This window comes from Bradyrhizobium sp. USDA 4541, assembly GCF_024171085.1.
Classification (GTDB): Bacteria; Pseudomonadota; Alphaproteobacteria; order Rhizobiales; family Xanthobacteraceae; genus Bradyrhizobium; species Bradyrhizobium australafricanum.
Genome location: NZ_JALJZF010000001.1, coordinates 623,030 through 680,700, shown reverse-complemented (window position 1 = coordinate 680,700; position 57,671 = coordinate 623,030). Strand labels below are relative to the sequence as shown.

Genomic DNA, 57,671 nt, shown 5'->3' with positions numbered 1-57,671 from the left:
AGTGCGCGGGCGTCCGCCAGCGTGGTCGGATCCGGCACCGTCGGCCCGGAGGCGATCGCGGAGGGATCGTCATGCGGCACGTCCGATATCGCCAGCGTGACGATCTCGGCCGCGTGCTGGCCGGCGCGCGCCAGCCGTCCGCCCTTGATGCGCGAGAGATGCTTGCGCACGGTGTTCATCTCGCCGATCGGCGCGCCGGAGCGCAGCAGTGCGCGGTTGACCTGCTGCTTCTGGGTAAAGCTCACGCCGTCGACCGGCGCGATCCAGTTCGCCGAACCGCCGCCGGTCAGCAGCACCAGCAGGAGATCGTCCGGGGTCGCGGTCGCGGCGAGCCGCAGCGTGTCGTCCGCCGCCTTGAGCCCGGCCTCGTCGGGCACCGGGTGGCCGGCCTCGACCACCTTGATGCGGCGGGTCGGCACGCCATGGCCGTGGCGGGTGGTGGCGATGCCGACCAGCCGCGACGGATCGAGCTCGAGCGCGTCGAGATAATGCCGCTCGGCCGCCGCGGCCATCGCCGCGGCGCCCTTGCCTGCGCAGAGACAGATCACCCGTCCCTTCGGCACCGGCCGCAGCCGCGACGCCAGCACGACGTCGGGATGCGCAGCCGCCACAGCGGCATCGAAGATCGAACGCAGGAAAGGACGACGGTCGGTCATGGTTGTGCCTTATGTAACGCGGTCAGTGTCCGCCGACTTCGCCGCTGATGACGTCGCCGAACAATTGCCAGCGCTCGCCCTTGAACTGCATCAGCTGGAGCTGTTCGATCGGCTGGAAGTCGGCAGGCCCGGTCGACAGCGTCACGCCGGGCAGCAGGCCGCCCTGCGCGAATTGCTTCAGGCTCGCCGCCTGCTTCATCACATTGGCGCGGGTGAGGTCGTCACCGCAGCGGCGCAGCACCTCGACCATCGTGGTCGCCATGTTGTAGCCGGTCATCGCCGAGGCATCGACGCGGTTGGTGTCGGGCATGTATTTGGCGAGCAGTTCGTCGAACGCCTTCATGCCGGCGTCGTCCTTCCATTGCGGATCGCTGGCGTCCTTGGCGTAGGCGGCCGAGATCACGCCCTGCGCATTGTCGAGGCCGGCCGGACGCATCACGGTCGCGGTGGAGGCCGAGACGTTGGAGACGATGGTCACCGGCTTCCAGTTCATCTCGCCGAGCTTCTTGATCGCCTGGGCGCCGAATTTCGGCGTGGTGAAGAAGACGATGACGTCGGGATTGGAGGATTTCAGCCGCACCACATGGGAATCGATCGTCGGCTCGGCGACTTCATAGTTCTCCTTGGCGACGACGCGCGCGGGATCGCTGGCGAAGCCGTCTTCCAGGCCCTTGAGGTAGTCCTTGCCCATGTCGTCGTTCTGGTAGAGCACCGCGACCTTGGTGGCGGGCTTTTCCTTGAGCAGATATTTCGCGTAGATCCGCGACTCGCTCTGGTAGCTGGGCAGCCAGCCCATGGTCCAAGGGAAGGCCTTCGGATCGTTCCACTTGGTCGCGCCGGTGGCGACGAACAGCTGCGGTACCTTCTTGGCGTTGAGATATTTCTGGATCGCGGTGTTGGAGGCGGTGCCGAGCGTGCCGAACAGGAACAGCACCTCGTCGCTCTCGACCAGCTTGCGGGCCTGCTCGACGGCCTTCGGCGGCGAGTAGGCGTCGTCATAGGAGACGAAAGTGATCTTGCGCCCGTTGATGCCGCCGTCGTCGTTGACCTTCTTGAACACCGCGGCCATCGCCTTGCCGACCACGCCATAGGCCGACGCCGGGCCGCTATAGGGCACGATGTTGCCGATCTTGATCTCGGTGTCGCTCGCACCGGTGTCGTATTTCTTCTGCGCCCATGCGGCATTGCCGGTCGCGGCGGCGACGGCGAGGCCGAGCAGGGCGGTTGCGACACGGTGTCGGATCGGCATCGGCATTTCCCGAGATCTCCTTGTTGTTGCCGCCGCGCAAGGGCGCCGGTTTCTTGTCGGGGGTCTTGCCGGTTTACCTAGCGTATTGCCGGGTAAAGTGTAAGCAGGCATTGCCCGGGCCGGCCTGCGAGCAGGGCCATGGCCTTAAATTCCGGTTTCCGACGCGTTCTCTTCGCGCGAACCGGTACCCGCTTCGTTCGAAAACGCGCCAACAAAAAGCCCCCTGCGACGGTATCGCAGGGGGCCATTCCCGGTCGGGAGGCGGCGGGAAATCAGCCGCCGACGTCGGCGCTGATGACCTCGCCGAACAGTTCCCATTTCTCGCCCTTGAACTTCATCAGCTGCAGCTGGCTGATCGGCGCGAAATCGTTCGCCGCGGTGTTGATCTTGACGCCAGGCAGCAGCACCTCGGTGCGGAAGTCCTTCAGGCTTGCGGCCTGCTTCATGATGTTCTCGCGGGTGAGGTTGTCGCCGCACTGCTTCAGCACCTGGACCAGCGTCTGCGCCACGCCGAAGCCGACCACGGTGCCGCCGTCGAGCTTGTCGCCTTCGGGGAAGTCCTTGGCCATGAAGGCGTAGAACTCCTTCATGCCCGGGTCATTGTCCCATTGCTTGTCGGAAGCGTCCTTCAGGTAGGCGGCGGAGATGATATCCTGTGCGTTCTCGAAGCCGGCCGGTTTGATCACGCTGCCGACCGATGCCGACACGTTGTTGAGGAAGTGGGTCGGCTTCCAGCCGATCTCGGCGACCTTCTTGATCGCCTGGGCCGCGAATTTCGGCGTCGCGATGTCGATGAAGACGTCGGCGTTGCTCGCCTTCAGCTTGACGATGTTGCTGTCGATGGTCGGCTGGGAGGTCTCGAAGCTTTCTTCCGCGACGATCATGCTGGCGGCCTTCTGGCCGAGCCCGTCCTTCAGGCCCTTCAGATAATCCTTGCCGTAATCGTCATTCTGGTAGAGCACCGCGATCTTGGCGTTCGGCATGTTCTTCAGGATGTATTTTGCGTAGATCTGGGTCTCGCTCTGGTAGTTGGGCTGCCAGCCCATCGTCCAGGGAAAGTCCTTCGGGTCGTTCCACTTGGTGGCGCCGGTGGCGACGAACAGCTGCGGCACCTTCTTGGAGTTCATGTATTTCTGGATCGCCGAGTTCGACGGCGTGCCGAGCGAGTTGAAGATCAGCAGCACCTCGTCGCTCTCGACCAGCTTGCGGGCCTGTTCCACGGCCTTCGGCGGCGAGTAGGCGTCATCGTAGGAGATGAAGTTGATCTTGCGGCCATTGATGCCGCCGGCGTCGTTGACCTTCTTGAAATAGGCGGCCTCGGTGCGGCCGATGACGCCATAGGCGGACGCCGGGCCGCTGTAGGGCATGATGTTGCCGATCTTGATCTCGGTATCGCTGGCGCCGGTGTCGTATTTCTTCTGGGCAAGCGCAGCGCTGCCGGATGTCGCGAGGAGCGCGAGCGCGGCCCCGAGGACCGCAAGTTTTTTGGTAGCGGACATCTATGTCTCTCTCCCTGTTTGTCATGTGTCTCGGCCCTCTTGCTTGGAGAGCTCTTTGTTTGGCTGCAGTGATTATCATTTTAGGCGGTTCGTCTCAATGAGAAGCCCCTGCGGCAAACGCCGCAGGGGCGGTATCTTTGGTCGACCTTCCCGGCCTAACCGCCGACGTCGGCGCTCAAGACTTCGCCAAAGCGCTCCCAGGTCTCGCCCTTGAAGCGGATCAATTGCAGTTGCGAAAGCGGCGCGAAATCGGTCGCCGAGGTGTTGACCTTGACGCCGGGCAGCAGGCCGCCGGGCTCGTAATCGCGAATGCTGGCCGCCTGCTTCATGATGTTCTCGCGGGTCAGATTGTCACCGCAGGCCTTGAGCACGTGGACCAGGCCCTGCGAGACGATATAGGCGTACATCACGGAGGCATCGGCCCGGTTCGCTTCCGGATAGTACTTATCGAGGAATTCGTTCCAGGCAATCATCGCCTTGTCGGTCTTCCACTGCGCGTCGGTCGGATCCTTGAAATATTGCGACGAGACGATGTCCTGGGCGTTCTCGAAGCCCGCGGGCTTGATCACGCTGCCGATCGATCCGGAGACGTTGTTGAGGAAGTGCAGCGGCTTCCAGCCGAGCTCGGCATTCTTCTTGATCGCCTGCGCGGCGAACTTCGGCGTCGTGATGTTGAAGAATACGTCGGCGCCGGAGGCCTTGAGCCTGACGATGTGGGAGTCGATGGTCGGCTCCGTCACCTCATAGCTGTCCTCGGCGACGATCATCGACGCGGCCTTGGCGCCGAGCCCGTCCTTGAATCCCTTCAGATAGTCCTTGCCGTAGTCGTCGTTCTGGTAGAGCACCGCGATTTTGGCGTCCGGCTTGTTCTTCAGGATGTACTTCGCATAGATGATGGACTCGCTCTGGTAGTTGGGCTGCCAGCCCATCGTCCAGGGGAAATTCTGCGGGTCGTTCCACTTGGTGGCGCCGGTGGCGACGAACAGTTGCGGCACCTTCTTCTGGTTCATGTATTTTTGGATCGCCGAGTTCGGTGGCGTGCCGAGCGAATTGAAGATCAGCAGTACCTCGTCGCTCTCGACCAGCTTGCGCGCCTGCTCGACCGTCTTCGGCGGAGTGTAAGCGTCGTCGTAGCTGATGAAGGTGATCTTGCGGCCGTTGATGCCGCCCTCGGCGTTGATCTTGCGGAAATAGGCCTCCTCGGTCTTGCCGATCACGCCATAGGCTGAGGCCGCTCCGCTATAGGGCATGATGTTGCCGATCTTGATCTCGGTGTCGGAGGCGCCGGTGTCGTATTTCTTCTGGGCAAGCGCAGCGCTGCCGGATGCGGCGACGAGCGCAAGCGCAGCAGCAAATGCCGTCAATTGTCGTATTGCAGACATGCCGTTTCTCTCCCTGATTGCCGATGATGTGCCGCGGCCCCCTGTTTCGAGGGCTCATTATTGGTCGTAAAAACCTATCATCTTACCTGGGGTGTCTCAATGAAAAGCCCCTGCGGCGTTGCCGCAGGGGCTGCGTCTTTGGTCGACCACCCTCAAGGCGGGCCGCTGCTCAAAAATCCGCCAACGCGTTCGCGTGTGCGTGGAGTCAACCGCAGAGATTGCGGACGAGTAAAGCGACGCCGTTGAGTTGAGCGAGCGGATCGAACAGACCGACGTGACGATCAGTTGCTCAGATTGCTCGAAATGATGTCCCCGAACAGCTCCCACCTTTCGCCCTTGAACCGCATCAAGCGCAGTTGCTTGATCGGTGCGAAATCGGTGGCCGAGGTGTTGATGCTGATGCCCGGCAGCAGCGTGCCGGGGACGAAATCCTTCAGGCTTGCGGCCTGCTTCATGACATTGGCGCGGGTGAGGTCGTCACCGCACATCTCCAGCACCTTCACCATGGTCTGTGCGGCGGCGTAGCCGAACGAGGTGGCGCCGTCGAGCTTGTTGGCGTCGGGATAATTCTTCTTGAGGAAGGCGAGGAATTTCTCCATGCCGGGATCCTTGTCCCACTGCGGATCGGCGCCGTCCTTGAGATAGGATGCCGATAGGATACCCTGCGAATTCTCGAAGCCCGCCGGCTGCATCACGCCGCCGACCGACGCCGAGACATTGGCGACGATCTGCAACGGCGTCCACGCGATCTCGGCAGCCTTCTTGATCGCCTGTGCCGCGAATTTCGGCGTCGTGATGCTGACGAAGGTGTAGGCACCGGTGGCCTTCAGCTTGACGATGTGGCTGTCGATCGTGGGCTCGGATGTCTCGTAGGCCTCCTCGGCGACGATCATCGATGCCTTGTCGCCGAAGGCGTCCTTCAAGCCCTTGAGGTAGTCCTTGCCGAAATCGTCGTTCTGGTAGAGCACGGCGACCTTGGCGTCGGGCTTGTGCTTCATGATGTATTTTGCGTAGACCCGCGCCTCGTCCTGGTAGGACGGCTGCCAGCCCATGGTCCACGGATAATCTTTCGGGTCGTTCCACTTCGAGGCGCCGGAGGCGATGAACAGCTGCGGCACCTGCTTCTCGTTCATGTATTTCCGGATCGCCGCATTGGTCGCGGTCCCGACCGAGCCGAACAGCAGCAGCACTTCGTCGTTCTCGACCAGCTTGCGCGCCTGCTCCACCGTCTTGGGCGGCGAGTAGCCGTCATCGTAGGAGATGAACTTGATCTTGCGGCCGTGGATGCCGCCGGCATCGTTGATCATCCTGAAGTAGGCGGCCTCGGTCTTGCCGATCGTGCCATAGGCCGAGGCGGGGCCGCTGTAGGGCATGGTGTTGCCGATCTTGATCTCGGTGTCGCTGGCCCCGGTGTCGTATTTCTTCTGCGCCAGCGCGACATTGCAGCTCGTCAGGATCAGAGCGAATGCGGACAACAGCGCCGTCAGGGACGGACGTGCGGCAGTCATGGTTTCCCCACCTCGGGTTCTTTGTTTGGAGTATTCAATACCATCGGCGCGGGGCGTCAACAAAAAGCCCCCGCGACGGATATCGCGGAGGCTGTTGTTTTATTCCCGCAGTGCAACGTCACTCGGAGGGGACGTCGCCGGAAATGATGTCACCGAACAGCTCCCACTTCTGCCCCTTGAAACGCTGCATCTGCAGCTGGGCGATCGGGGCGAAGTCGGTGGCCGAGGTGTTGATCTTGACGCCGGGCAGCAGGGTGTCGGGCGTAAAGTCCTTCAGGCTCGCCGCCTGCTTCATGACGTTGGCGCGGGTGAGATCGTCGCCGCACATTTCGAGCACCTTGGCGAGCGTCTGTGCGGCGCCATAGCCGTACACATAGCCGCCGTCGGTCTTGTCGGCGCCCGGCATGTACTTGTCGAGAAACTCGGCCCACTTCTTCATGCCGGGGTCGTTGTTCCACTGTGTGTCGGCGCCGTCCTTGGCGTAGGCCGCCGACAGCACGCCCTGCGCGTTGTCGAAGCCCGCCGGCTGCATCACGCTGCCGACCGAGGCCGACACGTTGGTGATGATCTGCAGCGGCTTCCAGCCGAGCTCGGCGGTCTTCTTGATGGTCTGCGCGCCGAACTTCGGCGTGGTGTAGATCAGCAGCACGTCGGGATTGGCGGCCTTGATCTTGACGATGTGGCCGTCGATCGACGGCTCCGAAATCTCATAGCTCTCCTCCATGATGATGCTGGAGGCCGCCTTGGCGCCAAAGCCGTCCTTGGTGCCCTTGAGGTAGTCTTTGCCGAAATCGTCGTTCTGATAGAGGATCGCGATCTTGGCGTCGGGCTTCTCCTTCATCAGCCACTTGGCGTAGATCTGCGCTTCGCTCTGGTAGCTCGGCTGCCAGCCCATGGTCCACGGGAAGTTCTTCGGGTCGTTCCACTTGGTGGCGCCTGTCGCGACGAACAGCTGCGGGATCTTCTTGGAATTCAGGTATTTCTGGATCGCGGTGTTGGACGGGGTGCCGAGCGGGTTGAAGACGAGCAATACCTCGTCGCTCTCGACCAGCTTGCGCACCTGCTCGACCGCCTTCGGCGGCGAGTAGGCGTCGTCATAGCTGACGAAATTGACCTTGCGGCCGTTGATGCCGCCGCGATCGTTGATCATCTTGAAGTAGGCTTCTTCGGTCTTGCCGATCACGCCGTAGGCGGAGGCTGGTCCCGAATAGGGGATGATGTTGCCGACCTTGATCTCGGTATCGCTTGCGCCGGTGTCGTATTTCTTTTGGGCGAATGCGGCAGTGGACGTCGCGGCAACAGCGACGATCGCCGCGGAAATCGCGGCGATCCGAACGGTAGAAAGCATAATATCTCCTGGTTTGCTTCTATAGGCTGTCAGTTTTTCTTGAACTTTGCGGCCAGTTGCTGGGCAACGATCGCAACCTGCCTGGCGCCGTGCGGCACGAGGAAGATGACGAGGAACAGCAGCACGCCGAACACCGCGCCCGAAAGGCCCTTCGAAATACCTTCGGCGATGTTGGGCACGAAGATGATGAAGGCGGAGCCGACGATCGAGCCGGGCAACCAGCCGACGCCGCCGACCACCATGCCGAGGAACAGCGAGATCGCGAGCTGGATGGTGTAGCCGTCGGGCGCCACGAACTGCACCGCGATGGCGCCGAGACCGCCGGCAACGCCGGTGATGCCGGCCGAGACGCCGAACGCCAGCGTCTTGTACAGCGCGACGTCGACGCCCATCGCGGAAGCCGCGATCTCGTTGTCGCGGATCGCCATGAAGGCGCGGCCGGAGCGCGAGCGCAGCAGGTTCACCGAAGCGATATAGATCGCGATCGTGACCACCAGCGTGAAGTAATACAGCCACATGTCCTGCCCCATCGGCAGGCCGAACGGCGCATCCGGCTTGGTGACCACGAGACCCTGCACGCCGCCGGTCCAGTGCTCGAAATAGCCCAGCTTCAGAAGCTGAGGCATCGCGGTGGCTAGCGCAAAGGTCGCGAGCGCCAGATAGACGCCGGATAGCCGCAGCGCCGGCTGGCCGAACAGGAAGCCGAAGGCGAAGCAGACGATGCCGGCGATCGGCAGCGTGAGGGCATAGTTCATGCCCACATGCTCCATCAGGATCGCCGAGGTATAGGCGCCGACGGCATAGAACGCGCTCTGGCCGAGCGAGAACTGGCCGCTTCCGCCGGTCAGGATGTTGAGCGCCAGCACCGCGAGGCCGTAGATCAGAAGCATCGTCATCTGGAAGATGATGAAGTTCTTGACGAACAGCGGGATCAGGATCAGCGCGGCGAGCACGACGAGCGAGGTGCCGTAGCCCAGCGTCATGGCGCGCTTGGGAACGGCCTCGACGGCCTGGCCTTCGGTGACGACTTCGACTTCTTCAGCGGCGCTCATGATCAAACTCGCTTCACGATGGCGCGGCCGAACAGGCCTGCCGGTTTCACGACCAGGACGACGATGATCAGCGCAAGCGCGATCGGAAGTTTCAGTTCATTGCCGACGCCGGGGATGTAGGTGCCGACGAGGTTCTCGAAGACGCCGACCAGGAAGCCGCCCATGACGGCGCCGAACGGGCTCGACAGGCCGCCGAGCACGGCTGCGGCAAATCCATAGATCAGCACGCCGAGCATCATGTTCGGCTCGAGGAACACCACAGGTGCGATCATCATGCCGGCGATCGAGCCGATCGAGGCGGCCATGCCCCAGCCCAGCGCGATCATCCACGAGGTGTTGATGCCGACCAGCCGGGCCGATTCTGGCAGCGATGCGGCGGCGCGCATCGCAAGACCGACCCGGGTGAAGCGGAAGAAGAAGAACAGCAGGAGCAGCATCAACAGCGTGATGCCGATCATGCCGGCCTGGTGGGTCGAGATCAGCTGGCTGCCGAGGAACGGTGAGGAACCGAACGGCGTCGGATACTGCTTGATGGTGAAGTCCCAGATCAGGCCGGCGACCGAGTTGATGATCGCGTAGAGCGCGATGAAGCCGGCGACGTTGGTCAGGATCGGCGCCTTCGCCAGCGGCTTGAACAGCAACCGCTCGATGACGATGCCGGCGGCGAACGAAAAGGCGACGGTGAGCACGAAGGCGCCCCAATATGGCACGCCCCATTGCATCAGCTGCCAGGACACGAAGGTCGAGAACATCGCCATTTCGCCCTGGGCGAAATTCAGATGGTCGATGGCCTGGTAGATCATGACCACCGCGAGCGCCATGCAGGCATAGATCGCGCCGGTGGCGATGCCGGCCAGGACCTGGTTGGCAAAAAGCTCCATTGTGCCAGCTCCCTCAGTAGCCGAGATAGGATTTGCGGACGTCTTCGTTGTTCGCGATGTCCTTGGCATTGCCCGACATCACGATCCGTCCGGTTTCGATCACGTAGGCCTGGTCGGCGAGCTCGAGCGCGAGCTGCGCATTCTGCTCGACCACCAGGATGGTCACCTTTTCCTCGCGATTGATCTTTCCGAGGATGCGGAACAGGTCGCGCACGATCAGCGGCGCGAGGCCGAACGACGGCTCGTCGAGCAGCATCAGGCGCGGCCGCAGCATCAGCGCGCGCGCCACCGCGAGCATCTGCTGCTCGCCGCCGGACAGCGTGCCGGCCTGCTGGGTGTAGCGCTGCTTCAGCACCGGGAAATGCTCGTACATCCGTTCGATGTCGGCGCCGATCGCCTTCTTGTCCGGGCGGCTGATGGCGCCGAGCTGCAGGTTTTCCTCCACCGTCATGTTGGTGAAGGTGCCGCGGCCCTGCGGCACGTGGGCGATGCCGAGGCGGACCACGTTTTCGGTCGAGCGCGTGCCGATCGGCTTGCCCTCGAACTCGATCGCGCCGGTGGAGCGCACCATGTTGCAGATCGCCCGCAGTGTGGTGGTCTTGCCGGCGCCGTTGGCGCCGAGCAGCGTGGTCAGCGAACCCTCGTTGAGCGAAAAGGAGAGGCCGTGCAGGGCCTGGACCTGGCCGTAATAGGCGCGCAGGTCCTTGACGTTGAGCATCGTGGTCATTGGTCCTTGCTCCCCAGATAGGCCTTGATGACATCAGGGTCGGCCTGGACCTGGGCCGGCGTGCCTTCGGCAAGCTTGCGGCCGAAATTGAGCGCGACGACGTGGTCGGCGATCGACATCACGAGACCCATGTGATGCTCGACCAGCAGCACGGTGATCTTGCGGTCGTCGCGGATTTTGCGGATCAGGTCGCCGAGCACATAGACTTCTTCGTGATTGAGGCCGCCGGCCGGCTCGTCGAGCAGCAGGATCTTCGGATCCGCGGCCAGGGCGCGCGCCAGTTCGACGCGCTTCTGGGTGCCGAACGGAAGTCCCGAGACCACGGTGTGGGCGACGTCCTCGAGATCGAGATAGCCTAGGATGTCGTGCACCTTCTTGTTCATGTCGGTCTCGCCGCGGCGGACCCAGGCGAGGCGCAGCGAGTCGCTGACGATGTCGCTCGAGGTGCGCGCATGCGCGCCGACGCGCACATTGTCGATCACGGACAGGTTGGGGAACAGCGCGACGTTCTGGAAGGTGCGGCCGATGCCGATCTCGGCGATCCGGTGCGGCGGGCGCGACAGGATGCTCTTGCCTTCCATCAGGATGTCGCCCGACGACGGCTGATAGAGCCGCGACAGGCAATTGAACAGCGTCGTCTTGCCGGCGCCGTTCGGCCCGATCAGCCCGAGGATCTGTCCATGGCGCATGTCGAACGACACGCCGTTCAGTGCGATGATGCCGCCGAACACGACGCTGACGTCGCGAACCGCGAGCAGGGGATCATTCCCCTGCGCGAGCTGTGCCTGCGTCATCTCGTCTCGCCCGCCGTCTTCGAGCGGTGCGAGCGGCCCTGCGATGCGTTTCGCTGGACGTGATGGAGGCTATCTGATCCCCTCGGCCAAACGTGCAACTTTCCCTCCTACTCTGGTCTTTTTGCGTTCTTCTTTTTTGGATTGCGGCGCCATTCCACCGAGCGCCTGCTCGATGTTCCTTACCATCGCGACAAGACGAGGTCCAATGTCGTTGAGCAATCTGTCTTCCGTGAAGCGGAATGCCGGCGCGCCGCAATTGAAGGCGTAAGGACCGGTTCCGTCGTTCAATCTCAATGCAACGCCGACTGCGGCGACGTCGTTCTGCCAGTCGCCTGCGGACATCGTGAAGCCGTGCTTCGCGACCGTCTCGCCGGAGCGCTCGATGCCGTCGCGCATCTTGGCCCAGCGGCTGCCGTAGTGATCCCGCAGCTCACGCAGTAAAGCCGCGCGCTCGTCGGGCGGCAATGCCCAAATATAAGCACGCCCCATCGCGGTGGTTGCGATCGGCACCCGCGAGCCGACGTCGAGTTGTACGCCGAGCGCCAGGCCGTTCCGGCTCTGGCCGAAATAAATCATGCTGTGGCGGTCGCGGCCGCCGACGGCGACCGCTCCGCCGGTCGCGCGCATCACTTCTTCTCGATAGGGCTCGGACAAATGCCGAACGCCGAGATTGGCGAGCGCGGCGTAGCCGAGTGCCATCGCCGACGGCGCGAGTTGGTACTTCTCGAACTTCGGTACAGGTGTAAGGTATCCCAGCTTAGTCAGCGTGTAGGTCAGCCGGGAAATGGTTGGCTTCGGTAACTTGGTGCGGGCCGCAATCTCCTGATTGCCGAGCAGCCCGTCATTGGGTTGGAATGCGCGCAGGACGTCCAGTCCGCGGGAAAGGGCGACGACGAAATTGCGATCGGTCGCGGCTTTCTTGCTAGCGCGCTTCATCCCTATCCTTGCCCTGCCCTTGTCATGCTCGTTGACAAGGCACGTGCTTCAAAATAACCCTCCATGTCAAGATGTGGAATTAAATTTCGCAGTGCGAAATTGGTCTAATCGTAGCGGCTCAACGCAAGTCGTGCAGCTACTCAACACAAGTCCAAGAACAAGCATCCAGGGAGAGTCCCGGTGAGTGAAGTCGTCAAGCTCGAACGTCATGACAATATTGCCGTCGTCACGGTTAACAGTCCGCCTGTGAATGCGCTGAGCGCCGCGGTGCGCGGCGGCATCTTCGAGTGCATCAAGAGCGCGATCGATGATGCGCAGGTCCAGGGCATCGTGCTGACCTGCGCCGGCCGCACCTTCATCGCCGGCGCCGACATCACCGAATTCGGCAAGCCGCCGAAGCCGCCCGGGCTCGCCGAAGTGCTGAGCCTGATGGAGAGTTCGCCGAAGCCGATCGTTGCCGCCATCCACGGCACCGCGCTCGGCGGCGGCCTCGAGGTCGCGCTGGCCTGCCACTACCGTGTCGCCACCAAGGACGCCAAGCTCGGTCTGCCCGAGGTGAAGCTCGGCCTGCTGCCCGGCGCCGGCGGCACCCAGCGCCTGCCGCGCGCGGTCGGTCCCGAGCTCGCGGTCAAGATGATCGTCGGCGGCGATCCGATCGGCGCGGACGCGGCGCTGAAGGCCGGCCTGATCGAGGAGATCGTCGAGGGACCGGCTTCGGGCGGTGAGGCATTTGCGCGCAAGGTGGTCGCCGAGAAGCGTCCGCTGCGCAAGCTGCGCGACGACGACAGCAAGCTCGCCGCGGCCAAGGCCGATCGTTCGATCTTCACCAATGCGGTCGCTGCGCTGACCAAGAAGTCGCGCGGCCTCGAGGCGCCGTTCGCCGCTGCCGACGCCGTCGGCGCCGCGATCGACCTGCCGTTCGACGAGGGCCTGAAGAAGGAGCGCGAGGGCTTCCTCAAGCTGATGAACGGCGACCAGTCCAAGGCACAGCGCTACGCCTTCTTCGCCGAGCGCGAGGCCGCCAAGATCTCCGGTGTCCCCGACGGCACCAAGGGCCGCAACGTGGCGCGCGTCGCCATCCTCGGCGCCGGCACCATGGGCGGCGGCATCGCGATGTCGTTCGCCAATGCCGGCATCCCGGTCACCCTGATCGAGACCGGCGAGGAGCAGCTCAAGCGCGGCATGGGCATCATGCAGAAGAACTACGAGGCAACCGCCGCCCGCGGCGGCATCCCGGCGGACGCGCCCGCCAAGCGGATGGCGCTGATCAACGGCGTCGTCGGCATCGAGAACGTCGGCGACGCCGATCTCGTGATCGAGGCGGTGTTCGAGACCATGGCGGTCAAGAAGGAAGTGTTCGGCAAGCTCGACCAGTACGCCAAGCCGGGCGCGGTGCTGGCCTCCAACACCTCCTATCTCAACATCGACGAGATCGCGAAGTCGACCAAGCGTCCGCAGGACGTGCTCGGCATGCACTTCTTCTCGCCGGCCAACGTCATGAAGCTGTGCGAGATCGTGCGCGCCGACAAGACCGCGCCGGACGCGCTGGTCACGGCCGTCTCGATCGCCCGCAAGATCGCCAAGGTGCCGGCAGTGGTCGGCGTCTGCGACGGCTTCGTCGGCAACCGCATGCTGGCGCAGCGCGGCAAGCAGTCCGAGAAGCTGTTGTTCGAAGGCGCCCTGCCGCAGCAGGTCGACGCCGTGGTGACCAAGTTCGGCATGCCGATGGGCCCGTTCGCGATGGGCGATCTCGCCGGTCTCGATATCGGCTGGCGCTCGCGCAAGGACCGCGGCATCAAGTCGGAGATCGCCGACGCGCTGTGCGAAGCCGGCCGCTTCGGCCAGAAGACCGGCAAGGGCTACTACAAGTACGAGCAGGGCTCGCGCGCGGCGCTGCCCGATCCGGAGGTCGAGAAGCTGATCGACGAGACGCTGGCGCGCCTCGGCCGCAAGAAGCGCGTCGTCAGTGACGACGAGATCCTCGAGCGCATGATGTACCCGATGATCAACGAAGGCGCGAAGATCCTCGCCGAGGGCATCGCGGCGCGTCCGTCGGATATCGACGTGGTCTGGCTCTATGGCTATGGCTGGCCGATCTATCGCGGCGGTCCGATGTTCTGGGCCGACACCGTCGGCCTCAAGCACATCGCCGATCGCCTGGCCTTCTACGCCAAGGAGACCAACGATCCCTCGCTCGAGCCGGCGCCGCTGCTCAAGAAGCTCGCCGACGAGGGCAAGACCTTCGCCTCGCTCGCCGCGCCGTCGAAGGCGGCGTGATTGGCCGACTGTAACCACGTGTCATTCCGGGATGCGCCGTAAGGCGCAGACCCGGAATCTCGAGATTCCCCGATGCGCAAATTGCGCATCTTAGGTTCACGCTGCGCGTGCCACGGAATGACAGTTTCCAGAGTCTGGTTTTCATGACCTATCCCGGCGAACAATATTATCCCAAGGGCGTGCAGTGGAGCGACGAGATCACGCGCGGCACGCTGCCGGACCTGCTGTCGAGCGCCGCCGCCGAGTTCGGCGCGCGCCCGGTGCTCGAATTCCGCGACCGGCCGATCAGCTACGCCGAGCTGGAGGCCCTGGTCGAGACCGCCGCCGCTTCCTTCATGCGGGCCGGCTACGGCAAGGGAACGTCGGTCGCGCTGTTCCTCGGCAATTCGCCTGACCATCCGATCAATTTCTTCGGTGCGCTGAAGGCCGGCGCCCGCGTCGTGCATCTGTCGCCGCTCGACGGCGAGATCGCGCTGTCGCACAAGCTGTCCGATTCAGGCGCGCGGGTGCTGGTCACCAGCAATTTGTCGGCGCTGTTACCGACCGCGCTGAAATTCCTCGCCAAGGGTCTGCTCGACCGTCTGATCGTCTGCGAGGACGACAATTGGGGCAAGGTCGGCACGCCGCAAACCGCGCTGCCCGACAATCCCGCGATCATCACCCACCGCGAGTTCATCGACGGCGCGACCAGGCCGTCGCAATGGCCGGCGGTCGACGTCGAGGACGTCGCGCTGCTGCAATACACCGGCGGCACCACGGGCCTGCCCAAGGGCGCAATGCTCAGCCACGGCAATCTCACCGCGGCGGTGTCGATCTACGACGTCTGGGGCAAGCCCGGGCGGCTCGAACGCAATGCGATCGAGCGCGTGATCTGCGTGCTGCCGCTGTTTCACATCTACGCACTGACCGTCGTGCTGCTGTCGGCGATCCGGCGCGGCCATTTGATCTCGCTGCACCAGCGCTTCGACGTCGAGGCCGTGATGCGCGACATCGAGGTCAAGCGCGCAACGGTGTTTCCCGGCGTGCCGACGATGTGGATCGCGATCGCCTCGCTGCCCGATCTCGACAAGCGCGATCTCTCTTCGCTGGTGGTCGCCGGCTCCGGCGGCGCGCCGCTGCCGGTGGAGGTCGCCAAGATCTTCGAGCGCCGCGTCGGCATGAAGCTGAAGAGCGGCTGGGGCATGACCGAGACCTGCTCGCCCGGCACCGGCCATCCCAAGGAGGGACCGGAGAAACCAGGCTCGATCGGGCTGATGCTGCCCGGCATCGAGATGGACGTCGTGTCGCTGGAGGATTCCACCAGGGTGATGCCGGTCGGCGAGGTCGGCGAGATCCGCATCCGCGGCCCGAACGTCACCAAGGGCTACTGGAACAGGCCGGCGGAGACCGCGGAGGCTTTCGTCGGCGACCGCTTCCTCACCGGCGACATCGGCTACATGGACGCCGACGGCTATTTCTATCTGGTCGACCGCAAGAAGGACATGATCATCTCCGGCGGCTTCAACGTCTATCCGCAGATGATCGAGCAGGCGATCTACACCCATCCTGCCGTGCAGGAGGTGATCGTGATCGGCATTCCCGACGATTACCGCGGTGAGGCGGCAAAGGCCTTCATCAAGCTGCGCGACGGCGAGAAGACCTTCTCGATCGACGAGCTGCGTGCATTCCTCACCGGCAAGGTCGGTAAGCACGAACTGCCGGCGGCCGTCGAGTTCGTCGACGAATTGCCGCGCACCCCGGTCGGCAAGCTGTCGCGTCACGAATTGCGCCAGCAGCAGCCCAAGACTGCTCAAACCGAGACATCTCAATCCACGCAACAACAGACTGCATCAGGATCTCGCTCATGACCGACGCCGTTATCGTCTCCACCGCCCGCACGCCGATCGGCAAGGCCTATCGCGGCGCGCTCAACGTCACCGAGGGCGCGACCTTGCTCGGGCACGCGATCGGCGAAGCGGTGGCGCGCGCCAAGGTCGATCCGAAGGAGATCGAGGACGTGGTGATGGGCGCGGCGATGCAGCAGGGCGCGACCGGCGGCAACATCGCGCGCAAGGCACTGCTCCGCGCCGGGTTGCCGGTGACCGTTGCCGGCACCACGATCGACCGCCAATGCGCCTCCGGCCTGCAGGCGATTGCGCTCGCCGCACGCTCGGTGATCTTCGACGGCGTCGAGATCGCGGTCGGCGGCGGCGGCGAGTCGATCTCGCTGGTGCAGAACGACAAGATGAATTCCTTCCATGCCCAGGATCCGGCGCTGCTCAAGATCAAGGGCGAGGTCTACATGCCCATGATCGACACCGCCGAGATCGTCGCCAAGCGCTACAACATCTCGCGCGAGAAGCAGGACGAGTATGGGCTCGAAAGCCAGCGCCGCACCGCGGCCGCGCAGCAGGGCGGCAAGTTCAAGGAAGAGCTCGCGCCGATCACCACCATGATGGCGGTCACCGACAAGGCGACCGGTGCCGTCACGATGAAAGAGGTGACGCTGTCGCAGGACGAAGGTCCGCGGCCGGAGACCACGGCCGAAGGGCTTGCCAGCCTCAAGCCGGTGCGCGGCGACGGTTTCACCATCACCGCCGGCAATGCCAGCCAGCTCTCGGACGGCGCCAGCGCCTCCGTGATCATGAGCGACAAGGAAGCCGCCAAGCGCGGGCTGAAGCCGCTCGGGATCTTCCGCGGCTTCGTCTCCGCCGGCTGCGAGCCGGACGAGATGGGCATCGGCCCGGTGTTCGCGGTGCCGCGGCTGCTGAAGCGCCACGGCCTCAAGGTCGACGACATCGATCTCTGGGAGCTCAACGAGGCCTTCGCGGTGCAGGTGCTCTATTGCCGCGACAAGCTCGGCATCGATCCGGAGAAGATCAACGTCAATGGCGGCGCGATTTCGGTCGGCCATCCCTACGGCATGTCGGGTGCGCGGCTCACCGGCCACGCGCTGATCGAGGGCCGCCGCCGCAAGGCCAAGTACGCCGTCGTCACCATGTGCGTCGGTGGCGGCATGGGCGCGGCCGGCCTGTTCGAGGTGCTGCAGTAGGATTGTCGTCCCGGCGAAGGCCGGGACCCATACGCCGCGGCTTCTCTTTGGGCACATGCGGCAGCCGGCGTTGTCAAACACGAAAGCCGGTGGTTATGGGTCCCGGCCTTCGCCGGGACGACCAGGAAAGAAGCAGTTGAATTTCAAAAGGAGGATCTGATGGATCTCGCTTTCACCAAGGAAGAGATAGCGTTTCGCGAGGAGGTGCGGGAGTTCTTCAAGAACAACGTGCCGCCGGAGACCCGGCGCAAGCTGCAGGAAGGCCGCCATCTGTCGAAGGACGAGATGGTCACCTGGTGGCGCATCCTCAACAAGAAGGGCTGGGGCGTCACCCACTGGCCGAAGGAATATGGCGGCACCGGCTGGAGCACCGTGCAGCACTACATCTTCAACGAGGAGCTGCAGTCCTATCCGGCGCCGCAGCCGCTCGCCTTCGGCGTCAGCATGGTCGGCCCGGTGATCTACACCTTCGGCAACGAGAAGCAGAAGAAGGAATATCTGCCGCGCATCGCCAATGTCGACGACTGGTGGTGCCAGGGCTTCTCGGAGCCGGGCTCGGGTTCGGACCTCGCGTCGCTGAAGACCAAGGCCGAGCGCCGTGGCGACAAGTGGATCATCAACGGCCAGAAGACCTGGACCACGCTCGCCCAGCACGCCGACATGATCTTCTGCCTCTGCCGCACCGATCCGGCCGCGAAGAAGCAGATGGGCATCTCCTTCATCGTGTTCAGCATGAAGTCGAAGGGCGTCACCGTGCGTCCGATCCAGACCATCGACGGCGGACACGAGGTCAACGAGGTGTTCTTCGACGACGTCGAGGTGCCCTACGAGAACCTGATCGGCGAGGAGAACAAGGGCTGGGATTACGCAAAATTCCTGCTCGGCAATGAGCGCACCGGCATCGCCCGGGTCGGCGTGTCGAAGGAGCGGCTGCGCCGCATCCGCGCGCTGGCCTCCAAGGTCGAGTCCGGCGGCCGTCCGGTGATCGAGGATCCGGCGTTCCGCGAGAAGCTCACGGCCTGCGAGATCGAGCTGAAGGCGCTCGAACTCACCCAGCTCCGCGTCGTCGCCGACGAGGGCAAGCACGGCAAGGGCAAACCCAATCCGGCCTCCTCGGTGCTCAAGATCAAGGGCTCGGAGATCCAGCAGACCACCACCGAGCTGCTGATGGAGATCATCGGTCCGTTCGCCGCGCCCTATGACGAGCACGGCGATGCCGGCTCGAACGAGAGCATGGATTGGACCGCGCAGATCGCGCCGAGCTACTTCAACAACCGCAAGGTTTCGATCTACGGCGGCTCCAACGAGATCCAGCGCAACATCATCAGCAAGGCGGTGCTGGGGCTTTGATCCTCTCCCTCTCCCCGCTCTTCGCGGGGAGAGGGTTGGGGTGAGGGGCATCTCTCCGAGCAACGACTGCCGAGAGACCTGTACCCCCTCACCCGGATCGCTTCGCGATCCGACCTCTCCCCGCAAGCGGGGCGAGGTGAAGAGGCCCCGGCTTGAACAACGATCAGTTAGTTAAGGGAACGAACATGGATTTTGATCTGTCCGAGGAGCAGCGGCTTCTCAAGGAAAGCGTCGACGGGTTGCTGGCGGATGCCTACGACTTCGATGCGCGCAAGAAGTACATGAAGGAGAAGGGCGGCTGGAGCAAAGCGCTCTGGGGCAAGCTCGCCGAGCAGGGCCTGCTCGGTCTGCCCTTTGCGGAGACCGATGGCGGCTTCGGCGCCGGCGCGGTCGAGACCATGATCGTGATGGAAGCGCTCGGCAAGGCGCTGGTGGTCGAGCCTTATCTCGCCACCGTCGTGGTCGCCGGCGGCTTCCTGCGCCATGGCGGCTCGGCCGAGCAGAAGGCCAAGCACATTCCCGGCATCATCGACGGCAGCAAGACCTTCGGCTTTGCCCAGCTCGAGAAGAACTCGCGCTACGACCTGTTTGATGTCGTGACCACGGCGAAGAAGAAAGGCGACGGCTGGGTGATCGACGGCGAGAAGTTCGTCGTGCTCAACGGCGAGAACGCCCAGACCTTGATCGTGACCGCGCGCACCAAGGGCGGCCAGCGCGACAAGACCGGCATCGGCGTGTTCCTGGTTCCGGCGGATGCCAAGGGCGTCACCAGGAAGGGCTATCCGACCCAGGACGGCCTGCACGCCGCCGACATCACCTTCACCAATGTCGAGGTCGGTGCTGACGCTGCGATCGGCGATCCCGAGAACGGCCTGCCCCTGATCGAGCGCGTCGCCGACGAAGCCCGCATTGCGCTGTGCGCGGAAGCGGTCGGCGCGATGGACGAGTCGCTGAAGGAGACGGTCGAGTACATCAAGACCCGCAAGCAGTTCGGCGTTGCGATCGGCTCGTTCCAGAGCCTGCAGCACCGTGCCGCCGATATGTTCGTGGCGCTGGAGCAGGCCCGCAGCATGTCGATGTTCGCCACCATGGCGTCGGACTTCGACGATGCCAAGGAGCGTGCGTCGGCGGTTGCCGCCGCCAAGGTGCAGGTCGGCAAGTCCCTGAAGTTCGTCGGCCAGCAGTCGATCCAGCTTCACGGCGGCATCGGCATGACCATGGAAGCCAAGATCGGTCACTACTTCAAGCGGCTGACCATGATCGAAAACACGCTCGGCGACACCGACTATCACCTCCGTCGCGTCAGCGAGGGCGGCGGGCTGCTGGCGTAACCACACAGGCGTCATTCCGGGGCTCGCGAAGCGAGAACCCGGAATCTCGCGCCGTAACCTCTGGATTCCGGGTTCGCGACTGCGTCGCGCCCCGGAATGACGTGCAACTAACAGGGAAACAACAACAATGAAAAACACCCCGTTCGATCTCACCGGCCAGGTCGCGGTCATCACCGGCTCGAGCCGCGGCATCGGCCGCGCATCGGCGGAGCTTTTGGCAAAACTCGGCGCCAAGGTCGTGATCTCCTCGCGCAAGGCGGATGCTTGCCAGGAAGTCGCCGACGGCATCAAGAAGGCGGGCGGCGATGCGCTCGTCATCCCCTGCAACATCGCGCGCCGCAGCGAGGTCGAGGCGCTGGTCTCGGGGACGATCAAGCATTACGGCAAGATCGACATCCTGGTCTGCAACGCCGCGGTCAATCCCTATTACGGCCCGCTGCTCGACATCACCGACGAGGCCTTCGACAAGATCATGGGCTCCAACGTCAAGAGCAACATCTGGCTGTCCGCGCTGGCGATCCCGCAGATGGCCGAACGCGGCAAGGGTTCGGTCGTGATCATCTCCTCGATCGGCGGACTTCGGGGTTCTACGGTGATCGGCGCCTACGGCATCTCCAAGGCCGCCGACTTCGCGCTGTGCCGCAGCCTTGCCGGCGAGTGGGGCCCGAAGGGCGTGCGCGTCAATTGCGTGGCGCCGGGCCTGGTGAAGACCGATTTCGCCCGCGCGCTATGGGAGGACCCGGACAATCTGAAGCGCCGCACCGCATCGACGCCGCTCCGCCGCATCGGCGAGCCCGACGAGATCGCCGGCGCCGTGGCCTATCTCGCCTCCGATGCCTCGACGTTCATGACCGGCCAGACCATCGTGGTCGACGGCGGCGTCACGACGGCTGCGACTTAATCTTCAAGAGAAGCCGTCATGGCCGGGCAAGCCCGGCCATGACGCGTTGCTTCAAACCTGCTCCAGCGCGCGCTCAAAATCCTCGATCAGGTCGTCGGGATGCTCGAGCCCGGCCGAGAAGCGAATGAAACCTTCGCTGATACCAAGTTCGGCGCGGGCCTCCGGCGCCAGGCGCTGATGCGTCGTGGTCGCGGGATGCGTGACGAGGCTCTTGGCGTCGCCGAGATTGTTGGAGATGCGCGAGATCTTCAGCGCGTTGAGGCAGCGGAAGGCGCCAGCCTTGCCGTCCTTCACCTCGAAGCCGACCAGTGTCGAGCCGGCGCCCATCTGCTTCTTCACCGTCTCGGCCTGCGGATGGTCGGGGCGGCCCGGATAGACCAGCCGCGTGATCTTCGGATGCTTGGCCAGCGCCTCGGCGATCTTCGCCGCGTTCTCGGTCTGGGCGCGGACGCGCACGCCGAGCGTCTCCAGCCCCTTCAGCAGCACCCAGGCGTTGAACGGCGACAGCGACGGCCCGGTCTGGCGCATGAAATTGTGGATGTGCTCGGCGATGAAGGCCTCCGACGACAGGATGACGCCGCCGAGGCAGCGGCCCTGGCCGTCGATATGCTTGGTTGCGGAATAGACCACGACGTCGGCGCCGAGCGACAGCGGGCTCTGCCAGATCGGCGTCGCAAACACGTTGTCGACGATCAGCCGGGCGCCGCCGCTATGCGCGATCTCTGCGATCGCGCCGATGTCGAGCACGTCGAGCGTCGGATTGGTCGGGCTCTCCAGGAAGAAGGTCTTGGTGTGCGGCCGCAACGCGCGCTGCCACTGGTCGAGGTCGAGGCCGTCGACCAGCGTCGTCTCGATGCCGTAGCGCGGCAACAGGTCCTGCACCACGTAGAGGCAGGAGCCGAACAGGGCCTTCGAGGCCACCACATGATCGCCGGCCTTCAGCGGGGCGAGGATCGCGGTGGTCACCGCGGCCATGCCGGTCGCGGTCGAGCGCGCGGCTTCCGCGCCCTCGAGCTCGATCATGCGGCGCTCGAACATCGCAATGGTCGGGTTGGAATAGCGCGAATAGATGAAGCCGGGGTCCTGGCCCTTGAAGCGCGCCTCGCATTGCTCGGCGGTGTCGTAGACGTAGCCCTGGGTGAGAAACAGCCCTTCCGACGTCTCCCCGAATTGCGAGCGCAGCGTACCGCCATGGACGAGACGGGTTTCGGGACGAAAGCGGGCCGTGGTTTCAGATTCAGACATGTGACCTCCGAGGTGGCCATTTCCCCTGGAGAATGGCCACAAAAAAACCGGCCTGGAGCAACCTCCACAAGCCGGGATCACACTGTCCCCGGCCTGTTTAGCGACTTATTTAACGTGGCTGCAAGCCGGCCGGCTCAAATCACCACGGGATAAGTGCAGCTGATATTCCCTCGCGCCCTTTCCGTCAAGACGGTCATCGGATAACCCGTAAAAGCCCATATTTTGGGGCTTGATGGCCGCCTGGAGTATGATTTTTGGGCCATCTCGAGGGATCGCCGAGGGACCGCATCGTGTCGTTCACGCTGGAAGATGAATCCAACGGAATCCTGCCCGACCGCATGATCGCGGAGATGGCGGAGGCCGGCCTCATTCTGCCCGCCTATGACTTCGTCGAGAGCCAGATCCAGCCGGCCAGCCTCGATCTCCGCCTCGGCGACATCGCCTACCGCGTCCGCGCCAGCTTCCTGCCGGGGCCCGATGCCACCGTCGCCGAGCGGATCGACGAGCTGAAGCTGCACGAGATCGATCTGTCCGACGGCGCGGTGCTGGAGACCAACTGCGTCTACATCGTGCCGCTGTTGGAGAGCCTGGCGCTGCCGCCGGAGATCGTGGCCGCGGCCAACCCGAAGAGCTCGACCGGACGGCTCGACGTCTTCACCCGCGTGATCGCCGACGGCACCCGCCGCTTCGACATGATCGGCGCCGGCTATCACGGCCCGCTCTATGCCGAGATCAGCCCGAAGACGTTTCCCGTGCTGCTGCGCGAGGGTTCGCGGCTCAGCCAGGTCCGCTTCCGGATCGGCGAGGCGACGCTGACCGCCGACGAGCTCGATGCGCTGCATGCCGCCGAGCGGCTGGTCGACGCCGCCAATGCCGATCTCACCCATGGCGTCGCGCTCTCGGTCGATCTCTCCGGCGAGAGCTCGGGCGGCTTCGTCGGCTATCGCGCCAAGCGCCATACCGGCGTGGTCGATGTCGATCGCCGCGGCGGCTATGCTGTCGACGACTTCTGGGAGCCGATCAAGGCCCGGCCCGACGGCAGTCTCATCCTCGATCCCGGCGAGTTCTACATCCTGGCGTCGAAAGAGGCGGTGCAGGTGCCGCCGGACTACGCCGCGGAGATGGTGCCGTTCGATCCGCTGGTCGGCGAATTCCGCGTCCATTATGCCGGCTTCTTCGATCCCGGCTTCGGCTATGCCGGCGCCGGCGGAAAGGGGGCGCGCGCCGTGCTGGAGGTGCGCTCGCGCGAGGTGCCGTTCATCCTCGAGCATGGCCAGATCGTCGGCCGCCTCGTCTATGAGCGGATGCTCGAGCGCCCCGACGCGCTGTACGGCCAGCGCATCGGCTCGAACTATCAGGCGCAGGGCCTGAAGCTCTCCAAGCATTTTCGCGTGTAATTCCGTTTCGCGCGCGTGTAATTCCGTAGCCCGGATGAAGCGCTAGCGAAATCCGGGGCGCTGCATACGCGCATTGAGCCGCCCCGGATTGCGCTTCGCTGCATCCGGGCTACGATTGCGCGCGCGAGGCTTTATCTCGCCAACAAGAACAGCGGGAGCAGACATGACCGGAGAGCAGGACGCGCGCGAAACGCAATGGCGGAAGTGGCGCAGCGTCGCCGATCTCTATCACGCCTTCTTCACCGGGCTGATCCTCACCGTCGTCACGCGGCGCGGCACGGCTGATGCCGCCGAGTTCGTCTTCCGCGTGTTTCGTCGCCAGCAGCAGGAGCGCTTCCTGCCCGGCTTGAAGAAGCTCGGCCTCGACAGCCTGCCGCCGGCGGTCGCGGCCGCGCAGTATCATTATCTTTCCAACTGGATCGGCGGCGTGCATGTCGAATACATGTACGAGACCGACCGCAAGGCCTGGATCCGCTATCCGCCGCCGCGCTGGATCTGGAAGGGCACGGCGATCTGCGGCGTGCCCGGTGAGGTCTCGCGCGCGATGCTGCGCGGCTGGCACGCCAACAACGGTGTCGCGCTCGGGGACTTGCGGCTCGGCTTCGTCTGCACCAAGCAGAGTGTCGACGGCCAGGACGGCCTCGAAGGCTATTACTGCGAGTACGATCATCCGCTCGAGCTCGACCAGCGCCTGGTGTTCGCGCGCCATATCGAGGCGCCGCTGTTCGATCCGAACTCCGCGCCGGCGCTGCCGGTCGACAGCTGGCCGAAGCTGCGGCTGGAAAAGGCCTATCGCAACTACGCGATGGAATATGTGAAGACGGCCGCGCCGGTCATCGTGCAGGTGTTCGGCCCGGAGGATGCGAGCTATCTGCTGCATCTCACCGGCAGACTGATCGGCATGCAGTATTACGACGAGGTCGCGCAGGCGCTCGGCGGCCGCCGTGGCCGTGCCACGGAATTTGCCGCATTCCTGCGCACTCTCTTCGAGTCGCAGGACGATATTGCTGACATCACCGAATCCGAGGGCCAGTTCGAAATCCGCCAGCAGGGCTGGAAGCTGATGGCCGACGTGGCCGACTATCATCCGGCCTGCGCCAGCGTATTGACCGGCCTGTTCGAAGGGCTGGCCGCCGGCTGCGGGCGGCATATTCCGGTGCATCTGAAGCCGAACAGCGCCGCCGGCGCGCCGTTCGTCTGGTCGATCGGCTAGCCCCAAGGTTCATCCGGGTTCACCTGCAATCGCGCAGGCCCCCCTTGCGCCCCGCGCACGTGGATTCCGCCGCCGCCATGGTAGGGAAACACCATGGCGCGGCTCCCCAGATCGCGCGTGGGAGTAGAAATGTCCGATCTCGGCCTCGCCGAAATTCCTGTCGACGAACAAGAGCGGCCGCTGCCGCCGCCGGTGACCAAGCCGGCGCGCAATGCGCTGCTCGACGGGCCGATCCTGCGCACGCTGCTATGGCTGGCGTGGCCGAACGTGATCGCGCTCTCCGCCGGCACCTGCGTCGTGATCGCGGAGACTTCGTATATCGGCCGGCTCGGCGTCGAGTCGCTCGCGGCGATGGCGCTGGTGTTTCCCTGCGTGATCCTGACCATGACGATGTCCGGCGGCGCGATGGGCGGCGGCGTCGCATCCGCGATCGCGCGTGCGCTCGGTGCCGGCGAGATCGAGCGCGCCTCGACGCTGGCGATGCATGCGCTGCTGATCGGCCTGACCTTTGGTTTGACGTTCATGCTGGGCATGCTGATCTTCGGCCCGCGCCTGCTCGAACTGCTCGGCGGCCGGGGCAATGTGCTGGCGCAGGCGATCGCCTATTCGCAGGTGTTCTTCGGCGGCGCGATCCTGCCCTGGCTGATGAACACCATGGCCGGCATCCTGCGCGGCACCGGCAACATGAAGCTGCCGTCGACCATGATCCTGTCCTCGGCGGTGTGGCAGATCATTCTCGGCGGCACGCTCGGGCTCGGTCTCGGTCCGGTGCCGCAATTCGGCATGCGCGGCGTCGCCGCGGGGTCGCTGATCGCCTATTCGATCAGCATCAGCGTGATGGGCTGGTATCTGTTCTCGGGCCGTGCCCGCGTGAAGCCGAAACTCAAGGGGCTGCGCGTGCAATGGGCGATGTTCATCGACATCCTCAAGGTCGGCGCGGTGTCCTGCTTCTCGCCGTTGCAGTCGGTTCTGACGATCTCGATCTTCACCCACATGCTGGCGCAGTTCGGCACCGCGGTGCTCGCCGGCTACGGCATCGGCGCGCGGCTCGAATTCATGCTGACCTCCGTCGCCTTCGCGGTCGGCATCGCCTCGGTGCCGATGATCGGCATGGCGGTCGGCGCCGAGCGCGTCGCGCGCGCCCGGCGCATCGCCTGGACCGCGGGCACGGTGTCGTTCCTTGCGGTCGGCGTGGTCGGCAGCTTCATCGCCGTCTTCCCCGACCTCTGGGTCAATCTGTTCACCAATGATCCGCACGTGCGGGCGACCAGCCATCAATATCTCTCGACCGCCGCGCCGATGTACGCGTTCATCGGCCTTGCGATGTCGATGTATTTCTCCTCGCAGGGTGCCGCGAAGGTGCTGGGTCCGGTGCTGGCGCAGACAGCGCGGCTGATCTTCATCGGCACCGGCGGCTGGTGGCTGTCGACGCATGAGGCGAGCGCGCAGAACTTCTTCGCACTCGCCGCCGCCTCGATGGGCGTGCTCGGCGTGCTGTCCTGCCTCAGCGTGATCCTGACGCGCTGGGGCAAGTCGGCACCGGTCGCAGAAGTGCAGCCGGCGCTGTCGTAGATATTAAATCCGTCATCCTGAGGAGCCGCGAAGCGGCGTCTCGAAGGATCGACGGCCCAGGTGTTTCGGCGTGCGCTCGTAGAAACAGCGGGACTGTCGCCCTTCGAGACGGTCGCTTCGCGACCTCCTCAGGGTGACGGTCATAGTTCGAAATGCGCGGCCAGTCGCATGACCTAGCGGATCACGCCGCGCTCTTCTCCCTGGCCGATTTGGCCATCGCGGCTTGCATCGCCGCCGCGCCGAGATCCATCTGCGCGTCCATGTATGGCGCGACCTCGTGCGGCAGCACGTCGGCGATCCACACCACGCGGCAGCGCGTGTCGCCCTCGGCGAACACCTGCACCGAGGCGGAATGCTGCTTCAACCGCTCGCTGCTGATCGCATAGACCAGCCGCTTTCGCTGGTCGTCGCAATCGACCAGCGTCTCGCGCGCCACGGTGCCGTTGGAGAAGCTGACGGTGCGGACGTCGCCGTCCAGTTGCGTGTCAGTCACGAAGCCCGGCACTAGCCGCGTATGCAGTGCGCCGAAATCGCGCAACGCGTCCCAGACATGATCTGCCGGCGCGTCGATCGGGATATCCTTGTGAATGGAAGCCATTGTTCAATCCTCGTTGGTTTCAGATGTGTCGTCATTGCGAGGAGCGAAGCGACGAAGCAATCCACACCGCAGCAGGCGGAAAGATGGATTGCTTCGCTCCGCTCGCAATGACGGCGGAGCTGTGGTGTGCTAGGTCGACACCGCCTCGACATTGTTGCCGTCGGGGTCGAGCAGGAACGCCGCGTAATAGGTCGGGCTGTAATCCTTGCGATGGCCCGCCGCGCCGTTGTCCTTGCCGCCGGCCTTCAGGCCTTCGGTATGGAATGTCTTGATCGCGTCATGGCTCGGGGCACGGAACGCAACGTGCGCGCCGCCTTGGGCCTTGCCCTTGTGCAAATGCAGCCAGAGCGCGGGCTCGCCCTTCGGGCCGAAACCGGCGCCGCTGTCGTCGCGCGAGCAGAGCACGAAGCCGAGTGGCGCCAGCACTGCGGTGTAGAAGCGCACGCTGGCGTCGAGGTCGGCAACGCGCAATCCGATATGGTCGTACATGAGGAATCTCCAGTCGCTAAGCGCATCGAAAGACGCGCGGACGGGAGCAGCCTAGCTATTGCAGCGCGAGACGTTCTTGGAAAATCTTGCGGTCGCCGCGCGAGGCCTGGCGGAACTTGAGCGGCGAGGCACCGGCGGCGCGGTGGAAGCTGCGCACGAAATTGGACAGATCGCCGAAACCGACGTCATAGGCGATGTCGGTGACCGGGCTGTCGTCATCCGCGAGCCGCCGCGCCGCATGGCGCAGCCGCGAGCGCACGAGATATTGATGCGGGGTGACGCCGAGCACGGCGGAAAACAGCCGCAGGAAATGGAAGGTGCTCAAGCCGGCCTGTTCGGCGGCCTCGTCGAGGTCGATCTGATGGTGTGAATTGGCGTCGATCCACAGCGCGGCCTCGACGGCGCGGCGGCGATCGCGCAAGCCTGCGGTGAGCGGCTTTGTCTTGCGGTCGGACACCAGCTCGACAAGGCGGCTGGTGAGGAGGTGGCCGATCTCGTCGAGACCGACGTCGCTGTTGCCAGCTGCCGCCGTTTGCGCGAGCTCGCCGATCACCATCAGTTCCGGCAGCGGCGGCACCGACCCGACCTGCCAGACCGCCGCGCGGTCGCCGATGGTCTCGACCAGCACCGGGTCGAGGAAGAACGACAGGCATTCGTCGCCGACCACGTGGTCGTGCGTGCAGGTGTATTCGTCGCCGGGATGGCCGACCAGGATCGAGCCTGCCACCAGCTCATGGAAACGGCCGCGGCAATGGCAGCCGAAGCTGCCGCTGCGCACATAGGACACCGAGTGGGAGGCGAACTGCTCGGCGAACGGCTTGTCGCCGGGTTCCGCCGTGCAGCGGAACTCGTTCACCGTGATGCGATCGCGCTGCAGGAGCGTGGTTCGGACCATACCCCGGATTTAAGCTTGCGGCCGGAGTCGTGCAACGGGCAGCAGCACATCAAAAAGGGTCTTGCTGGTGGTCGGCTGGGCGCCCTCGATCGAGAGCAGCCGCCGTTTCGAGATGCTGCCGCCGTTCGGCGAGATCCGGTCGGCATAATTGCCCGCCTCGAGCACGCGGTGGCAGGGCACCATGACCATGAAGGGATTGCGGCCGAGCGCCTGTGCCACCGAATAGACCGCGCCGGACGCGCGCAAGGCGCTCGCAGCGCGCGATCCTAACATTGTCGCCGGCGCGCGCATCCGGAATCTTGACGTTTAGCTAACCATGTCGCGGCCCCTTCTGTGTGACCCCGCCAATTTATCAGTCACGCATCTTAAAGGCTTTGCCCGCTATCTGGTCGTCAGCATGCTGCTCCACGGTACGATCGGCGGAACGATGACCAGCACCGGCGCGGATGGGGCGCGCGGCAGCACAGCCGTGGCCGGGACATCGACCGGGCGTCTTCATCCGCTGTTCGCATTGCTGTTGCTGGCATTGGTCCTGCGCCTTGCGGCCGCGCTCTGGCCCAACGTGATGTATCCGGACGAGATCTTTCAGTATCTCGAGCCGGCGTGGCGGATGCTCGGCCATGACGGCATTTTGACGTGGGAGTGGCGCGAACGCATTCGCGGCTGGTTCCTGCCGACATTGCTGGCCGGGCCGGTCGCGGTGGGCGGCTTGATTGCGCCGGGGGGCGAGGGCGCTTTCCTGGTGCCGCGCCTGGTCGCCGCATCTGCGTCACTGTCGATCGTGGTCAGCGCCTGGTTCTTTGGTGCACGGATTTCGCGAACCCATGCCATCGTCGCGGCGTTCGCGGCGGCAGTCTGGTTCGAGTTGATCCTGCTCTCGCCGCACACATTGGGCGAGCCGTTGGCGACGGCGCTGGTCGTGCCGGCGGCGCTGCTGGTGACCGGCCGTCCGTCGCAGCGGCATCTGGCGATCGGCGGCGCGTTGCTCGCTTTTGCCTTTGTCTGCCGCTTTCAGTACGCGCCGGCCATCGCCGTGCTTGCGCTCGGCGCCTGCTGGATGCGTTGGCGAAACCTGATTCCCCTGATCGCGGGCGGTCTCGCCGCGCTGGTGCTCACCGCCGCGATCGACCTTGCGCATGGCGCCGTGCCGTTCGCCTGGCTGATCGGCAACATCAAGGAAAACCTGCTGCACGATCGCGCGACCGAGTTCGGCGTGACGCCCCCTTCGGCCTATCTCGCCAACTTCCTGATCGTGTGGTCGGCGGCGATCGTGTTGCCGCTCGCCGCGATCTGGCGCGGCGCGCGGCATGCGCCGCTGTTGCTGGCCGTGGCGCTGGTCAACCTCGTCTTCCACAGCCTGATCGCGCACAAGGAATACCGCTTCGTCTTCCTGTCGGTGGCGCTGTTCATCATCGTCGCGGCGCTCGGATCGGCCGATTGGGTGCAATGGCTGCGCGCAAAACCCGGGTGGCGCCGCTGGGCATTGCCGATCGTCACCGGCGGCTGGGCCTTGCTCTCGGTGACGCTCGCCGGCGCCAGCGAAGGGATGCGCGACTACTGGACGCGCGGTGTCGGCGCAGCGCGGCTCGCCGCCGAACTGCGCAGCGATCCGCAGCTGTGCGGCCTCGCACTTTACAATGTCCGTTTCCAGCTGTTGCCGGGGCGGGAACGATTGGTCGGCCCAGTACCGCTCTATGCGCTGGAGCCCGCCGATCCGCTCGCCGAGCTGATCCTGCCGCCGCTGTTGCAGGCGACCAAGCCGGCCTTCAATCGCATCCTCGCGCGGCCCGCGGCCGCCGGTGATCTGCCGGCGGATTATTCAAGGCAAAGCTGTGCCCGCGTCGGCATCGCCGATGCCTGCATCTATGCACGAAGCGGCACCTGCGACGCATCCGCCGCCGCGGCTTTTGTCATCAATGACGTGCTCGTGAGGATGGGCCACTAGCGGGGGCGGTGCGGCGATCGGCTCCAATGCGCGCTTGATCCGCTGCCTCCGCCCGGGCTATGGTCCGGCCGGGTCGCACCCGTGAGGTGCGACCTCAAGCATTGAGATCGCGGGCGTAGTTCAATGGTAGAACGGCAGCTTCCCAATCTTTTGTGAAGCCTCTCCACCGTTCCACATACTGTCCGGAAACCCCTTGTTTTATAGTGGTTTCTGCGACTCGCTCACCATATACTTCGGCATGGTTATCCGCCTCAATCCACGAGAAAGGCGTGCCAAATCGTGCCAATTCTTGGACTCACAGATCTCTCCGTTCAGTCACTCAAGCCCGGTCTGTACATGGACCGGAAGACGCCGGCTTTCGGCTTGCGCGTAGGCAAGCGTCGAAAGACCTGGATCGTCCTCAAAGAACCCAATCGGACCAAAATCCGGCTGGGCCATTATCCCGATCTGAAGCTTGCAGAAGCGCGTCGCCGCGCCTTTGTCGCTCTCGGCACCCCGGTCGGGCAGAAGGAAATCAGCATTCAGTTCGAGCAAGCGAAGCTCGTCTTCATTGAGGAGAACTACAAAGGCAAAGGCGAGCGCACCAAATCCGAGACGCTTCGCCTCCTCAACCGCTTAGACTTCCGATGTACGCTCGCTGACCTTGACGATGCGACGATTGAGCGTGAACTCGGGAAGCTCGCCGACGTACCAAGCGAGCAGCTTCATGCATTCCGCGCGCTCCGGACGATGCTCCGGTGGTGCACGAAACCTCCGCACCGCTACATCAAGCGCAGTCCGCTCGAAGGTTATCCAGCTCCCGGCAGAGACAAGAAGCGTAGTCGAATTCTATGCGATGCCGAGCTGAAGAAAATCTGGCACGCGGGCGAGGGCTTCTTCGGCGACATGATCCGCCTCATTATCCTGTGGGGCTGCCGTAACGGCGAGATCGGCAGATTGCAGCGCGCATGGAAAGAAAAGAGTGTGCTCACCATCCCGGGTGAGTTCACGAAGAATGGGCGCGCCCACGCAATTCCGATCCTTCCAATGGCGCGTGCTATCCTCGATCGGCAGGAAAAGATGGGTGACAACTGGCGAGACAAAAATACGAACTACTACTTCCCAGGTCACATCAAGGGTACGCACTTCAACGATGGCTCGTGGGGGAAGCTGAAAAAGGAGCTCGATAAGCAATCAGGCGTGACTGGATGGCAAGTACGAGATTTGCGCCGCACGTTCCGCTCTACCCTTGCTCGGATTGGGATCTCCCGTGAAATCGCCGAGATCATGCTCAATCACGTGACCGGTGGGGGTAAAACCGATCTCGATGAGATATACGACAGGTATGACTATCTACCGGAGAAGCGAGCTGCGCTGCAGAAACTCGAAGCTCAACTAAAAAAGCTGGTAGCTAGGTAGGCAGTCGCCTTTCGTCATGTGACGACTACTTCTTCAGGATTATCCTGATCGCGCATGCCATCCAACCGTCATTGGATTCAGAAGCGAATGCGGCTGGTTGCGCTCAGCCTACAGCCATAGGAAGTGGGCGACGCACGACCAAGAAACGACCGACTTGACTGACCGAACACAGCCAACATCGTCGCCCGATATTGCCGGCCAGGGTGAACTTCTCGCGAGAGATGATCGAACTCAGGCGACGACGTTCAACGCCAAAATTGCGATGACCGCGGTAACGACCGCGACTGTCATGGTAACTGTTTCGAAGCCGATCCCCCAGTTTTTGCCTTCACTGAAGGCCCACCACAAAAGAATCGATCCAAAAAGGATACAGGCACCGCCGTTAACGAAAGCGCGATGAGCCCGGATATCGACAATGTAAGAAGTAAGAATGGCTATTCCCAGGATCAGAAGCGCTGATCCCGTTATCACCGTCAAAGCAAATGAGCCATCTTTTCTGAGGTCGGGCATCACTGCTACTCCCATGATTGATCAGATCGGCGACGCGTCCTGATACAACTTTGGGGGTATCTCCACTACGCCGAATGTAGAGAGCTTGACAGTCCAAAGCGTACGGTAGAAGCCGCCAATTATCTGGGTAATACCATCTAGCGAAGCGCCGCACCGAAAAACTGCTCGCCGAACTATGTCTATATGGCCTGCGGGAGGCAAACGCCGTCGCGTGCGGACGTTTCGTCGAATGAGTGTGTTTCCGACGATCCCTACGCGTAAACCTCGTCGCGTGCAAGGCGTCGTACTCGTCTGCCAGCCTGCACTTCGATGGTCAGCGCGACCGCTGCGATCAGCATGGGTCATCTTTGTCTTCGCCAATGGGTCAGATAGGCGTACCCGCCGTGCGCAATCTCTATTCGATAGCCATAAACCAAGCCGCGATCGCCTCCTATTCGGAGTCGTCTACGGGTTTGGTTGCATGCGAATTGCGATAATTGGAAAAAGCATGATCTGAACGAGGAGGAGATTTTTATGCAAAAGTATTTTAGTCAGCACTTTCAGAGCTTGGTCCGAAGGTGTAGCCGGAGCAGGTGGCGCTAGAATAATCTGCGCATCGCTATGGTGTTCTTGTTCCCGTCTACACCAACTGCGGCGGCCTTACGGCGCGACGTGAAGCATTATTATCCCGACCAGCAGAGCAGCACCTAAGACCGCAATGCCAATACAGATGCGAGCCGCAGTTGAGTAAGAATGGAAGTGTGGTTGTTCGACCATGCCGCGCTCCTCTTCAAGCATCTTTGCCGACTTCTTTAGCTCGGCCGCCCGAGGATGAATAGAGGATGAGTGGCCAGGGAGCGACGGCCCCCCCCAGAGTAGGTAGGAGCCCGATCCAATGTTGATGCGGTACCTTCAAACGTCGTTAGCTTTCGGGCTGGTCTCCGTGAACATCAGGATCTGACGATGTCTAAAAAGACGGCTAGCTTGCGCCCCGAAGTTAAGAAGCGCATCGCCAAGATCGAAAGTATGACACTGGTCCAGATTCAACGGGTCATGATGGATTGTGTGTCCGAGCGGTCTGCAGGCAGGATGACGACATGTGAGGGCAATGCGCTACGCCGAGCACTGAACAAACGGGTTAGCATCCTCAGACGAGATTTTGTCACGTAAGAGTCGCGAGCTGGTCAGGCAAGGCGCTGACGTCGCACAGCCGTAGGACACGAATTTAGCTGGGGGAGCCTAGATAAATGAACTCTTCTAGGTCGGAGTTGCCAGGCAAGCGATTTACCCGATGGTCTAAGCTGGACGACCAGCGGGTAATCGAACTGTGGGAAGCCGGGCGAGCTGCGAAAGAGATCGCCAGTGAGCTAAAGCGCAGTGAGTCGGCGATCAGAACCCGGCTCGCCACCCTCGCACGCCTAAAGAAAGAACCCACGGTGGTGAGTTAGGATGAAGAGGAGCGACGCTTTTTATTTGGACTCCCCTTACCCTCGGCGATCGTTGCCGGCTAGTGACGACATGGTGGGCGAACTCGGCGCGTCCCGCCCTTCGTCCGTCCCGCATTAGGTAGGCGACATGGAACAGCATGTCCGAGCGGCGTCAGCTGCGGTCGCGTTCGCTTACCATCGCCGCTGCGATGTCATCGGCGTGCACGAACTCGAAAACAAAACGTGCAACGAGATTAGCGTTGCCGTATGCGGAAAACAAGTGGACGGATACGACCACGACAGTGAATGCCAGGTCAGCGGTTTGTTACCGTACTTATATCACCACGGCGCGAAATCGCCTTGGATATTGCCCCCCGGGACGTCGGAGATATGGATCGGCTATGAGGAACGACACATCGTCCTTCTTCTCGGTGAAAATCATCAGCGGTCACGTTCAGGTATTTGATTGCTGTCTAGTCCTGGCCTTTCACATACACAATATGGTGGAGAAGCGCGCAATCCGATAGCTGTCGATACACCTTGGTTTGCTAGCCGGGTGATTTCTACGGCGGAGTTAGGCCGGCACGACGTCGAACTGGAGAGCTGCGAGGCGGCCGGCGACGCTGAAGCTGGCGTCCGCGTCTCTCGTTTCCGGCACTCCAATAGCTTTGACGGCAGAAGCGCTTCTGGCCCAGATCACCGTCGCCAAATATACACAATGGCGAGCCGCCTTACCGCCAGAAGTCGGCGAACCACATTCACGCTGTACCTCCTACAGAAGCGAGTTCACTTCCGTTCCGGCCCAATGCGCCGAACCGCACCAAGTTGCCGATCAACTGTTGTGAACCCTTGGCATTCGCGGCGGAGGCGAATGAACGCCTCCCGGTTTTGGTAGTAGTCCAAATGAGTGCCGGCAGCTAGCGTCTCAACGATCCGTAGAACACCACGGACCCTCGAGTTGCCGCGATACGCCAAAACGTATTTCCGAATCGAAGGACCCTAGAGTCCAGTGCTGCCGGAGCCCGTCTAAGTCAGGCCCGCGAACGACAGAAGGCAGAGAGGTTCGTCATCGACACCCGGTTTAGAAAGCTGGGGCATATTCAGTGTCCGGAGCCACGATACAAAACACCTGCGGACGAGCGACGCAAAACGCGACAAGCACAATCACCTGCGAATTGCGATACAAACCGCGGCGACCCGCGGAGGAGATCAGGTTATGGAGATCACCAATTTCGGACTCCCTGCCTTCATCGAGGACTTTCCGCCGAATAGTCCCGAATATGCCGACCTGAGCCATCGTTGGACCATCAACGTCAACGGCTGGATCCAGCAGGCGGCTCCTGACCCAGCCTACTACTTCTACAATCCACTCTACACTGATATCCCTTTGGGCACGGAGGCAGTGTTGGTCGAATGAGTGGCGTTTCCGGGTCGACTTGACCAGTACTATTCCAACACGCCGCCAGTCAGTCCACCGAACCCATACAATCTCCTCCAGACCCAGGTTTATGAACTGGCCGACACCGGCTATTACGATGCCGGTCGGAAAACGTTCGAGAACATTCCGGCGACAGTTCGGATCGTGGCGCGCGCTATCCTCGATCGGCAAGAAAAGGCGGGTGATAACTGGCGAGACAAGAACACTGACTACTACTTCCCCGGTCACATCAAGGGTACGCATTTCAACGATGGCTCGTGGGGGAAGTTGAAAAAGGAGCTCGATAAGCAATCAGGCGTGACCGGATGGCAAGTACGAGATTTGCGCCGCACGTTCCGCTCGAGTCTCGCGCGCCTAGGGGTCGCGCGTGAGATCGCCGAGATCATGCTCAACCATGTGACCGGCGGCGGCAAAACCGATCTCGATGAAATATACGACAGGTATGACTATCTACAAGAGAAGCGGGCTGCGCTCCAAAAACTCGAGGCTCACCTCAAAAAACTAGTCAAGTAGTCGCCAGTTTGCAGTTGATCCAGGTAGTTGGTGACCCCAACAAGGCTTGAGCCCTATTGCCGATATCGCTTCAAGCTAGTTATTCGGCCGCCGACTTTATCGGGAGCCTAGTCAAGCGAGGCACAAAAGAGAAAGGAGCGTCCATGCATAAGCTAGTCCAGGCAAGCGCTTCCACTCTCGAGACATGCTCCCCGATGAGTTGGGCCAGTTCCCCACTGTGGGCGTTTGTCAGAAGATGACCTCCCGCAGAAATGGAGCGTAGTGAAGCGTTTGCCATCGCCTTACTCAATATCTCGGAGCTTCTTTGTAGCGATGGAACTGTACGCCAGCTATTGATAATGAGTGATGGAAGCAAGATGTTCGCGAAAGTCGATAGGGGCGGATCGAAATCACAGTGGATATCCAAGATATGGGTCGGCGTGGCTTCAACAATATACTCCCGCATCCGAGAGTGAAGAGCGTCAAACTGTCCGTGGCCAGCGAGATAGTCGACCACGTGTCGTGCCGCCTCTTTGTCGCCGTTCTCGAACGACCTGACATAATGCTCGCGCATTGCTGTGAACTGCTCGTAGAGCGCGAGCTCACCAGCTTGGCGCAAGGCGTTGAACGCGACGGGCTCGATCAAAGTGAGGCTCATGAGCGGGGCAAGCCCGCACAGCGCCACATCTAGGCAGGCCAGAGCTCCAAGGGAATGTCCTACGAGATGGACGGGGCTGCCGGCGCGACGAATCACGGCTTCGACAACTTCGGCCTGCCGGTTTATCGATGTGTCCCCCAACGTGCGGGATTCGCGCGTGCCGCCATAGCCAGGAAGGCTCGTCGTCACGGTCCGAAAGCGACCGCCCAGCGCCGCCACGACACCGCGCCAAGCCGCCACGCTGGCCCATGAGCCGGGCACCAAGACGATTGTCGGGCCCGTACCTTCTTCGCAGTAGTCTATCCTACCGTGCTTGTCTTCGAGCATCTGCTTCTCCCAGCTATCTTTGAGAAATGTCCGTGCTGACGCCCCTAAGCTCGACCGCGCACAAAACCTTCGGGCTTTCCGCAGGGCGCCGCTCCGGCGATGTGCTCTTACCGGCAAAACTGGCGCGGCTTTCCAGAGAGCCTTGAGATACCGTTCGTAGTCACTGCGACGAGGGTTCGATCTGTTTCGGGCAAAGGTCGCGTCAGTCGCTACGAGCTACTGGACGCGGGTCTTCACGGGTGTGAGCTTGCCCGAAGCGCGCCTACACTGCTTTACAGAGCGCCTACATTTTCCCTACTGACGTATAACTTTGCGCCTTCAGCGTGTGCTAGGCTGATCTCTCCGGGCCAACCCGCGGAAAGGACTGCTAGGTTGCGCTATCTATTCGAGGACTATTCGCTCGACACCGACAAGCGGGAGCTACACCGGGGCGCCGATGCCGTTTCCGTGACACCGCAGGCATTTGATCTGCTTGTTCACCTAATTGCCAACCGGGATCGTGTGGTCAGCAAAGACGACCTAATTTCTGCCATATGGAGCGGCCGCATCATCACGGATGCCGCACTGGCCACCCGGATCAACTCAGCGCGCGTGGCGATCGGAGATACGGGCGAGGAGCAGCGCCTGATCAGAACGCTGTCGAGAAAGGGCTTCCGTTTTGTCGCTTCGGTACGGGAAATCAGTAAGCCTGATGGTGCTTCAACCGCAAGCAGCGCGCCTTCGGTGCCCGCTGCTGAAGTATCCGACAGGCCCTCGATCGTTGTGCTGCCGTTTCGAAATATGTCGCAAGATCCAGCGCAAGAGTACTTCGCCGACGGCTTAGTTGACGACATCATCACCGCGCTGTCGCGGTTCAAGGCGTTCTCTGTCATCGCCCGCTGCTCCTCGTTCACCTACAAGGAAAAGTCAGTCGATATCAAGCGCATCGGAGCGGAGCTTGGAGTTCGCTACGTGCTGGAAGGCAGCGTCCGAAAGTCAGGCAAGCAGGTAAGGATGAACGCCCAACTGGTTGATGTCGCGACCGGGGTACACCTTTGGGCTGATCGATTTGACGGCGATCTCGGGGACATTTTCGATCTGCAGGATAAGATCACGCAGGAGGTGGTGGGAGCCATCGCGCCAGAAGTTGAGCGTGCCGAAATTAAGCGAGCGACCCGAACGCGGTTCGGAAAGATAGATGCCGTAATAGCATATTATCGTGGCGCGCAGCATATTCATTTCCCTACCACACCAGCAAGTAATGACGCCGCTGCGAAATGTTTTGAGCAGGCGATTGCGCTTGATCCGGGCTTTGCACCAGCGTACGGCGGCGTTGCAACCTGCATCGCATGGCGACGCGCAAACAAGTGGCCAGGGGACATCGCTGAAGAGAATGACCTGGTGCTACAGCTTGCAGACCGTCTAAAGGAACTCGGAACCGACGATGCCCTCGCACTAAGCGTGGTCGGCTTTCTCCTGTTCTGGTTCGCGCTCGATTTCGACGCAGGCATCGAACTGATAGAACGTGCCATCCGATCAAACCCCAACTACGCACGAGCGCTTCACGCTCGAGGTCTTATTCGAAGCTGGCAGGGCGAATCTGGTTCGGCCATCGCTCAACTTGAACAAGCGCTGCGCCTTAGTCCGTACGATCCCTTCAAATATAATGCTCTGCTCGGGCTTGCTTTAGCGCACCATAATGCCGGCAGGCATCGGGAAGCGGGCGAGTGGGTAGATAAGGCTGTCCGAGCGCTCCCTCCAGCGCATTTTGTGGGAAGGGCTCAAGCCGTCCTATGCTACGTGGGCGCGGGACAATTGGAAGCCGCCCGCAAGCTAATGGCGCAAGTCCTCCATCAAGTTCCCGAATTGCGGCGGTCAACCGTCGTCGCTCCGCATTTTTCGCCGAAACTTAGAGCCGAACTATTGGAGGCGATGATCAAGGCGGGCCTGCCTGAATAGAATCGGCTGAATTGAGGTGTGAGCCAGTGGCATATCTCGCCGAACTCCTGGGGATTCTGCGCGCTGAACTCGCTCTCGGGCCTCTTAGCATTCGCGTCGGCGAGCGACCCTCTGGCTGGTCGATGCTTTACGCTGAAGTATCTGAAACCAAAAATGCGGGGAGTAGCTAAATTGGGGCAGCGGCGCTAACCGCTGTCAAAGCGATGTGTTTCGACATCTTTTTCATATATGTCTCCTGCAATAAACGGCTGGACCAAAAACGCGAAGGAATGGTCGTCGCCACTTAAAGATGGCACGGCTCAGCGTTCTGCCGGAATGACAACATAAGGTAGATGTCACGTTATTCTTCTACGGAAAGCGCCACTCGATACCGTGACAACGGACACAGATCGCTCGGATTAGAAGTCTCAGCGGATGTTGATGGCATGAAGCCATTAGTGCTTCGTCGAGATAGAATTGCTGGCTCCAGCTTCGGAAATCGCGCCCGCAGCGTCTGCCATGCCGAATGGCGTGGGCGTTGGTCGTGATTGGATATATGACAGGTATAGTTACCTACCCGAGAAGCACATGCTCCAAAAACCTCAAGGCGTACCCCAAAAGGTCGGTGAAATAATCATCAATTTAAGGTAGCATCAACTCGTCGGCTGACTAACCAGCCGTCGCGACGGCTCCAATCCTAACGGAGTCTAGCGATGCCTGAGAAATCAGTGGTCACATTCAAGCGTCTGCGTTCAGATTTTGGAATTCCTTACAGTCGTACTCACCTTGATCGCTTGGAGAAGGCGAAAAGATTTCCGCAGAGCTTTAAGCTCTCGAACTATCGCGGTTCGCCACGTGTCTGGTGGTCGCATGAGGTTTCTGAATATCTGGAGAGATGCGCGAAGGCCATATCCGACGCTCCGAAGTAAGGAGCGGGGACGGCGCGTAGTGACGCCTCCAAAACGTCATCAACGGCCGTCCCTCACCGGGGTGTGTCCATGAAATTCAATCCCGATCAGTGCCTCCACTGCCAGAACCCCGACAAACCTGAAAAACCATGGGCCATACACGACTTTTGGTTTTGTAACGTTGACTGCCTTTTCGAGGAAGTCGCCAAGTTTCTTCCGCGCGAGTATGGGTTGGACAAGAATCCGTGGGACGGACAAGAAATGAAAGACTTCGGCGAAGAGCCTGACGACGGTAATGAAGAGTATACAAAGCGCCGCATTAAAGAAATTTCACAACGATGGCATGAAAAGCGCAATGCACTCTGTGATGAAGCAATCGCAAAAATAGAAAAGCAAATCGAGATTCAGTCCCGCATCTTGAGGCGTGATCGCGGAGAAAAGGAGCGTGGGGCCCGCGAAAAAGAAGAGGAAAGGGAACGTATCGCACGGGAGAAGGAGGAGGTTCGCTTAGAGGAGGAGCGATTGGCCCAGGAAGAAGAGGAGCGACGACTTGAACGGCGTGAGATCCCAAAACACGTACGCCTAGAACACACACACATCTTAGCGCCGTCCGGAAGTGGCAAAACTCAATTCATAATCAACACCATACTTACCGACCACGATACCGATCAAAATCCTCCCACCATCATATTTATCGACCCCAAAGGCATCGCGGTAGATACCCTAAGTTTCATTCGACGACTTAAGGATCGCCTCGTCATTGTCGATCCATTACAAAAACCCGCCCTCAGTCTCTTCGCGACGCAGGGCCGCACGCCCACGCAACTCATCTCAGATTTCGCGTATATCTTCTCAACAACCAATCAAGATCTCACGGGCAAGCAGGCGCCATGCTTCTCATTTTGTGCCAGGCTCCTTTTCACATTGCCAAATGCCGATCTATTCACATTCTTGGATCTGCTCGAAGACAGGGCAGACAAGAAGAAACCGCCTAACCCTATTTTCTTGGAGGCTATCCCAAAACTGCCCCCTGTTGCGCGTCGCTTTTTTGAGACTGATTATTACTCCGCGAACTACGCTGCAACGAGGGAGCAGATCAAATCCAGAATCTGGGGCGTGCTAGAAAATGATACGCTCGCTGCGATCCTGAATGCAAAGCGGAATAAACTCGACCTCGCTGAATGTATCCGAGCAAGAAAAACTGTGCTCATTCATACGCGGATGACGGAGCTCAAAGAGGCGCACCAAACATTCGGACGCTACATAATCTCGCTCGTCCAGGATGCGATCCAAAATCGGAAAGAGCGCCACCCCGTCTACCTCATCATCGACGAATTCCAGGAATTCGCCGATGAGAACAAAACACCGCAGATGTTGCGTTTCATTCGCGAGTACGGTGGCGGCGTTACTATTGCCCATCAAAATATGTTCTGTCGCGAAATCAATGACGCGATACGCAGCGCGATATCCACGAACACAAGTATAAAGTATGCAGCGAGCCCCGAGGGTTCTGATCTCGGTTACATGGCGAAAGATTTGCGTTGCGCGCCTGAATTCTTGAAGGGCATCCATAAGAGCGAAGAGGGCTATCGCTTTGCGTGTTTTGTGCGTGGTCTCGTTCCACCACTTCAGCATCCATTCGTCATTTACGAAAAATTTGGCTGGTCTAACGAATGGCCAAGAACGCCAAATGCCGACTATGGAATGATGAAATCCATCAATGACCACAATCTGCAAGACTGGCCAGAGACCCACGAACAGAGAAAAGCAAGAAGCGAAAGTGAGACGAAGACATCCAATCAAGAATATAAGAGCCTAAGCACCGATACCCAAAAGAAAAACAAACAACCAAAATTCAGAAAGCTCCTATTGATGAACTGCGAAGAACTGGAAAGGAACAAAGCAGAGCAGTCTTCCTCCACCGAGAATGATAACAAGCCGTCTCCCTGGGGAGAATGATTGCGTAAATTTGATCAATAGCCGAGCCAACAACATACCACTTCGCGAAGTGCCATAGTCCTTCTAGGGGCTTCATAGCTGCCGATTACAAGCCGCCAGTCGCCGATCTATCTTCGGCGCCATGAAAGCTATCAAGCCAGACGTACACGGCGATCTCGAAATCTTAAAAGCCATCGGGCGGCACAGTTTGCTGCTGCCGGATGATCTTTGCGCGATCACACAGCGCTCGTACTCTTCGATCATCTTCCGCACCAAGAAGCTCAAGGACCACGGCTTCATCCGGTGGAGCGAGACGCAAGATAAGAACCGCGCAGCCTGGCTCAGTTATCCAAAGGCTTTCCAGCTCACCAACAAGGGCGTTGGAAAGCTCATGGAGAAGGGCGGCGAGCATCGGGTTCCGGAATCTTCCAAGCAGTTCCTCCATCAAGTGACTGAAGCGCACGTTGCTGCCTCTTTTGAGATTGGAGCGCGCGAACGTCTCATTAGCCGCTCGCAGATCCTCGCCAACCCGAAGACGCCCGAAACAGCCAGCGACTTCTTCCCCGTCGTGTTTCAATTCAAGGGCAAGGACTATAACTACAAACTCACACCGGACATCGGCCCGGCTGCGATCAAGTATCCCAACGGCACATACCGCTTTTTTGTCGTCGAAGTCGACCTCGCATCCGAGCCGCTCATCACGGCGAACCGCGACCGGCAAGCGATCGAAACCAAAATAGCTGCGTACACGGCCATCCTCGAACAGCGCATCTTTGAGACGCAGTTCGGTCTGCCGAATCTTACAATCCTCTTCACCTCAACAACGCAAACCCGCGTCGACAACATCATGGGTCTCTGCGGTCAGATGACGGGCAAGTTTGCAAACCGATTTGGCGCACAAGTGGTGCCCACCATCACCTCGGGCGTGAAACCTCCCAAGCCAGGATACGCCGTCCTCCTGCCTTGGCTCCAACCAGGCGGCAAAGCCCTCAACATAGGAGAAGCGTAGTGGACAGACTGAAACGAATTACAGAGTTGGTCGAGCAGAAAGCAGCGATAGACGCTGAGCTAAATAGCCTCAGAGACCAAGTCGCGCAAGAACGCGCGGCTCTCAACAAGCCAAGAAAGCCCCGTAGAAGGAAGGAGTCCGCGAATGTCTGATTTTCTTTGGTGCTCCGAGTGTCGACAATCATTCCTCGATGAAGAGCGAATCTTCTTCGCTCAGCGGTGTACGGACTGCGGCGGCCTGCTAGAAAGAGATGAACCCGGCCGATGCGAAATCGACTACAAAGAGATCGATATCGGCTATCGGGAGGAGGAAGGCGACGAAGAAGAGCAGCTTGGAGCCGAGGAACACGAGGAGGAGTCGGAAGACCAAGAAGACTCGGACGACACAGAAACTGATGGCGAGCAGGATTGAGTGAAGGCCCCGGAAACAACCGGGGCCCTTCTCCTTCGAATGTATTGGAGCGTGAAGCATCGAGTTGCGAACGTCGGATCACTCGAATTCATTTGCTAGTTTCTCTTGGAGATCGGGGAATGCTGCGTCGAAAATGCAGATGACCCAAAGACCAAAAAAGCCCCGACGTTGCTTCGGCAACTGCCCCTCTTCTTGCAACACCGTGTACGAAATAGCCTCGCGCTCCTCCGGACTCATGCTCTCCCACGACTTTCCGAAGCGAAGCCCTACGGTTCTCCTAAATTCAGAATCACGAATGCGGCGACGCAAATCGTCCGTAACGAGAAAGTGACCGCCTAGTCCATTGATGCATTCCAATTGCGCTTCGTGAAGCTCAAGGATGCCCTCACCGATTTGCCGTACGCGCTTGCCGGTGATCGCTTCTGAAACAACCTCTCGCTTCAATTCCAGATCATTAGAGATCGTTGCTGCGAGAACCTTCATGATCTGCTGCCTATTGGAATCGATAGTGGCCAGAACATCAGTCGATAGCTGACCGGAGAGGCTGTTCTTGGATTTCAGTCGCTCGAAGAATCCTGGAGTGAGGTATTCGAACATCCGTTTCCTCTCCTCATCGGACTTGTCGCGGATAGAAGGAACGTCTTCAATCTGACTTCCGAGCTTTGCCCGCACCGACTCCAACAGTTCTCGGTAGTAATCACTGCGGCGAATGTCGTGATTTGCTCTCGTTGCTTCGATCACCCTCGTGAGCTGCGGACCGCTCATACGCATAAAGGCGGTGCTCATGTGATGCTTGATGAGTTCGATCGCGCGATCTACCGGCGCGTTATTGTCCAAGAAACCAAATGCGGGCTCATTTTTGAGCATAAACTCAAAATCGCAACGCTTCGTGTCCGTGCACATCTCTTTGAGAAGGAGCGAGCGTTTATGGAATTCGGTCAGACAGTGCTGGAACCATTCCTCGTCGAGGTGCGTCATTGTCGCTGGATTCGAGTCCGAATCCATGAACTTTTCTACAATTGTTCTACCCTGTTGGCCTCCGAATGATTCGATAAAAAGTCCGAAGAGCTCTTGCTGCTTTGTGTCCTTCAGGATCTCCTGGAGCGTTAGCTTCGGCTCGAAAAGATCGGGGCGCGCTTCCGGCCGCAACGTACTCTGGATGAATTGCAGCATGTAGGCGTCCGGCCCGGGTATGACCGGCTGGGGCGCCATCTGCCGAATAGAAAAAGGGCTTCTCACATTGGATCGACGAGACGATTGCGCCCACTGCACAGGAGGCGGTAACGAGGGTTCAGGCGAGGAGTGTTTGGTCGATGCCGAAGTAGTGCGGCTCCGCGGTTCGAACAGAACCTTTGAAGGGACCCTGTCGGTATCACCTGGAATTTCACATCTGACGCTGCGGTTACCTGTTTGCCAAGGAGTAATCAGTTCGGGCGGCGGATCCTTTTGTGTTATCAGCTTAAAGATGCGCTCGGGAACTCCACCGTTTAATTCCCTTCTAAAACGGGCTTGTACTAGGCCGGGGGTGTCTCGCAGATATCCCACTCGTCCGGCTATTCTCTCGTCAACTGTTAGCCGACACTCTGGATGCGTCATTACGACAATGCTGTCGATGTAGACCTTTCCGTTTAGGGCGGGATCACGATTGGTGAGCCAGCCCTTCAGTTTCTGTGCGCAATCCTCAGCTTGGTCTAGCGGGTTCTCTTTACGTTTGATGCCCTCCCAAGAGCCGATCGCATGACAACTGACCGCTCCCTCATAGTTCTTCAGCTCGAGGACGAACATTCCTTTCGGTCCGAGCAAACACGCGTCAATTTCCCTGGGAACAACAAATCGGGGAATGCTGGTCAAGAGTGCCCAGTCGTCTTCGAACAACTGTTCGCTCAGCGCTCCAATTGCATCAACTTCGTTGGGCTCGGGTGCCCCACAAGGAATATGAACAGCCACGACGTTTCCTCCCTGAGCGGGCAGTTCTATCGAGAAGTTCGTCTGCGGGTTTCGAAGAATAACTAACCTTTATGGATGGGTCCAGACGGTGTGTTTGTCTATGAAAAAAGACCCTCGACGTTCATCGAGGGTCATCAAATGCTATTCAAACCATCCGTCAAAGTTAGCCTCAGCCAACGTAAAGAGTTTCTTGCCCACCGCCTTCAATGCTGATTTGTGAAATGTGCCCACCTCAAACGTTCCGATGCCGTGGGCACGGAAGATCTGGAGAACGGCCCAAGATACCTCCAGAGAGATGTCAACGGCAATCTCTTTGAGGTTGGCATCTGAAAAGGCTGGATCGGAAGACAACATTCAAACCTCCCGCTCGATAACAGCCTCCGAGAATCGGAAGCTGTTTCTCGCGCGCGAGTTTGTTGCTGCAGACTACTGTACCACACATGAGTGTTCTGTCGAATTCAGGCGAAGCGAGCTGCAAAAGGCAAGGTCCGCACATCTTGCACAACCTCGAGGTCCTTTGGCTGCGCCTCTAGCGGAGTTGAAGGTCTCGTGCTCCCCTGCTTAAGGACAGAACTGGTCGTGGCAATACGTGTTTTTCGCCAGGGCCACTCGTTGAGGGGAGAGGTTCGGTCGTAATCTGCTCTTTCCAATCCGTTGCTAAGCTCCGCGGAATGATTGTGAGTAGGCCGGCTACATCAGCGCATGCATAGTTGCCCTGCACAAGATCGCGCGCAGGTCGAGAATGGACCCGACGTCCCCGCGGGTACGCTTTGGTGTTACGAATTAATGTGGCTGACCGCAAAACTGTTTGAAGGTTAAAGGACTACGGTAGCTTCGTGAGGTCAAATTTCAATGAAAAGCCTTGGAAGTGCCGTGCCATTGGCGGGGTTCACATGCACTCGGCCCGCGCCTGGCACTTCGCGGCCCTGAGGTCGTCCGTCATGCCATCCACCAGCAAGGTTGCGCTTTTCATCGATGGAGCCAATCTCTATGCCACAGCTTAAGACACTCAACTTCGACATCGATTACAAGCGCCTACTCAGTGAATTTCAAAGTCGCGGGACGCTGCTGCGGGCATTCTACTGCACCGCCATCATCGAGGATCAGGAATACTCCTCGATCCGCCCGCTGATCGACTGGCTGGACTACAACGGCTACACCGTCGTCACCAAGGCGACCAAGGAGTTCATCGACGCCTCCGGCCGCCGCAAGGTCAAGGGCAATAATGCCGGCACAATTATCTCTTTTCGAGTCGGTTCGGAGGACGCAACATACCTCGCGCGAGAGTGTCAGGAAAGATTTGACGAGATCGATCTTTTGCAGCTCCCGAACTATCGCATTTACTTGAAGCTCATGATTGATGGAACGCCATCACTTCCATTCAGCGTCACTACATTGAGCCCGGGTTGAGTCCGATCAATCGGCCCACGTGCTGAAAGGCGATAGAGCACGCGAGGTTTTGCTCTCGCTAGGACAGCGCATCTGTCTATTCTGAGAGGAGGATGTGGCATAGAGTATCCATTGATTGTATTTAAAATGGAGGCTGTCATGCTAAAAGCTGTTGCGACCTTGACCGTATTATCCGTTCTCGTACCTGGCTCCAGCCTCGCGCAAACTGCACCAGATGCGCCGCAGTACCAGCCAGGCACCACGAATATGCCGAACACAAATCTGTTGCCTCAAGGCTCCACAACGGGCACCGCTCTCAATGGCAACACACAACTCTCTGTGCCGCTTGGGGGGAATACTTATGGATTTGGACAGAATGCTTCGACGCCCCCGTCTCCAGGGCAACCAGCAGGTGTTGGGGGCGTAGTCGGGGTGGGTACAACATTCAAATAAGCAACTGAGTCGTCCTTCGTACGGGCGATAGCAGAACCAGGCCTCAGCAAGCGGAGGCTTGGCCCGAGATCGGCTGCGCTCGAGCGTCACTAGGCTACGATGAGGTGTACATGCCTTCTGCTGCTCTGCTTCAGCCTCCGAACTGCGTTGGGTTGACGAGTCACGTGTCCTCGGTCGGACAAGGCGCGCCGGCAAACCGCGTCATGCTGTTGTGGCGTGAACTGTTAAGGTGATTTGCTTGAACGAATGCGTAGACGCATTCAGCGCGTAAGCGATAAGGGCGAAGCTTCGGTTCATGCTGCCTCCTCACGGAAAGCAACTTGTGCTCTTGCTTCGCAGAATTGATTGATTTTCATGCTTCTAGCAAGGTGCAGGCGGCTCTGCGACCGCCAACCTCGATAGAAAGATAGTGGTACCCCCTATTTTTTGGGCACCCGCAGCGCATCAACGTGCCGACAAGAGTTCAAGATCTGCCGGCGCACGATGGTCGCAGGTTGATCGTCCCGTATTCACACCAAGCTACACGGCCTCGCTGTCGCTCGCCTGAAAAAACACGAGCGCCATCGCCGCGGCGTCAAATAGACCGATCCGACGGTCCTCGCTCATCCAAGCCTTTCGCGGCGGAGGGACGTATCGCTCGAAAGCAGGAATGTGCTTCGCGATCAGCTCAGCCAAGCTTTGCTTGTTCGGGCATCCGTAGCGTGCGAATGCGTCACGGACCTGATCGCGCGAATATGCAAAGATAGGAATGTCGCGATCTTTCGCGAGTGCGGCTATCGAGCCGTTGAGCTTGCGGATCCATCGCGCCCGTCGCGTGCCCTGCTTGGAGGTATCTTGGATGACGAGCACATCGGGAGCGTATCGATCGATGATTTGCGAGATACGCAGAAGGCATCCGTTGCTCTTTCGAGGTCCACGCATCTCGCGTACTCCCCAGTCGTACGGGGATAAGTGGCCTTCGAACACGACGAACGCAAAACCGCGCGTGTTCAGATAGATGGAGAGGACGAGTGCGGACCGACTGTTGTTCGTCATATGGTTGCATCAATGCGCTTGGCTTCTACTCGCTCCAGCAGCCGTTCGAGGAAATCAAGCTTCAGGCGCGTTGCCTTGGACGGGTCGCCCTGAAGCACTTCATAGAGTTCGCTGGCACGCCGAAGGATGGCCTCCTGTAGCTCTGACATGAGGCCAGGAAACAGCTCCAATGGGGGCGTATTGAAGATCATCACGCAAATGAACACCGCATCAAGGCCTGGTCTCCGCTTCGAGCCTTCAATTCGTGAGACAGCGGTTCTGCTCTTTGCGCCGATTAAGAATGCCAGCTCCTGCTGGGTAAGCCCCCAGCGTCGCCGATGCGGACGAAGGTATGATTGGTGACGGTGACGCATAGGTCGTGCAGCCGGCCAGCAAGATGACAGGCACGCACGCTATGGTCGCCCGGACCACAGTTTCGTTCGAGACGTGAAAAGGTGCCCACGTGGCACTCAAATGAAACAAACTGCGGCCCTCCATTATATCTATCGTGCCGTCGGATGATGCCTGGCCCCAGATGAAAATCTTGTGGAGATGGGGACTTGGGGATGTCGAAGAACGACACGGCGCGCCGGATGTTGGTTTTCGCTCGCTTATACGTTGAGCTTTGAGGTGCCTCTAGAATTTCTCGGAAGTCCCCACATCCCCTTTACGTTCGGTCGGTGGCGCATCGGTGACAACATTCACTCCATATCTCCGGCACAACATCTCCACTTTTCCCCTCTCGGTCATAGGAACGACGTACACTCCGTGGGACTTGTAGGTCACGAGGTTCAGCTTGGTACGCAGGACGCTTCCGATCCACCGGTTGCTGATAGGTCGGTCATACTCGGGCCCGTAGCGATCGATGATACCCATTGTAATGTCAGCGACGGGAATGACCTGCCTAGTGGTGGACAACATCAGGTCAACAAGGATTTCCAAGATCTGGGCCTCCATCAGAAGGCCGCGCTCGGCGATGATCGAGTTCTGGGCATGCTCTGCGGCATTCCTGAGTTCGCTCCGCAGTCGTGGATCACTGACGACGCTCAGCAGCGGCAGCATGATTTGATTGAGACGCGGCTCCAATTTGGGATCGGCGAGAGCCGGGTTGAGCTTAATCTCGTGTCGTCTGCGAAAGCGATACAGTAACAACTTGTTGCGCAACTCACGCGCCTCGTCTTTGAAGGTCGGCGGGAGGTTGATGGGAATGTCGTTGCGTAGCGGCCGCGCGCCGGTCTCCTCCGTGATGAACCGACTCTCCAGTGCTCGGTCCTCATAGCGTCCCCTCGTTGCAACGATTTTCGGTCCAAAGACATGGAAAGCTTGCGGGTTGAACTCACGCTGGCGGTTCATGACGGTGCGCAGGACCGGCATGCCGCGCATATTGCCGTTGTTGAGGATTTTGACGATCTCCGAGCGCTCGTCGCTGAAGCGAAAGTCGGCCTCGTCGAAGATGAGTGTTCCCCGAAACGCGTTCAGCGTGTGGAAAATCGGCGAGACCGTCGAGGCGCCGCTTGCGAAGAAAGGCTTATAGCAGAGCGAACCGATCGTGAGGAGCGACCGCGTCTTCCCCGTGCCGAAATCGCCGCGAAGACGTAGGTACGGAAGATCATTGAATGCATCGTACACCCAGCTCAGCAAGACATAGTAACTGGCGACCTGCTCAAACGTCGGGCTAAGGTCGGCGTAGCGGTGGATGAAATCCATGACCTCTGAGAGAAGCTGTTGCTCGGTTCCGTAGATGCGCGGCTCGGCGGGCAGCAGAACAACTTCGTTCTTGATCAGATTGTTGTTGGGCGAAAACGGGACCAGCTGGTGCCCACCAGGCACGTCCACGTGCGTGGCCAAGGTCCAGCGTCCCGCAACTGACGTCGCGAGCAGTGTGGCGCGATGCTCTGGCCTATAGACCAGTTCAACGATAGTGCCATCTTCAAGCACGTCGGAGACCGTCGGACTGACGTGTCTATGCTCAGTTATGCCTTTGCGGCTGCCGCCAGCATCGTTCATGTCGCTAACGATCGCCGACCAGGTCCAGCTCGGCGAGGCCCGGAGCTGTGCCTCGTCGGCACATTCACCAGTCTTTAGTGGATCGGTTTTCGGACTTACCCTACGGGCGTATATGGATGGAATAACATTTCATATTGGGTGGGAGTACGTCCTCGGCATCCTTTGCGCGCTAATAGCTGGGGCGTGGTACGCAAACCGCAGATTTACTGCGCTCGAAAGGTCCATGGACTGCATTAAAAATATACTGCTTGAGCTGAAGAAAGCGATCGATAACGCAAGCGCCAAAGCGAGTGGCGAGGCGGCAAGAGATGAGGCCGAAGCCAGCAAGCCGCTCAAGCAACAAACACTGTGGTAAGGGCGAACCAACCGGCCCTGCAGCATCCAATGGCGAGCGCCATGGGTCGGGAAGACCGTTCGTCCCGCCTTTAGCGGAAGCCGTGACCTCGACTGCGACCGGTGGCGGGGTTATAGCGGTTGTTGCCTAAGCGAATGGCGGTTCAGCATGGTCGCAGGTTTAGTCGCGCGCTTCTGCTTCACGAAAGGAGATTGCCGCGCCTGACCTCCAAGGGGAAGCACATCGCGCATAGCGAACAGCGGAGCCACCGGGGTCGCGGTGCACGAGGTTAGTGTTGTACGAATGCTGACGCTGAGACCCTCAAGGGCCTTAGCAATCTCGGTCGCCTGCACGCGCAGACGACCGAGTTCATGCGCTGCGAGTACAAATCGGTTTATATCCTCCTTGGCCTTGATCGAGCCAGGTCTCTCGGCTTCTACTAGCTGCCGTGTCGCGGCCAACGCCTTTGTGAGTTCGCCATCGACTCGAGCAAGAATGGCTGAGAAGGCACGAGCCTTGAGCGCGATAACTTCAATTTTCGGCGAATCTGAGCCGTCGCACGATTTCAGGATGCTGTCGTGCAAACGCGCAACGTCGGCGGCAACAGACTGCGCCTTGTTGACCTGTGCCTTGACGTGGTCGTTTACTGCTTCCACATCTCCGATGTTGCGGACCAATTGATAGAGTTCGATCACGAGACTGCCGTCAGGTGTCTGATCAATTAATTCATCCGGCGGTACGATTGGACGAGTGATCACGGTTTCGGTCTGGGCCTTCTGGTCGCGCGTCCGTGGGGGTATCCCTTCGTCGGCGAGCTTTGGGACCGCGCCGACTGCTGTAACACAAACGATCACCACTATCAGGCATATGAGTCCTACGCGCATAGTAACCTCCCTACCAGTGGTGACCTTCGTCCGCTCGCCAAGCGACGGAGAAAGTTCTCGCCATCACTCACGCGCCGGCATTGCCGAGCTTTCGCAGATTGCTGCGAATGTCCTCGATCGTCTGACCGACGCTGTCCAACACTCCGAGAAGCTCTTTGACCGCCGCAGCGGCATCTTCAGCCATCAACATTTCCGCTGCGCGCAGCTCCGCTGTTGTGAGTTCCTTCAGTGCGTGATCAATCGCATTCGAGTGGCTGCTAACCGACTCGCGCGCACGCGTAACCTCCTGTTGATATTGCTGGTACCGGCGCATAAGCTCTTGTACGAATTCCGGTCCAAGCGTGGAACGCTGATTGTTAACACGTCCCATCTGGGCCGAAATCCAGCTCTGATATTGGTCGATGCTTTGGGATAGCGGCGCGTCTGGCTGTAATTGGACGCCCAATTGAACCAGGGCATCCCTCAAACTGCGGACCTCAGAAATTCGGCTTTCTACAGTTGTGCCGGACGCTGCTTTAAGACGATCGACCAACCCGGATATCGTTGCCCCATATGATTCGAGCGTCTTTTGCTGGTCCTGGAGGCGTGAACGGAAACTTTCAACTTTCGCTCCATTAGGAACGGCTGGACTAGAGACAATGGGAGCACCACGTACTGTCGGTGTTTGACCAGATGCAGCAAACGGAAACGATCCCGCGAGGGCCACTGCTATAGCGACGACTATGTTCAATGATCTAAGCATTGCTACCACTCCCGCGTTAGGCGCTATTGGAGATAGTAGTGGCGAGCAGCGCCGAATTCCTTCGCGACACTACCCCCTATCCGCACCGGCGTGATAGCAGCAAGCAGTGCGTATATGGATGATCGCATTGAACCACGGCCAGCGCCCCCTGAGAATCGCACAAGACCGCGGCATTCTGACTCAGGTAAGCAGACCTTCCCCTGCTTTAGGAGCGACTCCCATCGGGGTGGCCCCATCCCGTTTGTCGGCCGATCGAAAGAGCAGCCGCTGCCGTTGCAGCGGCATCAAAACTTCTCGTAAGCGCATGCTTGCTATCCAGGGCTTCAGTGCGGGCAGCGGGTAAAGACTGACGGCTGGAATGTACTTTGGCGATGATCCCGATGATGTCGTACTTGTCACGATGCCGGCGACTCAGGATGCCGCGCTCACTCGCGAGTGTAGGCGCTCCAACGAGCCGCGATCAGACCACGAATGCGAGAGCTCGCGATTGGACATGGCAGAACACTGAACCGCCCCGGGTTTGCCGGAGGCTCCAACGCCTGAGAGGCCGCGAAAGCGTGTCGAACGCGATCCGCCGCACCTTCAGTTCGGCCGCTGCGATCCAGCGCTGCCAGACCGACAAGGCGCGCAACATCATGGAACGCCTGCCGAAAGAGCATCATGCGGCCACCCGTCGGGTGTTGCGCCAGGCCTGGGAGCTCGATGACGCCAACAAGGCTGAAAAATTGATCCGCAATCTCGCGCGTCGACTTGACCAGCAATGGACCCGCGTACCGGCCAGCATCCTCGAAGGTCTCGACGAAATTTTGACTGTCGTCCGGTTGCGGCTGCCAAAGGAGCTTCGTCGATAGCTCGCCTGTACCAACATCGCCGAGAACATGATGGGCACCATTCGCCGCGTCACGCGCAACGTAAAGCGTTGGCGGGATGCCGGTACGGCTTTGCGATGGGTACGCGGCCGGCATGATCGAGGCCAACAAGGGCTGCCGGCGATCGAAGCCGCATAAGCAATTGTCGGTTCTGCGTGCGGCCCTTCAAGCTCGCCACGATCGCATGACGATTAAGCCCGTTGCCGACGTCACGAGGGCTGCGCAACATTCATTCCGGCAGACGTAGTTCAACACCGATCGGGACATCCCCCACGGTGATCGTGCAGCTAGCTCCAACGATTATCTTACCAGCGAGACGGCGTGCGCCCATTATTGGCATGCGGTCGTTTTTGTTTTCGCAGAAAGCGACTCGAAGAAAGAACTTTACAGTTGACGAATCGGGCAGAAGCCCGCGAAAGTTGTGCAAATAGTTTATTGCTTATGGAGGATGTCATGAGAATCCGTTCGGTCCGCGTGCAGAATTTCAGGGCCTTCGAGGACGAAACAGTGTCTTTTGACTCATGTACTTGCTTGGTCGGGCCCAACGGCGCAGGAAAGTCGACGATCCTGGGCGCGTTAAATGTCTTCTTCCAAGAGGCTAGCAGTGCAACAGACGTCGCAACGCTGACGGCCGAAGATTTCCACGATGGGAACACGAACATACCCGTGCAAATCACTGTAACCTTCGATCAACTCAGCGACGCGGCCAAAGAGGACCTGTCTCACTACGTTCGCCATGGAGAGTTGGTTGTAACTTCCATTGCTGCTTTCGATGCCAAAACAGCCAAGGCTCCCGTTATTCAGTGGGGAGAGCGCCTCGTTCTTAAACAATTCGCCGTCTTTTTCGAGGACGACAAGAACAAGGCGACAGTAGAGCCGCTCCGCGCTCGCTTCTTAGAGGTCACGAAGGGATTGGCGGATTTCCCTGATATCGGGAAAAAGCCGACCAAGGCGGCTATGATAGAGGCTCTTCGATCTTATGAGGAGGCTCGTCCGGAAAGTTGTGAGAGCCAGCGAAGCACTGATCACTTTTATGGGGTCGGCAGGGCAAGGGGAAGGCTTGAGCCCTATGTGCAGTGGGTTTATCTCCCAGCCGTCAAGGACGCATCCGCCGAAGCAGAAGAAGCGGGAAACACCGCCTTGGGTAAGTTGCTCCAACGGACTGTCCGGCAGAAGGTTAACTTCGACGATGCATTGGAGGCTCTGCGTGCTCGTGCTCGTGCAGAGTACGACGCGCTCCTTCAGGCGCAGCAGGGCACACTTCAAGAAATCTCAGACGGCTTGGCGAAACGTCTCGCTGTCTTCGCCCACCCCGACGCGAGCCTAATGGTTGAATGGCTACAGGGCAGTGACAAGTCGGTTTCAATTGGTGAACCGAAAGCAACTATCAAAGCACAGGAAGGTTCATTCAAGGGAAGTATACTGCGCTTCGGTCACGGCCTACAAAGGTCGTTCTTGCTCGCAATTCTGCAGGAGCTTGCGTCCGTCGAAAGCGCTTCTTCCGCGGAAACCAGCATCGAAAGACCTGCCCTTATATTGGGTTGTGAAGAGCCTGAGCTTTATCAACACCCGCCGCAAGCGAAACACCTGTCGGCCGTGCTGAGGGAATTGGCGGCCTTGGGCAACCAAGTTATGCTCACAACTCACAGCCCTTATTTCGTGTCCGGCGAAGAGTTTGAAGATATCCGGTTAGTTCGGCGCGACGGAAAATCGGGGAAATCGCATGTAAAGTGCACAGACTTCGACAGGTTCGCGGTGCGTATCTCTAAAGCGACGGGCAAGAAGCCAGACAAGAACCCCGTCGCTAGAGCAAAGCTACTCGCGGCGTTGCGGCCGGAACCATCTGAATTGTATTTCAGTCAGCGGTTGGTGCTCGTCGAGGGGATTGCCGATCGTGCTTATCTCTCAGCGGCACTTCATCTCGATGGCGAATGGAATGCTATGCGAAGGGCCGGACTTCATATTTTGCCGACTGAAGGAAAGTCGAACATTCTTCAATTGCTCACTATCGCTCAGGAGCTGGAGATACCCTGCTTCGTCATATTCGACGCTGACGGTGATGAGGAACATCCTGATCGTCGACGTCACCATGAGGTTGACAACAAAGCTCTCCTAGCGGCTCTTGAGCTGGGGGGCGATCATTTCCCGTCGGCCATTGTTTGGGGTGCCTGTTGTGCGATCTGGCCTAATAATATTGAAGATTCCGTTAGGCAGTGTTTCGAGGCGGCGGATTGGGATCGGGTCAACAATGAAGCGCGGCGCGCCATTGATCCTGCTGCTGGAGGTCTCAGAAAAAATCCGGCGTTGATCGGGGAGCTGCTTGCCATTGCCTGGGCAGAGGGTAAAAAGCCGGAAGTGCTAACAAGCCTGATACGACGTCTTGCGGCGTTCGGCCAAGCAAAGGACGCGGCAGCATGACAAGAAGGTCGCCGTAACTGCGAGCGTTGTTTGGAGGGTTTAGCGCTTATGGGATGAGTCGGGAGAACCAAATTGGCTCGCCGTATGATGGTAATCAATCATGTTCGGGAGCGTTTGTGCGGTTGACGCATCGCAGTCGTGAGCACCGTCATATCTTGGTCGGATCGAAATCGCGAGGTGTCCATTCCTCTCCGGCTTCTAGGTCAGTTACGTCAACTACATGGCCGGTGCCTTCAACTGTCCACCCTCCCATCTTGGCCGCCCCCTCGTATGTGGCCATGCGCCGGGAGATAACCACTTCATCTGTAGCGATGTTGTAGAGCTTTACTTTGTAAACGGTGGTCCTGGCCATCTCTATTTCCATTTGCTCTTGATCTGCGTCGCGGGCATCTCCGGACAGATGGATCAGCACTAAGTTGCCCCGCCTGGGTAGTCCCGCAAGCCGGTCGAGGATGTGCTGCGGGGCTCCTTCTTTGATTTCTACGCCGTATGCGTAAACCAGCCCATCGTCGTTGGCGATCTCATTTATCGTATACTCGATTTCGTTTAGTTCGTCGGGCGTGAGGTCAAGGGCCGCGGCAATCGCCTCGACTTCATCGCGGTCGTACTCATCGTCAAGCTGCCCGCTTCTCATTGCGCACCCCTGATCCAAATGCCGTTTCCTAAAGATCAACTTCGTCTGCGTCGACTGTCAGCATATGCTCCAACGCCTTTACATAATGAGTGAGCGGTGAGATTCGATCGAGTATCCTGCGCGGCGCTCGCGACTTGGGCATTTGGCAAAGCTCGGTATTCTCAGCGAGTGGGAACGTCTCGAAGGTAATTCAGCATGCTGTTGCACGCATTCTCGGCCTCAGCGAAGCTTTGAAGCGGCCAGCCGAGAATTCTGATCGAGCCACGGCTCTGGTCAAGCGGACGCCACGAGGCGACGCAGCCCAACCTTCCGCGGAAGCCACGACCAGTCGGGCTCTGGAAGCTGATCACGAACGAATAGCCGTCGCTGCTCGCACTCCATATTTCCATGTCTTCGATAGCGCGATGGAATTGCAGGGGCATCAGGCTCCGTTCGCTAGGTCAACCGAGAACGAAATGATTCGGTCGAACGAAATGACGGATCAATACACGACAGCTCTCCCCGGCAAATTGCGCTTCCTCGTCAAGCCATGGCAAAGATCCGGAATTCCCAGCAGCTCGGCTTATCCGGTCTAGCCAAGGTTTGTAGCGTCAAGAGGGGCATGCGGCGCCTACTAGGATTGGCGGCTGCCCAAACAATTAGCTGCGCCAGGCACACGACCTCGTGCGAAGCAAATTGAGCTTCGAAAATGCACTTAACGTCACGAGTTGTAACAGCAAGCGCGTGCTCACCTACCAGGACTAGTTGTTGATTAGGGCGACGGAGGCATGCCAGCTTTGCTAACGAAGCTGACGCTGGTCAAAGCGCCGGCTTGCCCAAAGGCAGGGGGCGTTCGCACATAGTAGAGGAGAGATATCATGGGTCGCTCTGTCGCCACTATCGCACTAACGTGTCTGGGAATCGCTCTTTCCAGTGTTGCCGTCGCACAGACGGCTAGACAGGATAACAACACCCTTCCAGGGCAGGAGCGCGCTCTCAGTGTTGCGCCCGGCTCAGTGCAGCCGACCAGAGGAGTCGTGTTTTTAACAGCGGCAATCAACTCAGACGGCAGCATAGCCGGCTGCTTCGGTTGCAACACCGCGAACACCAAGAGGTTAGGGGCTGGCATATATCAGATCGATTTCGGGCACAACGTACAAGCAATCAAGGGTTGGAGTCGGTGGGTTCAGGCGGACACGTTGACGATCGGTGCGGAAAACGCTTGGTGTAACACTGCTGATCGGGCCGGCAACGACAATGCAGTTTGGGTGAACTGCCAGACTAGCAGTGCGCCGGTTGATGCATCCTTTTTCTTGTTCGTCGCAAGGTAAAGCGACCGAGCCGCACGACGCTTCATCTCGCGCCGGATGGAAGCCGTGACGCGGCGGACCAGCCCCGAGATCCAGCCCAGGCCCTGAACCGATGCGGGTGGTTGTGGCCGCGGTACCCTTTGTCGACATGGATGCGGTGAGCCTCCACGCCAGTGAGCTTCTCCATGTCGGCGACCACGGGGCCGAGCGTGTGCCCCTCGAAGGGATTGCCGTGCAGTGCCTTGGCATGGAGCACGAGCTGTCCACCCTTCGGGAAGGTCACGGGGGTGGCGATACTTGCCTTGCATCCGAACTCGTAAGGCGCGCGGGCCTTGCCCTTGCCGATGCACTCGACCTCGGGGCATGTGACGCATAAACCTTTGGACCGCGCTGATGCTGATACTGGCTGCGCACCCGCTACGCCAGATCGAGCAGCGGGCCGAAGCGAGCTCCCAGCACCGCATCGCCACCAATCTTGCGGTGGATCATCATGATGGGTCAGTTAGGCGCCGGCCGCCTTGTGAGACGGCCGGCCTCTTGTGCATTCCGTATCAGGCCGCGAGTGGATCGCTCAGGAGAACGCCGCCCAGGGATGCCCAGCCGGACCACGGTCCGGAGTGCGGCTTATCCTGCCAGATGTGCCACAGCGCGTTGTCGGTCCCGCGCGCAAACGCTTCCAGCCGGCCGTCGCTGTTGGCGATCGCGGCGGGATCGCTGGTGATCTGGCCGCCAAGCGAGGCCCAACCGGACCACGGACCGGCATGCGGCTCCTCCTGCCAAATGTGCCACAGCGCATTGTCGGTACCACGGGCGAACACTTCGAGACGGCCATCGGAGTTGTCGACCACGGCCGGATCGCTGGTGATGGTGCCGCCGAGCGAGGCCCAGCCTGACCACGGTCCGGCATGCGGCTTCTCCTGCCAGATGTGCCACAGCGCTTTGTCGGTGCCACGGGCGAACACTTCGAGCCGGCCATCGGAGTTGATGAACACCTCGGGGTCGC

General features: G+C 60.3%; 46 protein-coding genes, 4 pseudogenes and 1 riboswitch (2 of these 51 running past the window's edge). Of the genes and pseudogenes, 22 read left to right on the top strand and 28 right to left on the bottom strand.

The features are described 5' to 3' along the window. The 11 genes from J2R80_RS03275 to J2R80_RS03225 form a co-directional block, all read right to left on the bottom strand. Positions 1 to 656, bottom strand: partial view of a glycerate kinase gene (locus tag J2R80_RS03275; RefSeq protein WP_076832483.1) — the 5' portion only. Its footprint begins 628 nt before the window's first position; 656 of the gene's 1,284 nt are visible here — the first part of the coding sequence; the start codon lies at positions 654 to 656; the stop codon falls past the left edge of the window. Positions 657 to 678: 22 nt separating this feature from the next. Then, a complete protein-coding gene (locus J2R80_RS03270; RefSeq protein WP_253637984.1) occupies positions 679 to 1,911 on the bottom strand; it encodes an ABC transporter substrate-binding protein in 1,233 nt (410 codons plus the stop codon). A gap of 266 nt (positions 1,912 to 2,177) precedes the next feature. Continuing rightward, a complete protein-coding gene (locus J2R80_RS03265; RefSeq protein ID WP_076832480.1) occupies positions 2,178 to 3,404 on the bottom strand; it encodes an ABC transporter substrate-binding protein in 1,227 nt (408 codons plus the stop codon). Positions 3,405 to 3,559: 155 nt separating this feature from the next. After that, complete coding sequence (locus J2R80_RS03260; protein ID WP_076832477.1) at positions 3,560 to 4,786, bottom strand: ABC transporter substrate-binding protein; 1,227 nt, start codon at positions 4,784 to 4,786, stop codon at positions 3,560 to 3,562. 281 nt (positions 4,787 to 5,067) lie between these two features. Further along, positions 5,068 to 6,294, bottom strand: coding sequence for an ABC transporter substrate-binding protein (locus tag J2R80_RS03255; RefSeq protein ID WP_253637983.1), 1,227 nt, complete (start codon positions 6,292 to 6,294; stop codon positions 5,068 to 5,070). Positions 6,295 to 6,412: 118 nt separating this feature from the next. Further along, on the bottom strand, positions 6,413 to 7,642 hold the full coding sequence (locus J2R80_RS03250) for an ABC transporter substrate-binding protein (RefSeq protein ID WP_028338101.1): 1,230 nt from the start codon (positions 7,640 to 7,642) through the stop codon (positions 6,413 to 6,415). A gap of 29 nt (positions 7,643 to 7,671) precedes the next feature. Beyond that, positions 7,672 to 8,694: a branched-chain amino acid ABC transporter permease gene (locus J2R80_RS03245; protein ID WP_076832475.1), complete on the bottom strand. Its 1,023-nt coding sequence runs from the start codon at positions 8,692 to 8,694 to the stop codon at positions 7,672 to 7,674. Between the two features lie 2 nt (positions 8,695 to 8,696). After that, positions 8,697 to 9,575 (bottom strand): branched-chain amino acid ABC transporter permease, encoded by an 879-nt coding sequence (locus tag J2R80_RS03240; protein ID WP_028339071.1) that lies wholly within the window; start codon positions 9,573 to 9,575, stop codon positions 8,697 to 8,699. 13 nt (positions 9,576 to 9,588) lie between these two features. After that, a complete protein-coding gene (locus J2R80_RS03235) occupies positions 9,589 to 10,302 on the bottom strand; it encodes an ABC transporter ATP-binding protein (protein ID WP_038384532.1) in 714 nt (237 codons plus the stop codon). Further along, on the bottom strand, positions 10,299 to 11,096 hold the full coding sequence (locus J2R80_RS03230) for an ABC transporter ATP-binding protein (protein ID WP_016847575.1): 798 nt from the start codon (positions 11,094 to 11,096) through the stop codon (positions 10,299 to 10,301). The genes J2R80_RS03235 and J2R80_RS03230 overlap by 4 nt, the downstream gene beginning before the upstream one ends. 69 nt (positions 11,097 to 11,165) lie before the next feature. Further along, positions 11,166 to 12,032 carry an IclR family transcriptional regulator gene (locus J2R80_RS03225; RefSeq protein WP_018269093.1) on the bottom strand — a complete coding sequence of 289 codons (867 nt, stop codon included), beginning with the start codon at positions 12,030 to 12,032 and terminating at the stop codon, positions 11,166 to 11,168. 180 nt (positions 12,033 to 12,212) lie between these two features. Between J2R80_RS03225 and J2R80_RS03220 the strand changes: the two genes are divergently transcribed. The 6 genes from J2R80_RS03220 (at position 12,213) to J2R80_RS03195 (ending at position 20,922) form a co-directional block, all read left to right on the top strand. After that, positions 12,213 to 14,309 (top strand): 3-hydroxyacyl-CoA dehydrogenase NAD-binding domain-containing protein, encoded by a 2,097-nt coding sequence (locus tag J2R80_RS03220; RefSeq protein WP_076832472.1) that lies wholly within the window; start codon positions 12,213 to 12,215, stop codon positions 14,307 to 14,309. Positions 14,310 to 14,452: 143 nt separating this feature from the next. After that, the gene (pimA, locus tag J2R80_RS03215) at positions 14,453 to 16,156 is read left to right on the top strand and encodes a dicarboxylate--CoA ligase PimA (protein WP_076832469.1); all 1,704 of its coding nucleotides are present in this window, start codon (positions 14,453 to 14,455) and stop codon (positions 16,154 to 16,156) included. Further along, complete coding sequence (locus J2R80_RS03210; protein WP_076832466.1) at positions 16,153 to 17,340, top strand: acetyl-CoA C-acyltransferase; 1,188 nt, start codon at positions 16,153 to 16,155, stop codon at positions 17,338 to 17,340. Before pimA ends, J2R80_RS03210 begins: the two co-directional genes overlap by 4 nt. A 159-nt stretch (positions 17,341 to 17,499) precedes the next feature. Beyond that, a complete protein-coding gene (gene pimC, locus J2R80_RS03205) occupies positions 17,500 to 18,690 on the top strand; it encodes a pimeloyl-CoA dehydrogenase large subunit (RefSeq protein ID WP_018269091.1) in 1,191 nt (396 codons plus the stop codon). A gap of 185 nt (positions 18,691 to 18,875) precedes the next feature. Next, the gene (pimD, locus tag J2R80_RS03200; protein WP_076832464.1) at positions 18,876 to 20,021 is read left to right on the top strand and encodes a pimeloyl-CoA dehydrogenase small subunit; all 1,146 of its coding nucleotides are present in this window, start codon (positions 18,876 to 18,878) and stop codon (positions 20,019 to 20,021) included. A 127-nt stretch (positions 20,022 to 20,148) separates the two neighbouring features. Then, the gene (locus J2R80_RS03195; RefSeq protein WP_076832461.1) at positions 20,149 to 20,922 is read left to right on the top strand and encodes an SDR family NAD(P)-dependent oxidoreductase; all 774 of its coding nucleotides are present in this window, start codon (positions 20,149 to 20,151) and stop codon (positions 20,920 to 20,922) included. Between the two features lie 51 nt (positions 20,923 to 20,973). Here the strand turns inward: J2R80_RS03195 and J2R80_RS03190 are convergent, their stop codons facing one another. Beyond that, the gene (locus J2R80_RS03190; RefSeq protein WP_076832458.1) at positions 20,974 to 22,167 is read right to left on the bottom strand and encodes an O-succinylhomoserine sulfhydrylase; all 1,194 of its coding nucleotides are present in this window, start codon (positions 22,165 to 22,167) and stop codon (positions 20,974 to 20,976) included. 76 nt (positions 22,168 to 22,243) lie between these two features. Further along, positions 22,244 to 22,323, bottom strand: a riboswitch (SAM riboswitch). Positions 22,324 to 22,457: 134 nt separating this feature from the next. Between J2R80_RS03190 and J2R80_RS03185 the strand changes: the two genes are divergently transcribed. The 3 genes from J2R80_RS03185 to J2R80_RS03175 all read left to right on the top strand — a co-directional run bounded on the left by J2R80_RS03185 (position 22,458) and on the right by J2R80_RS03175 (position 26,349). After that, on the top strand, positions 22,458 to 23,564 hold the full coding sequence (locus tag J2R80_RS03185) for a 2'-deoxycytidine 5'-triphosphate deaminase (protein WP_057016021.1): 1,107 nt from the start codon (positions 22,458 to 22,460) through the stop codon (positions 23,562 to 23,564). A gap of 163 nt (positions 23,565 to 23,727) precedes the next feature. After that, entirely contained in the window at positions 23,728 to 24,777 is a 1,050-nt protein-coding gene (locus J2R80_RS03180; protein ID WP_076832455.1) for a hypothetical protein, read from the top strand. A gap of 129 nt (positions 24,778 to 24,906) precedes the next feature. After that, positions 24,907 to 26,349 (top strand): MATE family efflux transporter, encoded by a 1,443-nt coding sequence (locus J2R80_RS03175; RefSeq protein WP_057016023.1) that lies wholly within the window; start codon positions 24,907 to 24,909, stop codon positions 26,347 to 26,349. A 181-nt stretch (positions 26,350 to 26,530) separates the two neighbouring features. Here the strand turns inward: J2R80_RS03175 and J2R80_RS03170 are convergent, their stop codons facing one another. The 4 genes and pseudogenes from J2R80_RS03170 to J2R80_RS03155 form a co-directional block, all read right to left on the bottom strand. Then, positions 26,531 to 26,947 (bottom strand): SRPBCC family protein, encoded by a 417-nt coding sequence (locus J2R80_RS03170; protein WP_076832454.1) that lies wholly within the window; start codon positions 26,945 to 26,947, stop codon positions 26,531 to 26,533. Positions 26,948 to 27,076: 129 nt separating this feature from the next. Beyond that, a complete protein-coding gene (locus tag J2R80_RS03165) occupies positions 27,077 to 27,436 on the bottom strand; it encodes a VOC family protein (protein WP_016843721.1) in 360 nt (119 codons plus the stop codon). A gap of 55 nt (positions 27,437 to 27,491) precedes the next feature. Beyond that, positions 27,492 to 28,331 (bottom strand): AraC family transcriptional regulator, encoded by an 840-nt coding sequence (locus tag J2R80_RS03160; protein ID WP_076832452.1) that lies wholly within the window; start codon positions 28,329 to 28,331, stop codon positions 27,492 to 27,494. Between the two features lie 9 nt (positions 28,332 to 28,340). Then, a pseudogene (locus tag J2R80_RS03155) lies at positions 28,341 to 28,586 on the bottom strand (MGMT family protein); the annotation flags it as partial. A 142-nt stretch (positions 28,587 to 28,728) separates the two neighbouring features. Here J2R80_RS03155 and J2R80_RS03150 point away from each other — a divergent pair. Continuing rightward, the gene (locus tag J2R80_RS03150; protein ID WP_076832449.1) at positions 28,729 to 30,276 is read left to right on the top strand and encodes a 4-amino-4-deoxy-L-arabinose transferase; all 1,548 of its coding nucleotides are present in this window, start codon (positions 28,729 to 28,731) and stop codon (positions 30,274 to 30,276) included. 279 nt (positions 30,277 to 30,555) lie between these two features. Continuing rightward, on the top strand, positions 30,556 to 31,674 hold the full coding sequence (locus J2R80_RS03145) for a site-specific integrase (protein ID WP_309143745.1): 1,119 nt from the start codon (positions 30,556 to 30,558) through the stop codon (positions 31,672 to 31,674). A 231-nt stretch (positions 31,675 to 31,905) separates the two neighbouring features. Here J2R80_RS03145 and J2R80_RS03140 read toward each other — a convergent pair whose 3' ends face one another. Beyond that, the gene (locus J2R80_RS03140) at positions 31,906 to 32,184 is read right to left on the bottom strand and encodes a hypothetical protein (RefSeq protein WP_253637981.1); all 279 of its coding nucleotides are present in this window, start codon (positions 32,182 to 32,184) and stop codon (positions 31,906 to 31,908) included. A 1,554-nt stretch (positions 32,185 to 33,738) separates the two neighbouring features. On the opposite strand from J2R80_RS03140, the gene J2R80_RS03135 reads away from it, so the two are divergent. The 3 genes from J2R80_RS03135 (at position 33,739) to J2R80_RS03125 (ending at position 35,541) form a co-directional block, all read left to right on the top strand. Then, on the top strand, positions 33,739 to 34,056 hold the full coding sequence (locus tag J2R80_RS03135) for a hypothetical protein (protein WP_253637980.1): 318 nt from the start codon (positions 33,739 to 33,741) through the stop codon (positions 34,054 to 34,056). 750 nt (positions 34,057 to 34,806) lie between these two features. Then, positions 34,807 to 35,007, top strand: a complete 201-nt coding sequence (locus J2R80_RS03130) for a hypothetical protein (RefSeq protein WP_253637979.1) — start codon at positions 34,807 to 34,809, stop codon at positions 35,005 to 35,007. Beyond that, complete coding sequence (locus J2R80_RS03125) at positions 35,008 to 35,541, top strand: hypothetical protein (RefSeq protein ID WP_253637978.1); 534 nt, start codon at positions 35,008 to 35,010, stop codon at positions 35,539 to 35,541. A 79-nt stretch (positions 35,542 to 35,620) separates the two neighbouring features. Here J2R80_RS03125 and J2R80_RS03120 read toward each other — a convergent pair whose 3' ends face one another. Continuing rightward, the gene (locus J2R80_RS03120; protein WP_253637977.1) at positions 35,621 to 36,505 is read right to left on the bottom strand and encodes an alpha/beta fold hydrolase; all 885 of its coding nucleotides are present in this window, start codon (positions 36,503 to 36,505) and stop codon (positions 35,621 to 35,623) included. Between the two features lie 372 nt (positions 36,506 to 36,877). Between J2R80_RS03120 and J2R80_RS03115 the strand changes: the two genes are divergently transcribed. The 4 genes from J2R80_RS03115 to J2R80_RS03100 all read left to right on the top strand — a co-directional run bounded on the left by J2R80_RS03115 (position 36,878) and on the right by J2R80_RS03100 (position 42,688). Next, entirely contained in the window at positions 36,878 to 38,443 is a 1,566-nt protein-coding gene (locus J2R80_RS03115; protein ID WP_253637976.1) for a winged helix-turn-helix domain-containing tetratricopeptide repeat protein, read from the top strand. A gap of 977 nt (positions 38,444 to 39,420) precedes the next feature. Then, complete coding sequence (locus tag J2R80_RS03110; RefSeq protein ID WP_253637975.1) at positions 39,421 to 41,289, top strand: type IV secretion system DNA-binding domain-containing protein; 1,869 nt, start codon at positions 39,421 to 39,423, stop codon at positions 41,287 to 41,289. 121 nt (positions 41,290 to 41,410) lie between these two features. Next, positions 41,411 to 42,277 carry a hypothetical protein gene (locus tag J2R80_RS03105; protein ID WP_253637974.1) on the top strand — a complete coding sequence of 289 codons (867 nt, stop codon included), beginning with the start codon at positions 41,411 to 41,413 and terminating at the stop codon, positions 42,275 to 42,277. A gap of 144 nt (positions 42,278 to 42,421) precedes the next feature. Then, positions 42,422 to 42,688: a hypothetical protein gene (locus tag J2R80_RS03100; protein WP_253637973.1), complete on the top strand. Its 267-nt coding sequence runs from the start codon at positions 42,422 to 42,424 to the stop codon at positions 42,686 to 42,688. Positions 42,689 to 42,766: 78 nt separating this feature from the next. Here J2R80_RS03100 and J2R80_RS03095 read toward each other — a convergent pair whose 3' ends face one another. Continuing rightward, on the bottom strand, positions 42,767 to 44,635 hold the full coding sequence (locus J2R80_RS03095; protein WP_253637972.1) for an NERD domain-containing protein: 1,869 nt from the start codon (positions 44,633 to 44,635) through the stop codon (positions 42,767 to 42,769). Between the two features lie 141 nt (positions 44,636 to 44,776). Continuing rightward, a complete protein-coding gene (locus tag J2R80_RS03090) occupies positions 44,777 to 44,989 on the bottom strand; it encodes a hypothetical protein (RefSeq protein ID WP_253637971.1) in 213 nt (70 codons plus the stop codon). Between the two features lie 587 nt (positions 44,990 to 45,576). Here J2R80_RS03090 and J2R80_RS03085 point away from each other — a divergent pair. Next, a pseudogene (locus tag J2R80_RS03085) lies at positions 45,577 to 45,859 on the top strand (NYN domain-containing protein); the annotation flags it as partial. 1,137 nt (positions 45,860 to 46,996) lie between these two features. Here J2R80_RS03085 and J2R80_RS03080 read toward each other — a convergent pair. The 3 genes from J2R80_RS03080 to J2R80_RS03070 all read right to left on the bottom strand — a co-directional run bounded on the left by J2R80_RS03080 (position 46,997) and on the right by J2R80_RS03070 (position 49,498). Then, positions 46,997 to 47,512, bottom strand: coding sequence for a hypothetical protein (locus tag J2R80_RS03080; protein ID WP_253637970.1), 516 nt, complete (start codon positions 47,510 to 47,512; stop codon positions 46,997 to 46,999). Beyond that, the gene (locus tag J2R80_RS43230) at positions 47,509 to 47,865 is read right to left on the bottom strand and encodes a helix-turn-helix transcriptional regulator (RefSeq protein ID WP_256527808.1); all 357 of its coding nucleotides are present in this window, start codon (positions 47,863 to 47,865) and stop codon (positions 47,509 to 47,511) included. The genes J2R80_RS03080 and J2R80_RS43230 overlap by 4 nt, the downstream gene beginning before the upstream one ends. Before the next feature lie 262 nt (positions 47,866 to 48,127). Next, positions 48,128 to 49,498, bottom strand: a complete 1,371-nt coding sequence (locus tag J2R80_RS03070; RefSeq protein ID WP_253637968.1) for a hypothetical protein — start codon at positions 49,496 to 49,498, stop codon at positions 48,128 to 48,130. Between the two features lie 223 nt (positions 49,499 to 49,721). On the opposite strand from J2R80_RS03070, the gene J2R80_RS43225 reads away from it, so the two are divergent. Next, positions 49,722 to 49,853: a hypothetical protein gene (locus J2R80_RS43225; RefSeq protein WP_256527807.1), complete on the top strand. Its 132-nt coding sequence runs from the start codon at positions 49,722 to 49,724 to the stop codon at positions 49,851 to 49,853. Positions 49,854 to 49,963: 110 nt separating this feature from the next. Here J2R80_RS43225 and J2R80_RS03065 read toward each other — a convergent pair whose 3' ends face one another. Next, on the bottom strand, positions 49,964 to 50,716 hold the full coding sequence (locus J2R80_RS03065) for a hypothetical protein (RefSeq protein ID WP_253637967.1): 753 nt from the start codon (positions 50,714 to 50,716) through the stop codon (positions 49,964 to 49,966). A 67-nt stretch (positions 50,717 to 50,783) separates the two neighbouring features. Continuing rightward, positions 50,784 to 51,248, bottom strand: a complete 465-nt coding sequence (locus J2R80_RS03060; RefSeq protein WP_253637966.1) for a hypothetical protein — start codon at positions 51,246 to 51,248, stop codon at positions 50,784 to 50,786. A 770-nt stretch (positions 51,249 to 52,018) separates the two neighbouring features. Here J2R80_RS03060 and J2R80_RS03055 point away from each other — a divergent pair. Together J2R80_RS03055 and J2R80_RS03050 are read left to right on the top strand one after the other, a co-directional pair. Beyond that, a pseudogene (locus J2R80_RS03055) lies at positions 52,019 to 52,574 on the top strand (transposase); the annotation flags it as partial. 206 nt (positions 52,575 to 52,780) lie between these two features. Then, entirely contained in the window at positions 52,781 to 54,745 is a 1,965-nt protein-coding gene (locus J2R80_RS03050; protein WP_253637965.1) for an ATP-dependent endonuclease, read from the top strand. A 148-nt stretch (positions 54,746 to 54,893) separates the two neighbouring features. Here the strand turns inward: J2R80_RS03050 and J2R80_RS03045 are convergent, their stop codons facing one another. The 3 genes and pseudogenes from J2R80_RS03045 to J2R80_RS03030 all read right to left on the bottom strand — a co-directional run. Continuing rightward, entirely contained in the window at positions 54,894 to 55,379 is a 486-nt protein-coding gene (locus J2R80_RS03045; protein ID WP_253637964.1) for a hypothetical protein, read from the bottom strand. Positions 55,380 to 56,697: 1,318 nt separating this feature from the next. Next, a pseudogene (locus tag J2R80_RS03035) lies at positions 56,698 to 57,154 on the bottom strand (IS5/IS1182 family transposase); the annotation flags it as partial. A gap of 65 nt (positions 57,155 to 57,219) precedes the next feature. Then, positions 57,220 to 57,671, bottom strand: the end of a protein-coding gene (locus J2R80_RS03030; protein ID WP_253637962.1) for a hypothetical protein. Its footprint extends 535 nt past the window's final position; only the last 452 of its 987 coding nucleotides appear in the window; the start codon falls outside the window, past its right edge — the gene reads right to left on this strand; the stop codon is at positions 57,220 to 57,222.

Coding starts and splice junctions, on each gene's coding strand:
- J2R80_RS03255 (WP_253637983.1), bottom strand. CDS start 6,294: ATGACTGCCGCACGTCCGTCCCTGACGGCGCTGTTGTCCGCATTCGCT.
- J2R80_RS03240 (WP_028339071.1), bottom strand. CDS start 9,575: ATGGAGCTTTTTGCCAACCAGGTCCTGGCCGGCATCGCCACCGGCGCG.
- J2R80_RS03065 (WP_253637967.1), bottom strand. CDS start 50,716: ATGCGCGTAGGACTCATATGCCTGATAGTGGTGATCGTTTGTGTTACA.
- J2R80_RS03160 (WP_076832452.1), bottom strand. CDS start 28,331: ATGGTCCGAACCACGCTCCTGCAGCGCGATCGCATCACGGTGAACGAG.
- J2R80_RS43225 (WP_256527807.1), top strand. CDS start 49,722: ATGGACTGCATTAAAAATATACTGCTTGAGCTGAAGAAAGCGATCGAT.
- J2R80_RS03080 (WP_253637970.1), bottom strand. CDS start 47,512: ATGACGAACAACAGTCGGTCCGCACTCGTCCTCTCCATCTATCTGAAC.
- J2R80_RS03070 (WP_253637968.1), bottom strand. CDS start 49,498: ATGAACGATGCTGGCGGCAGCCGCAAAGGCATAACTGAGCATAGACAC.
- J2R80_RS03195 (WP_076832461.1), top strand. CDS start 20,149: ATGAAAAACACCCCGTTCGATCTCACCGGCCAGGTCGCGGTCATCACC.
- J2R80_RS03105 (WP_253637974.1), top strand. CDS start 41,411: ATGAAAGCTATCAAGCCAGACGTACACGGCGATCTCGAAATCTTAAAA.
- J2R80_RS03110 (WP_253637975.1), top strand. CDS start 39,421: ATGAAATTCAATCCCGATCAGTGCCTCCACTGCCAGAACCCCGACAAA.
- J2R80_RS03150 (WP_076832449.1), top strand. CDS start 28,729: ATGCTGCTCCACGGTACGATCGGCGGAACGATGACCAGCACCGGCGCG.
- J2R80_RS03260 (WP_076832477.1), bottom strand. CDS start 4,786: ATGTCTGCAATACGACAATTGACGGCATTTGCTGCTGCGCTTGCGCTC.
- J2R80_RS03245 (WP_076832475.1), bottom strand. CDS start 8,694: ATGAGCGCCGCTGAAGAAGTCGAAGTCGTCACCGAAGGCCAGGCCGTC.
- J2R80_RS03045 (WP_253637964.1), bottom strand. CDS start 55,379: ATGAGAAGCGGGCAGCTTGACGATGAGTACGACCGCGATGAAGTCGAG.
- J2R80_RS03090 (WP_253637971.1), bottom strand. CDS start 44,989: ATGTTGTCTTCCGATCCAGCCTTTTCAGATGCCAACCTCAAAGAGATT.
- J2R80_RS03165 (WP_016843721.1), bottom strand. CDS start 27,436: ATGTACGACCATATCGGATTGCGCGTTGCCGACCTCGACGCCAGCGTG.
- J2R80_RS03120 (WP_253637977.1), bottom strand. CDS start 36,505: ATGCTCGAAGACAAGCACGGTAGGATAGACTACTGCGAAGAAGGTACG.
- pimC (WP_018269091.1), top strand. CDS start 17,500: ATGGATCTCGCTTTCACCAAGGAAGAGATAGCGTTTCGCGAGGAGGTG.
- J2R80_RS03210 (WP_076832466.1), top strand. CDS start 16,153: ATGACCGACGCCGTTATCGTCTCCACCGCCCGCACGCCGATCGGCAAG.
- J2R80_RS03230 (WP_016847575.1), bottom strand. CDS start 11,096: ATGACGCAGGCACAGCTCGCGCAGGGGAATGATCCCCTGCTCGCGGTT.
- J2R80_RS43230 (WP_256527808.1), bottom strand. CDS start 47,865: ATGCGTCACCGTCACCAATCATACCTTCGTCCGCATCGGCGACGCTGG.
- J2R80_RS03050 (WP_253637965.1), top strand. CDS start 52,781: ATGAGAATCCGTTCGGTCCGCGTGCAGAATTTCAGGGCCTTCGAGGAC.
- J2R80_RS03100 (WP_253637973.1), top strand. CDS start 42,422: ATGTCTGATTTTCTTTGGTGCTCCGAGTGTCGACAATCATTCCTCGAT.
- pimA (WP_076832469.1), top strand. CDS start 14,453: ATGACCTATCCCGGCGAACAATATTATCCCAAGGGCGTGCAGTGGAGC.
- J2R80_RS03170 (WP_076832454.1), bottom strand. CDS start 26,947: ATGGCTTCCATTCACAAGGATATCCCGATCGACGCGCCGGCAGATCAT.
- J2R80_RS03190 (WP_076832458.1), bottom strand. CDS start 22,167: ATGTCTGAATCTGAAACCACGGCCCGCTTTCGTCCCGAAACCCGTCTC.
- J2R80_RS03130 (WP_253637979.1), top strand. CDS start 34,807: ATGGAGATCACCAATTTCGGACTCCCTGCCTTCATCGAGGACTTTCCG.
- J2R80_RS03175 (WP_057016023.1), top strand. CDS start 24,907: ATGTCCGATCTCGGCCTCGCCGAAATTCCTGTCGACGAACAAGAGCGG.
- J2R80_RS03225 (WP_018269093.1), bottom strand. CDS start 12,032: ATGAAGCGCGCTAGCAAGAAAGCCGCGACCGATCGCAATTTCGTCGTC.
- J2R80_RS03250 (WP_028338101.1), bottom strand. CDS start 7,642: ATGCTTTCTACCGTTCGGATCGCCGCGATTTCCGCGGCGATCGTCGCT.
- J2R80_RS03270 (WP_253637984.1), bottom strand. CDS start 1,911: ATGCCGATGCCGATCCGACACCGTGTCGCAACCGCCCTGCTCGGCCTC.
- J2R80_RS03140 (WP_253637981.1), bottom strand. CDS start 32,184: ATGCCCGACCTCAGAAAAGATGGCTCATTTGCTTTGACGGTGATAACG.
- J2R80_RS03135 (WP_253637980.1), top strand. CDS start 33,739: ATGGAACAGCATGTCCGAGCGGCGTCAGCTGCGGTCGCGTTCGCTTAC.
- J2R80_RS03235 (WP_038384532.1), bottom strand. CDS start 10,302: ATGACCACGATGCTCAACGTCAAGGACCTGCGCGCCTATTACGGCCAG.
- J2R80_RS03265 (WP_076832480.1), bottom strand. CDS start 3,404: ATGTCCGCTACCAAAAAACTTGCGGTCCTCGGGGCCGCGCTCGCGCTC.
- pimD (WP_076832464.1), top strand. CDS start 18,876: ATGGATTTTGATCTGTCCGAGGAGCAGCGGCTTCTCAAGGAAAGCGTC.
- J2R80_RS03180 (WP_076832455.1), top strand. CDS start 23,728: ATGACCGGAGAGCAGGACGCGCGCGAAACGCAATGGCGGAAGTGGCGC.